Origin of the sequence: Arsenicicoccus cauae (assembly GCF_043162025.1) — a bacterium.
GTDB classification, from domain to species: Bacteria; Actinomycetota; Actinomycetes; order Actinomycetales; family Dermatophilaceae; genus Arsenicicoccus; species Arsenicicoccus cauae.
Window position 1 is genome coordinate 2,078,726 of sequence record NZ_CP171001.1, and the last position, 56,152, is coordinate 2,134,877.

Here is a 56,152-nt window from a genome sequence, read left to right on the forward strand (position 1 = left end):
GTGGCCCGCTCCTGACGAAAGATCGTGACCGCGCGGCGCCAGGCGGCCTTGAACTGGGCCGGGGTGCCGCCGCGGCTCTTGGCCGCGCCGGTGGTGGGCTGGTGGGCGACCCAGTCAGCGTTCATCTCGGCCCACGGCCGCAGCACCACGGGGCGCCCGTAGGCCCGCAGGGTGCGGGCCTTGGCGCGAAGCACGGCGTCGCCCCGGCCGCTGGACCAGTACGCGAAGCTGCCGTAGTCCTCGAGGGACCAGGCGACGAGCAGGGTGCGGGTCGCACCCATGGCCCGGTCGCTCGGGTAGGGCCAGTAGGGGTCGTCCCCGCGTCCGCGAAAGACGGACGCGATGGCCATCGGTCGTCCGACGGCCGAGGCCGTGCGGTCGAGCACGCGGGGGTCGCGGTCCATCCCCTGGCTGTAGGCGCCGAAGGCCAGAGGGATGGTCGAGGTGACGGCCGTCGGCTGCGCCGCGGAGGTGGCCGCCGAGGCCTGGGGCTCCGGGGTGCCGGGCAGCAGCGCGGGTGCGCTCACGACGGCTCCCGTCGCCAGGGCGACGGCGGCGAGGAGGGCGCGGCGGGGGGCGGCAGGGTGACGGACGGTGACCATGCACATATGCTACGCACGGTCACCATCCATCACGCTCCGTATGTCGTTTTGCCCTGTCTCGGTCAGGCGGACTGGTCGAGCATCGCCGCACGGGCCCGGGCAGCCCTGCCGCGGTAGACCGGGGCGATGCGCTTGACGGCCGACGCGGCCGCCACGAGCGCGAAGGCCCCCATGGCGAGGTAGAGGCTCTCGAAGCCCGCGTAGGTCAGACCTCCGCCGACACCGGCGGCGAAGACGGGGGTGGCTGGGTTGTTGTACATGGGTCACCATGTCCTTTCGGTTCGTGTGATGGCATCTGCATAGGCCTTGGCGTGGGTCGCCTGGAGGAAGAAGTCGAACGGCAGCTCGTACATCGTGGCGGACAGCAGCTGTTGGCGAAGTCCCTTGTCGCGCACCGTGACGAAGCGCTCGACGCAGAAGATCGCGGTGATCCCCAGCCAGATCGGCTGAAGCATGAAGTGCCCGAGCGCGAGCGTCAGGGCGACGTCGGCGAGGTACAGGGCGGTGATGACGACGCCGAGCATCGTCAGGAGCTGACGACCCCAGTAGGGGCGCGTCACGCGCGTCACGCCGTACTGCACGCAGTTCTCGACCGCGCCGCGCTTCCACCTCAGGCGCTGCTGCCACAGCTCGCGCCAGGTGGACATGGCCTCGGTCGTCAGCAGGCAGTTCGGGGGCGCCAGCAGCTCGTAGCCGAGGTGCATGATCGCGAAGGACAGCTCGTTGTCCTCGGTCAGGACGCGGGGGTCGTAGATGCCGCCGCGGCCGTCGCCCTGCGGCAGCCGCCCGTCGAGGCGTGCCCTGCTCAGGTCCTGCAGCATCGTGGCGCGGAACATCGCGGCGGTGCCCGTGACGACCAGGCACTTGCCGTCGAGGCGGCGCACGTCCCGGGCGTAGCGAGCGTACTCGTTGTCCTGGAGGTGCTGCAGGAACCGGGAGTTGGCGTTCCACGCGACGCGGCTCCACCGCTCCGCGAGCGGCTCGCTGCGTCGGGTGCGCTCGTGCTGAACGGCCGGCTGCGCCCGGAAGGTCCCCCCGACGGCCCCGAGGTGGTCGTGCCGGGTGAGGTAGCCCGCGGCGTTCTCGAGGAAGTGCGGGTCGAGGGCCGAGTCGGCGTCCTGGACGAAGACGAGGTCGCCCTCGCCGAGGGTCGGCAGGAGGGTGTCGAGGACCTGGTTGAGGGCGCCGGCCTTCTTGTCCGTGTTGCCGACGGTCTCCACGACCGTGACTCCCATCGCGCGGGCGATCTGCACGGTCGCGTCCGAGCAGTTGTCGGCGATGACCGTCACGGTGTGGGGCTGGTAGGTCTGGTCCTGCAGGGCCAGGAGGGTCGTCCTGATCCCGGCCTCCTCGTCGTGGGCGGGGATCAGCACGTGGACACGACCGAGGCGGGGCTCGCCCACCGTCGCCTGGGCGCGCTGCGCGCCGGCGGGGGCGTCGACCTCGGAGCTCCAGGGGGCGAGGGTGGGGGACATGATGACCGCTTCTCACGTGGGGGCTGGGCCCCACCTGGGTGGCGGGGCCTCATCAGGTTCCAGTAGCGAGGACAGCGGGGTTGGGGCATCGCGTCGGGCTCTACCGGCTCGGGCGGCAACTACTTCGGAGGGTCGAAGCGTGCAGTCTCTGCGTAACCTGACCAGCGACTTCGCCGGTACGCCCGGTGAGGTCAGTACTGTGTTCAGGTGGCTGCGCCGCGATGCTCCAGGCGGCCGTGCCCGGTAGGGTCGCCCGCATGAGCATTGCACCGCTGCACCTCGCCGGCCCGGTCCTGGTCGGCCCCGACGACGTGCGTGACGAGCTGTGGGTGGTGGACGGCCGGGTGACCTTCGTCCGGCCGACGGCGCAGTGCCAGACGGTCCGGGGCTGGGTGCTCCCCGGGCTGGTCGACGCGCACTGCCACGTCGGTCTGGGCCAGCACGGGCCGGTCGACGCCGACACCGCCGAGCGGCAGATCACCGCGGACCGCGCGGCCGGCACGCTGCTGATCCGCGACGCCGGGTCGCCCGCGGACACCCACTGGATCGACGACCGTGAGGACCTGCCCGTGGTGGTCCGGGCCGGCCGGCACATCGCCCGCACCCGGCGGTACATCCGCAACTACGCCGACGAGGTCGAGCCGGACGGTCTCGTGGCCGCGGTCCGCACCCAGGCGCGACGCGGGGACGGCTGGGTCAAGCTCGTGGGGGACTGGATCGACCGCGCGACCGGTGACCTGGCACCCTGCTGGCCGCAGGAGGCGGTGACGGCCGCGATCGCCGTCGCGCACGAGGAGGGCGCCCGGGTCACCGCGCACTGCTTCGGGGAGGAGGTGCTGCCCCAGCTCGCCGCCGCCGGCATCGACTGCGTGGAGCACGCCACCGGCCTGCGCGGCGCCGTCGTGGACGACTTCGCTCGGCAGGGCATCGCCATCGTGCCGACCCTGGTCAACATCGCCACCTTCCCGCAGATCGCCGAGCCGGCCCGGGCGAAGTTCCCCGACTACCACCGCCACATGCTCGACCTGTACGCCCGGCGCCACGACACCGTCCGCGAGGCGTGGGAGGCCGGCGTCCCGATCTATGTCGGCACCGACGGCGGCGGCTCGCTGCCCCACGGCCTCGTGGGGTCCGAGGCGCGCGAGCTGCGCCAGGCCGGTATGCCGGCCACCGCCGTCCTGGACGCGATCACCTGGGGCGCGCGCCGCTGGCTCGGACGTCCCGGCCTGGAGGAGGGCGCCCAGGCCGACCTGTGCGTGTATGCCGCGGACCCGCGCGTGGACCTGGACATCCTGTCGTTCCCGTCCGTCGTGGTGCTGCGAGGCGCCGTCGTCGCGGGTGGGGGACCCGCCTGATCCTGGGTGATGCCGGCACGCGAGACGTAACGCGGGTCACACCTTGCCTTCATATCTTGACGACATACGGTCTGCCATGGACAGTGGGCGCATGGTCGTCGAGGACGCCTCCCGTCGGGCTGCCCGCCCCGGGTCCGGGTCACCCAGCGCGCTGCGGCGCGCCAACACCGAGCGTCTCGTGGCCGTCCTGCGCTACCGCGGCCCCAGCACCCAGGCCAGCCTGGCCCGCGCCACCGGGCTGTCCCCGGCCACCGTGTCCAACCTGGTCCGGATGCTCGCCGAGAACGGCCAGGTCGTCACCGGCACCACCACCGCCAACGGCCGCCGCGCGGTCGAGGTCTCGTTGGCCGAGCAGCACCGCTCCGTGGCCGCCGGCATCGACGTGGGGCGCCGGCACGTGCGGCTGCTCCTCGTCGCCGGGGACGGCGAGGTGCTGGCCGAGAGCTTCGAGGGGTTGCCGGTCGGGCACTCGCTGCAGGCCTGCTTCGCGCTGGTGGACGAGCTGCTCGACCGCGCCCTCGCCGAGGTCCCGCTGGAGCGCGCCGACCTGGTGGGCGCGGGGGTCGGCATCCCCGGACCCATCGACGCGCGGACCGGGCTGGTCGGCCATGCCGCCCTGCTGCCCGAGTGGGTCGGCCTCCACGTGCGGCAGGCCCTGGAGGACCACCTGCAGCTGCCCGTCACCGTGGACAACGACGCCAACCTCGGGGCGCTCGCCGAGGCGCGCTGGGGGGCGCACGCCGGCGTCCCCGACCTGGCGTACGTCAAGGTGGCGAGCGGCATCGGGGCGGGGCTGATCCTCGGCGGCCAGCTCCACCGCGGCCACATCGGCATCACCGGCGAGATCGGTCACCTGCAGGTCTCGCCCTTCGGCCAGGTGTGCCGGTGCGGCAACCGTGGCTGCCTGGAGACCGTCGCGGCCGTGCCGACGCTGCTCGCCGGGCTCGAGGCCTCGGTGGGGCGCACCCCGCGCACCTCCGAGCTGCTGCACCTGGTCCAGAGCGGGGACCTCGCCGCGCTGCGCGTGCTGGAGGACGCCGGGCTCGTTCTCGGTCAGGTCCTGGGTGGCCTGTGCAACCTGCTCAACCCTGCCGTCATCGTGCTCGGCGGGCCGTTGATGCCGGTGGGGGACCTGCTCCTCGCGGCGGTGCGCCGCGGCCTGGAGCGGGCCACGACCCCCGTGGTGGCCGCGGCCACCACGGTGACGCTGGAGTCGCTCGGAGCCCGGGCCGAGGCGCTCGGTGCCGCTGCCGTGGCGCATGCCGCCGAGCGGGTGAGGCGTTAGTCACGATCGCGCAACTCGCCGCGTTCCGGAGTTGACGGGAGCAGGTCGCGGCGACTTCACTTCTTAAACGAGTGATGGTGTCGATGCCATCAGGTCGCGAGGAAGGGACCCCCAATGGCGAGCACGGCGACGACGCCGTACCTGCTGGAGATGGTGGACATCACCAAGCAGTTCCCGGGCGTGAAGGCGCTCGACCAGGTCAACCTGCGCGTGCGCACCGGCGAGGTCCACGCGATCTGCGGCGAGAACGGTGCCGGCAAGTCGACCCTGATGAAGGTGCTGTCCGGGGTCTACCCGCACGGGAGCTACAGCGGGAGCATCCTGCTGGACGGCCGCGAGGTGGAGTTCAAGGACATCCGCGCCAGCGAGCACGCCGGCATCGTGATCATCCACCAGGAGCTCGCGCTGATCCCCGAGCTGTCGATCGCGGAGAACATCTTCCTCGGCAACGAGGCCTCCCGCGGCGGTGTCATCGACTGGGTCGGCACCAACCGCCGTGCGCGGGACCTGCTCGACATGGTCGGGCTGCGCGACGACCCCGAGACGCCCATCAAGAACGTCGGCGTCGGCAAGCAGCAGCTCGTCGAGATCGCCAAGGCGCTCAACAAGGACGTGCGGCTGCTCATCCTGGACGAGCCCACCGCCGCCCTCAACGAGGAGGACTCCCAGCACCTGCTGGACCTGCTGCGCGGCCTGCGCGAGCGCGGCATCACCTGCATCATGATCAGCCACAAGCTCGGCGAGATCGCCGCCATCGCCGACTCGATCACGATCATCCGCGACGGCCGCTCCATCGAGACCCTCGACGTCGCCGCGGGCGGGGTCGACGAGGACCGGATCATCCGCGGCATGGTCGGGCGCCCGCTGGACTCACGCTTCCCGGACTACACGCCCCAGATCGGGGAGACCCTCCTGGAGGTGCGCGACTGGACCGTCGAGCACCCGCAGATCCCCGGCCGCCTGGTCTGCAAGGGGTCGAGCTTCACCGTGCGCGCCGGGGAGATCGTCGGCTTCGCGGGCCTGATGGGAGCCGGTCGCACCGAGCTGATGCGCTCGTTGTTCGGCCACTCCTATGGTCAGTTCCTCGGCGGCGAGGCCTTGCTGCGCGGGCGCCGGCTCAGGCTGAGCTCGGTGCCGACCGCCATCAAGGAGGGTCTCGGCTACGTGACCGAGGACCGCAAGGTGCTCGGCCTCAACCTGCTCGACGACATCAAGGCCACCACCGTGTCCGCCAAGCTGGGCAAGATCTCGCCCAACGGCGTCGTGGACCGGCACAAGGAGTTCGACTTCGCCGAGCGCTACCGCACGTCGCTGCGCACCAAGACCCCGTCGGTCAACGAGGGCGTCAGCAAGCTCTCCGGCGGCAACCAGCAGAAGGTCGTCCTCGCCAAATGGTTGTTCACCGACCCCGAGGTGCTGATCCTCGACGAGCCCACCCGCGGCATCGACGTCGGCGCCAAGTACGAGATCTACGGCATCATCCAGCAGCTCGCCCTGCAGGGGAAAGGCGTCATCGTGGTCTCCTCCGAGCTGCCCGAGCTCCTCGGACTGTCCGACCGCATCTACACCATCTGCGAGGGCGCCATCACCGGCTGCCTCGACAAGTCCGAGGCCACCCAGGAGCAGCTGATGCGCCTGATGACCCTCACCTCGTCCACCCACGTGCCCACCGCCTGACCCGAAAGACGCCCGATGAACAAGCTCAAGCAGGTCTTCGGCGGTGACATCCGCCAGTTCGGCATGATCATCGCCCTCGTGGCCCTGATCGCCTTCTTCACGGTCCAGACGGACGGTCTGACCCTCAAGCCCGACAACGTCATCAACATCCTCCAGGGCAACGCCTACGTCCTCGTCCTCGCCATCGGGATGGTGCTCGTCATCATCGCCGGGCACATCGACCTGTCCGTCGGGTCGGTCGCCGCGGCCGTCGGGATCATGGTCGCCATCGCCATGCGCGACTGGCACCTCGCCTGGCCGCTCGCCATCCTCCTCGGCCTGGCGCTGGGCGCGCTCATCGGCGCCTGGCAGGGTTTCTGGGTCGCGTATGTCGGCATCCCCGCCTTCATCGTGACGCTCGCCGGCATGCTGATCTTTCGCGGGGTCAACCAGTTCATCGGCAAGTCCCTGACCGTGCCGGTGCCCGAGGGCTTCCAGAAGATCGGCTCTGGATACCTGCCCGAGGTCGGACCCGCGACCGGTTACAACAACCTCACCGTGGTGCTCGGCCTCGTCGCCTGCCTCGCGATCGTGGTCGGCGCGCTGCGCAACCGCGCCAACCAGAAGCGGATCGGCCTCCCGCTCGAGGACGGCGTCGTCCTCGGCATCCGGCTCGGCCTGATCTGCGCGGCCATCCTCGGGGTCACGCTCCTCATGGCCTCGGGCCCCACCGGCACCTCCTTCCCGATCTCCGGGCTGATCCTCGCGGCGCTGGTGCTGATCTACGGCTTCGTGTCGAGCCGCACCGTCATCGGCCGGCACGTCTACGCGGTGGGCGGCAACAAGCACGCCGCCGAGCTGTCCGGCGTCAAGGCCAAGAAGGTCAACTTCCTGGTCATGATGAACATGTCGATCCTCGCCGCGCTCGCCGGCATGATGTTCGTCGCGCGCTCGACCGCCTCGGGCCCCTTCGACGGCGTGGGCTGGGAGCTTGACGCCATCGCCGCCGTCTTCATCGGTGGCGCTGCGGTCTCCGGCGGCGTCGGCACCGTGGTCGGCTCGATCATCGGTGGCCTCGTCATGGCGGTTCTCAACAACGGCCTGCAGCTCATGGGCGTGGGCGCCGACGCCCAGTCCATGATCAAGGGTCTGGTGCTGCTGCTGGCAGTGGCCTTCGACGTCTTCAACAAGATGCAGGGGCGGCCGTCCATCATCGGCCACCTCACCCGCAAGGCCGGCCCGCGCACCCCAGCCACGGCCTCGCCTGCCGACGCCTCGGCCGCCACCCGGCCCGAGGCCTGAGCCCCACCCACCTCACCACACCAGAACGAACGACAAGGAAGTCACATGCGCAAGCTCACCACCACCGTGGTGGCCGCCTCCGCGGTCGCCCTCGCCCTGTCCGCCTGCGGCCGCGCCGAGCAGACCACCACCTCGACCCAGAGCAGCGGCGGCAGCGCGGCGGCCAAGGGCTTCGACCAGGGCGCCCTGATCGGCGTCTCGCTGCCCCAGAAGACCTCCGAGAACTGGGTCCTCGCCGAGAACCTCTTCAAGACCGATCTCGCGGGCGCGGGCTACAAGGCCGACGTGCAGTTCGCCAACAACGGCGTCTCCGAGCAGCAGAACCAGATCCAGTCGATGGTCACCAAGGGCGCCAAGCTCATCGTCGTCGGCGCCATCGACGGCTCCCAGCTGGGCACCCAGCTCAAGGCGGCCAAGGACTCCGGCGCGACCGTCGTGGCCTACGACCGGCTCCTGACCAACACCCCCAACGTCGACTACTACGTCGCTTTCGACAACTTCAAGGTCGGCGTGCTGCAGGGCAACGCGCTGCTCGAGGGCCTCAAGGCCAAGAAGCCGAGCGGCCCCTACAACATCGAGCTCTTCGCGGGCTCGCCGGACGACGCGAACGCCAAGGTCTTCTTCGACGGGGCGATGAGCGTCCTCGAGCCCAAGATCAAGGACGGCACCCTCAAGGTCGTGTCCGGTCAGACCTCCTTCAACCAGGCCGTGACCCAGGGCTGGAAGGCCGAGAACGCCCAGAAGCGCATGGACACCCTGATCGCCGGGTCCTACGGCTCCGCGCAGCTGGACGGCGTCCTGTCGCCCAACGACACCCTGGCCCGCGCCATCCTCACGTCGGCGAAGCAGGCCGGCAAGCCGACCCCGGTCGTCACCGGGCAGGACTCCGAGGTCGAGTCGGTCAAGTCGATCATGGCGGGGGAGCAGTACTCCACCATCAACAAGGACACCCGCAAGCTCGTCGCGGCGGCCATCGACATGACCAAGCAGATCCAGAAGGGCGAGAAGGTCACCGTCAACGACGAGAAGTCCTACAACAACGGCGTCAAGGTCGTCCCGGCCAACCTGCTCGAGCCGGTCATCGTGACCAAGGCCAACGCCAAGGAGGCCTACGCCAACGACCCGACCCTGTCGGCCCTGGTCAAGTGACGCCGAGGCCCGTATGACGGCGGGCCGCCGTCATCCGGGCCGAGGGTCCGACCCGGGAGCAGGGCGCCCCGCGGCCGAGTCGGTCGCGGGGCGCCCTGCTGCCGTCGTGGGGGCCGGTCGATCGCCGAGACCGGAGGGACCGCAGAGGCCGCGGAGACCGGAAAGGCGCATAAGACCAAGAAGTAGCAATCTGTGGTATTGTCGTAACTCTGCGTTAATTTCTGCGCAAGATAGGCCTGTGAGCCTTCGTGGATCCGGCGTCCGCGGTGTCCGCGGTGTCCGCGACGACACGGCGCTGCTGCGCGTGGGGCTGGCCGCCGGCGAGGCGGCCCTGCGCATCAAGCGCGCCGCCCGCGCGTGCCAGCGGCTGGCGCGCCTCGCCGAGACCGACCCCGACATCACCCTTGACACCACCGTGCAGTGCGCGGCCGACCTGGCGAACGAGCTGGGGTACCTCGGCGAGAACGACCCCGGTGCCGCGCTGCAGGTCGCCGGGGGCGATCTGCAGGTGATCACGCACCTGCCGCCCGGCCCGTGGTCCCTCGTCCTGGAGATCCAGGCGGAGCTGACCCGCGGCGAGGCGCTCCTGGCGCTCGGGGACCTCGACGGCGCAGCCGGGAGCGCCGCCTCCGCCCGCCGTTCCGCCACCCTGCCGCTGCCGGAGGACGACCTCGGCCTGCGGGTGCGCGCCGGGCTCCTCGCGCTCGATGGGCAGGTGGCGGTCGTGGAGGGCGACCTCGAGCGGGCCGTGACGCACTTCCGCGCGGCCCTGGACGCCGACGCCGACGGGGTGCTCGGTCTGCGGCCGCTCGTGCTGGCGCGGCTCGCGCAGGTCATGCAGGCGCTCGGCGACACCGAGCTCGGCCTCACCTACGTCGACCGGGCGCTCGCCTGCACGACCGTCCCCCAGTCGGACGCGGCCGTGGCCCGGCTGCACGGCATCCGGGCCGAGCTGCTCCTCGACGCGGATGACCTCGAGGGCGCCCTTGCCGAGAGCGAGCGCGGGGCCGAGCTGGTCGTCCACGCCGGGCTCGACCCCGCCGAGCACGTCCGCCGCGTCGCCGACGTCCGAGCCCGCCTCGGTGACCCGAGCGCCCCCGACACGCTGCGTCGGCTCGCGGACGACGAGCGGCGGGCGACCGGGGCACCGAGCCTGCCGACCCTGCTCGCCCTCGCCACGGCCCACCTGCGCTCCGGCGATGCAGAGTCGGCGGTGCGGGCCCTGGCGCCCTACCACCACGCCAGTTCCCTGCCACGGCCCCAGCGCGACGCCGTCTACGACCTGCTGACCGAGGCCGCCGAGCGCACCGGTGACGAGGCCGGTGCGCTGGCGCTGATGAAGGAGCAGCGCGAGGCGGCCCGCAGCGACGCCCGCGTCGGTTCAGCCTCACGGGTGCGGGACCTCGCCGACCGGCTCCGCATGGATCTGCTCCAGGCTGACCTCAAGGAGGCCCGCCGACGCGAGCAGCAGCTCACCCTGCTGGTGCGACAGCGCACGGCCGAGCTCACCTGGCGGGCCGCCCACGACGAGCTGACCGGGCTCTACAGCCGGGACGCGGTGCTCAGCCGGCTGCGCGAGCCGGCCGGGCCGGACACCTGGCGCACCGTGCTGTACCTCGACCTGGATCGCTTCAAGGTGGTGAACGACGCCCACGGCCACGAGGTGGGGGACGCCCTGCTCTCCGTCGTCGGACGACGCCTGGAGACCGCCGTGCTCGTCCTCTCCGGGCGCACGTGCGTCGCCCGCCTCGGCGGTGACGAGTTCTGCGTGCTCATCGACACCGAGGGGCCGCTGGACGGGGTGGCCACCGCCCAGCAGCTCGTGCAGGAGCTGTGCACGCCCGTCGACCTGCCGAGCCTCGGGCCGGTGCGGCCCCAGGTCAGCATCGGCGTCGCCCAGGCCGCGCCCGGCATGCCCCGGCCCGTCGGGGACACCGACCTCGACCTGCTGCGGGACGCCGACGTCGCGCTCAACCGGTCCAAGTCGCAGGGCGGCGGGGGGATCTATGTCTTCGGCCATACGGACCGGGAACAGGCGGTGCGCCGCTTCGAGGTGGAGCACCGCGTGCGCCGCGCCATCGAGGAGGGGCGCATCCTCCCGGCATACGACCCCATCGTCGACCTGCGCACCGGCGCGGTCGTGGGGGTGGAGGCCCTGTGCCGGATGGACGAGGACGGGCGGCTCGTGCGGGCCGCCGAGTTCATCGAGATCGCCGAGGAGTCCGGCCTGATCGACGCGCTGGGGCGGGTGGTGCTCGCCAAGTCCATCCGCGACCTCGCGGCGTCGGGCTCCCCGAGCTTCGTCGCGATCAACCTGGGCCCGCGCGAGCTGCGCCGCCCCGGCCTGCTGGACGACCTGCGGCGACGGACCACGGCGGCCGGCCTGGGCCTGGACCGGCTGGTGGTCGAGGTCACCGAGCGGTCCTTCGTCGACGTGGCCTCCCAGGAGGCGCAGGTGCTGCGAGACCTGTCGGACGCCGGGGTGCGGCTGGCGATCGACGACTTCAGCACGGGGCACAGCTCGATGGTCCACCTGTCGTGGATGCCGGTGCAGCTGCTCAAGATCGACCGGTCCCTGGTCGTGCGCGCGGCGCGCAGCCCCTGCGACCGCACGCTGGTCGCGGCGGTCATCTCGATGGCCCAGACCCTTGGGCTGTCGGTCGTCGCCGAGGGCATCGAGACCCCCGGGGCCGCGCGGGTGCTGCGCGACCTGGGCTGCGACCTCGCGCAGGGACACCTGTTCGAGGAGTACTCCCGGATCGCGGACATCCCAAGGACCTTCGACCTGGGTCGGCTGCTGTCCGACGACTGAGCCGGGATGTCGTCAGCATGCCGGGCGATCTGGCATCATGGACTCCCGTATGCGCCGTGGGCGGACCCTCTCACCGGTCTCGACGCGTCCATCGAGCCCGTCCAGCGCCTGTCCCCACGGTGTCGTGACGCGGGCTCACCCACACCACACCAAGGAGACACCACACTCGTGGCCGTCAAGATTCGTCTGAAGCGCATGGGCAAGATCCGTGCACCGTACTACCGCGTCGTCGTGATGGACTCGCGCACCAAGCGCGATGGCCGTGCGATCGAGGAGATCGGCATCTACCACCCGACGGAGCAGCCGTCGCGCATCGAGATCACCTCCGACCGCGTGCAGTACTGGCTGGGCGTCGGCGCCCAGCCCACCGAGCAGGTCCTGGCCCTGCTCAAGATCACCGGCGACTGGCAGAAGCACAAGGGCCTGCCGGGCGCCGAGGGCACCCTGCAGGTCAAGGAGCCCAAGAAGTCCAAGCAGGACCTCTACAACGAGGCCCTCCAGAAGGCTGAGCTCGAGCCCAAGGAGACGCCGCGCAAGAAGGCCACCAAGAACGAGGCTCCCTCCGAGCCGGCCCCCGAGGCCCCCGCGACCACCGACCCGGCAGAGGCGGCCGAGGCTGCGGGCTCCGCCGAGGCCGAGGAGGTCCCCGCGACCGAGTCCGTCGAGGCGGCTGCTCCGGAGTCCGACGAGAAGTCCGAGGCCTGATCGTGCTCGAGGAGGCGCTCGAGCACCTCGTCAAGGGGATCGTGGACCACGACGAGGACGTGGTGGTGCGCCACAAGGAGCTCCGCCGCGGTGAGGTGCTCGAGGTGCGCGTCCACCCGGACGACCTCGGGCGCGTCATCGGCCGCTCGGGCCGCACCGCCAGCGCCCTACGCACCGTGATGGGCGCCCTGGCCGGTGGCAAGCAGGTCCGCGTCGACATCGTCGACACGGACCGGGTGCGCTGAGCGCCCGGCATCACGCTCGAACGACCAGAGGCGTGCGCGGGACACCCCGTCGCACGCCTCTCGTCGTCTGCGGGGCTGCCCCGCACGAGCTCCACGAGGAGACGAGGAGAGAGTGCATGGACGTGGTCGTCGCCAGGATCGGCAAGGCACATGCGCTGCGCGGGGAGGTCACGGTGGAGCTGCGCACCGACGACCCTCGGGCACGGCTCGCGCCGGGCACCCGGTTGGCGACGCAGGCGCGCCGCGGCTCCGGGGTGCCCCGCGAGCTCACCGTGCGGACGGCTCGCGTCCACAACGGTATCTGGCTCCTGGCCTTCGAGGAGATCCCGGACCGCACCGGGGCCGAGTCCCTGCGCAACACCCTGCTGACCCTTGAGGTGGACGCCTCCGGGTCGGCGTCCCAGGACGACGACGAGGGGTGGTACGCGTCCGACCTGGTCGGCCTGCGCGCCGAGGACCCTGCCGGCGTCGTCGTGGGGGAGGTGGTGGCGCTGCACACCCGTCCCGTCCAGGACCTGCTCGAGGTGCGCCTCGCCGACGGTCGCACGGGGCTGGTGCCCTTCGTCGAGGCGTTGGTCCCCACCGTGGACGTCCCCGGGGGGCGGGTGGTCGTCGACGCCCCCGACGGGTTGTTCGACCTCGACGGGGAGTGACTGTGCGCATCGACGTCGTCTCGATCTTCCCGGAGTACCTCGCGCCCCTCGACCTCTCGCTCATCGGCAGGGCCCGGCGCGAGGGGCTGCTCGACCTCCACGTCCACGACCTGCGGTCCTGGACGACGGACCGGCACCGCACCGTCGACGACACCCCCTACGGCGGGGGCGCCGGCATGGTCATGACGCCCGAGCCCTGGGCCCAGGCGGTCGACCACCTCGCGTCGGTCGGTGACCGGTCGTACGCCGGAGCGCGGCCCCTGCTCGTCGTGCCGGGCCCCGGCGGGCGACGGTTCGACCAGGCGATGGCCCACGAGCTGGCCGCCGAGCCGTGGCTGGCGTTCGCCTGCGGGCGCTACGAGGGGATAGACGAGCGCGTCTACGACTACGCGGCCGAGGCGCTCGACGGTCGGGTGCGGGTCGTCTCGCTCGGCGACTACGTGCTCAACGGGGGCGAGGTGGCCGTGCTCGCCATCACCGAGGCCGTGGCCCGGCTGCTCCCCGGGGTGGTGGGCAATGCCGCGTCCCTCGTCGAGGAGTCCCACGAGGACGGGCTGCTGGAGTACCCCGTCTACACCAAGCCCGCCTCCTGGCGGGACCGCGGGGTGCCGCCGGTGCTGCTGTCCGGCGACCACGGCGCCATCGCGACCTGGCGTCACCGGCAGCGTCTGGAGCGGACCGCGGCCCGGCGGCCCGACCTGCTGGAGGCATCGGCGACCGTCACCGGCGACGACCCCCTCCCGATCCGCATCGCCACCCCCGCGGACGTGCCCGAGCTGTGGACCCTCACCCGGGCCTGCTGGGTGGACGAGGGGCGGCTCAACCACGCCCCCGACATCCCACCGCTGGTGGAGACGCTCGAGCACGCCCAGGCCGAGCTCGAGCGATGGCGCACCTGGGTGGTCCGGGACGGGTCCGGATCCGGCGCCGGTCAGGCGGGTCGGCTCATCGCGTCCGTGCGCGCCCGGCTCGTCGACGGCGACACCTGGGAGGTGGACCGGCTCATGGTCGCCCCCGACCTCGTCGGGCGTGGGATCGGCCGGCAGCTGCTCGCGCACGCGGAGGAGCAGGCGCCCCGCGAGGCCGCGCGAGCCTGGCTCCTCACCGGCGCCCTCAGCGAACGCAACCAGCGCCTCTACCGCAAGGCCGGGTACCGCCCCGTGCGGCGGCCGCGGCAGGGCATCCCGGGCACGGTCGAGCTGGACAAGGGGCTGCGCCGCTCCTGAGCGCGTCGCCCGGGGTCCGGCCGCGGAGCCCGTCGCCCGAGTTGGGGTCGGGGCCGCGGATCTGGCAGAATCGTGCCTTGCGTCTCGCGGCGATCATCCATGCCCCTGCCACAGGGGGAGGACCTGTCTGATGACAGGGACGCGGCAGCCGGGGGCGTCATACGACACCAGTCCGCGCCCACCAGGGCGCGGCCGACGGTGGGACGACCTGTGGCGGCCCCACGAGAAAGCGACATCGCATGAAGAAGCTGGCTGAGTTCGACGCCGCGAGCCTGCGCGACGACGTCCCCGAGTTCCGCGCCGGAGACACCCTCAAGGTCCACGTCAAGGTCATCGAGGGCACCCGCTCCCGCGTCCAGGTCTTCCAGGGCGTCGTGATCCGTCGCTCCGGCGGCGGCATCGGCGAGACCTTCACCGTCCGCAAGGTCTCCTTCGGCGTCGGCGTGGAGCGCACCTTCCCGCTGCACACCCCGGTGATCGACAAGATCGAGGTCATGACGCGCGGCGACGTGCGACGCGCCAAGCTGTACTACCTGCGGGACCTGCGCGGCAAGGCCGCCAAGATCAAGGAGAAGCGCGACACCACGGGCAAGCGCTGACCCTTTGGCTCACGAGGCCGGGGAGGCGCGCACAGCGGGGGCCAGTAGGCTGCCGCGGGTGCACCCCCGGACGACGATGCCGACCCCGACCGACACCTCGGTCGCGGTCGGCATCTCTCGTCGGAGCCGGCACCTGCTGGTGGTGGTGGTCCTCGCCTGGGTGGCGCTCGTCGCCGTCCGGACCTGGGTCGTCGACTGGTTCGTCGTGCCGAGCGGGTCCATGGAGCCGCTGCTGCGGCCCGGCGAGCGGATCCTCGTCGACAAGACGACGCAGGGCGTGCGACGCGGCGAGGTGGTCGTCTTCGACGGCACCGGCACCTTCGACACCGGCGGTGGGCCGCCGCTCCCCGTCCGGCTCCTCGGCCGGGCGTTCGGGGCCTCGCCCGGCCACCACCTCGTCAAGCGCGTGGTGGGCGTCGGGGGCGACCACGTGCGCTGCTGCGACGACCAGGGGCGCCTCACCGTCGACGGCCGCCCCCTCGACGAGCCCTACCTCCACGCGGGCGACACACCCAGCGAGGTGCGCTTCGACGTGGTGGTCCCGCCAGGCAGACTGTGGGTGCTGGGAGACCACCGCAGCCGATCGGCCGACTCGCGGTCGCGGCTGGGCTCCCCGGGAGGCGGGCTCCTGCCCGAGCGCGACGTCACCGGTCGGGTGATCCGCGTGCTGTGGCCCCCCGGCCACTGGCGCGCCGTGGCCGCCCGACCTGACCCGACGACCCCTGGAGGAACCCGATGACCGACGCGCGTGACGTGCACGAGGACCCGACGCCCGGTGGTGAGGCGGCGGGGTCCCGCAAGGGGGCCGCGTCGGCGGAGCGCGGCGGCGGGGCCGTGTCGTCCGGGCAGGACGCGGCAGGATCGCGCTCAGGCGCCTCGCGCTCCTCCGGCACGGGGTCCCACCTGATGCACGCGGTGCGCGAGTTCGTCATCGTCGTCGGGCTCGCCCTCGTCCTGTCGCTCGCCGTCAAGACCTGGCTGATGCAGGCCTTCTACATCCCCTCCGGGTCCATGGAGGACACCCTTGTCGAGGGCGACCGGGTGGTCGTGTCCAAACTGACCCCGAGGCCGTTCGAGCTGGAGCGGGGCGACGTCGTCGTGTTCGAGGACACCGGCCGGTGGCTGGTGCGGGCGCCCACGGCCGAGCGCTCGGGGATCGCCAACGTCCTGCACGAGACCTTCGTCTTCGTCGGTCTGCTGCCCAACGACTCGGACAGCCACCTGATCAAGCGTGTGATCGGCCTGCCGGGGGACAAGGTGACCTGCTGCACCCAGTCCGGCAAGCTGACCGTCAACGGCGCCGAGATCACCGAGAGCTACCTCAAGCCGGGTGACGCGCCGAGCGTCGAGCCATTCGACATCACCGTGCCCCAGGGACGACTGTGGGTGATGGGCGACCACCGCAGCGACTCGGGTGACTCCCGCTACCACGATCCCAGCCGCGACGGCAGCACGGGATCGGTCCCCATCGACGACGTCGTCGGACGTGCCGTCGCCGTCGTGTGGCCCTTCTCCGAGATGACCTGGCTCGGTCAGCCCTCGACGGTGTTCTCGGCCGTGCCCGACGCCAGATGACACCCCCCGCCACGTCGGCCTCGCGCAGGCCCAGCCTGAGGATCGAGCGGGCCCTCCAGCGCGGCCTGCCCGAGGGCCGGCAGGTCCTGGCGGCGATGGATGAGGTCGGCCGCGGTGCCCTGGCCGGGCCCGTGTCGGTGGGGGTCGTGCTGATCGACCTGTCCGTCGGGTCCGCACCCTCCGGCGTGCGCGACTCCAAGCTGCTGACGCCGGCCGCCCGCGAGAGGCTGGTGCCCCGCCTACGACGGTGGGCGCCGGCATACGGCGTGGGGCACGCGTCGCCGCTCGAGATCGACGAGGTCGGCATCATGGGTGCGCTGCGCCTCGCGGGGAGGCGGGCCATGGCCGCCGCCTGCGCCGGCGGGCTCGCCCCCTCCCTGGTGCTGCTCGACGGCAACCACGACTGGTTCACCGAGCCCGACCGGCTCGGTCTGCTGGGGGCCGTGGACGAGGACGTGATCCCGGTGCACACCATGGTCAAGGCCGACCTGCGGTGCTCGTCGGTCGCGGCCGCGAGCGTGCTCGCCAAGGTCGAGCGCGACGGCCTCATGGTGCGTCTGGCCGAGCAGGACGACGTGAACGACGCCTACGGCTTCGCCGCCAACAAGGGGTATGCCGCCCCGGGGCACCTCGACGCGCTGTCCCGCCTCGGCCCCTGCCGCCACCACCGCCGCTCGTGGCGGCTGCCTCGGCAAGGGGCCGTGGGTGATGATGGGACGAGGACCGCGGTGGCCGACGGCGCCGCAGCAGCCGAGCAGGGAGTGCAGGAGCGATGAGCGCAGAGGACCTCGAGCGGTACGAGACCGAGATGGAGCTCGCGCTCTACCGGGAGTACCGCGACGTCGTGGGGCTGTTCTCCCACGTCGTCGAGACCGAGCGTCGCTTCTACCTCTGCAACTCCGTCGACGTGCGGGTGCGCAGCGACGGGGGCGAGGTGTACTTCGACGTCACCATGGCGGACGCGTGGGTCTGGGACGTCTACCGCCCGGCCCGGTTCGTCAAGAACGTCCGGGTCGTGACCTTCAAGGACGTCAACGTCGAGGAGCTGGCCAAGTCCGACCTGGACCTGGCCAAGGACCCCGGCTTCCCGTCCTGACGGCACCGGACCTCGCGATCCCGAGGGTTTGTCCACAGCTCGACGCGTCCCCGCCGCGGTCGTCCACAGGGCGCAGGTCCGCCGGGTCGCCGTGCGCCGGGGGCGGCCAGGGTTGACCCCGTGCGGTCATGGTGGTCGCACGGGAGCGTGAGGTGTGGCCATGGCATGTGGATCCGGCCCGGCACGGCATCGGGCCGTCGGGGACTACGGCGAGCGGGTGGCGGCGCGCCACCTCGAGGCCCTCGGGATGACGGTGGTCGACCGCAACTGGCGGTGCGACCAGGGGGAGATCGACGTCGTGGCCGTGGCCCCGACCTCACCCCCCACCCTCGTGGTGTGCGAGGTCAAGACCCGCACGAGCGTGTCCTACGGCAGCCCGGTCGAGCAGGTGACGCAGCGCAAGGCGATGCGGTTGCGGCGCCTCGCCGTGCGGTGGCTGCAGGAGCACCCGGAGGTCACGTCCCCGCACGTCCGCGTCGACGTCGTGGGGGTCCTCGTGCCCCGCGCCGGCGCGCCGGAGGTCGAGCACCTCGAGGGGGTGCTGTCGTGAGCACCGGGCTGACCCGCGGCGTGACCCTGTCGGGGCTCGAGGGGGCCGTCGTCGATGTCGAGGCGGATGTCAGTCTCGGGCTGCCGGCCTTCACCGTGACGGGGCTCGCGGACACGACCGTCGGCGAGGCGCGCGACCGGATCCGGGCGGCGGCGAGCAACGCGGGCGTGCCCCTGCCGTCGCGTCGTCTCACGGTGAACCTGTCGCCGGCGTGGATGCCCAAGTCCGGCAGCGCCTTCGACCTGCCCATGGTCGTGGCTCTGCTGGCGGCCGCGCAGGAGGTGCCACCGAGCGTGCGCGGCGTGGTCCACCTCGGAGAGCTGTCGCTCGACGGGGCGGTCAAGGGGGTCCGCGGTGTCCTCCCGTGCGTCCGCGCCGCTGTGGACGCGGGGCACCGTCGGATCATCGTGCCCGCCGTCAACGTCCGCGAGGCGCGGCTGGTCGAGGGCGCCCAGGTGCTCGGGGTGCACCACCTCGCGGAGGTGGTGGCCTTCCACCGGGGCGAGCTGCTCCTGCAGCCCGAGAGCGAGGGCCCGGGTGACCAGCCCGTCCGCGACGAGCTCGACCTCGTCGACGTCGCCGGTCAGGGCGAGGGGCGCTTCGCACTGGAGGTGGCGGCCGCCGGCGGACACCACCTCTTCCTCAGTGGTCCGCCCGGCGCGGGCAAGACCATGCTGGCCGAGCGGTTGCCGGGCCTGCTCCCTCCGCTGCCGGACGACCAGGCGCTCGAGGTCACCTCCATCGCCTCGGTCATGAGCAGCGAGGCGGCGCCCCTGGGGCTGCTGCGGCGACCCCCCTACGTCGCCATGCACCACGGCGTGACGATGGCGGCCATGGTGGGTGGCGGGTCCGGCCGTCCCTCGCCCGGTGCGGTGACGGCTGCGCACCGTGGTGTGCTCTTCCTCGACGAGGCTCCTGAGTTCGCCTCCCACGTCCTCAACTCCCTGCGCCAGCCGCTCGAGTCGGGGACGGTGACGATCGGTCGGACCGATCGGATGCTGACCTTCCCCGCCCGCTTCCAGCTGGTCCTCGCCGCCAACCCGTGCCCGTGCGGCCGGGCCGTGGGCAAGGGCCTCGGCTGCACCTGCACCGTCAACCAGCGTCGTGGCTACCTCGGTCGGCTGGCGGGCCCGTTGCTCGACCGCATCGACCTGCAGCTGTCGGTGCCGGCGGTCTCCCGGCTCGAGCTCGTCGAGGCCGACCCGGAGCCCACGGCGGTGGTGGCCGCACGCGTGGCGCAGGCGCGCGCCGTCGCGGCGGAACGCTATGCGGGCGAACGCTGGTCGCTGAACGGCGAGGTGCCCCCCGGCCGGTTGCGCCGTGGCCCGCTGCGGCCCTCGCGCAGAGCCACCCGGCTGCTCGACCGCACGCTGGACCGGGGAGGGGTCACCTTGCGTGGCTACGACCGGGTGACCCGGGTGGCGTGGACGCTGGCCGATCTCGCCGGCCACGCGAGCCCGACCAGTGACGACGTCGATCAGGCACTGACCCTGCGCGGCGCGGCGGAGGTGGCGGCATGAGACCCGACGAGCTGCCCCGCGACGAGCGGACGGCCCGCGCCCTGTGGAGCAGGATCGCCGAGCCCGCCGACACCCGGGTCGCCGCGATGCTCGACGGTGTCGACCCCGTCACCGCCCTGCAGGGCCTGCTGCACGACGGCGAGGCCCGTCACGACGCGCTGCGCGACCGGCTCGCGGCCGCCGAGCCTGGACGCGACCTGGCCCTGGCAAGACGGTGCGGAGCGAGGCTGCTCGTCCCCGGCGACGACGAGTGGCCGCCTGGCCTGGACGACCTCCCGGTGGTCAGACGCCCCTACTGCCTGTGGGTCCGCGGGCCCGCGCCGCTCGCCGAGGCCATGGAGCGCAGCGTCTCGGTCGTGGGCTCCCGGGCTGCCACGGAGTACGGCCAGCGCGTGGCCGCCGACCTCGGCGCCGGCCTCGCGCAGCGGGGCTTCACCGTCGTGTCGGGAGCGGCCTTCGGGATCGACGCGGCCGCGCACCGAGGCGCGCTCGCGGAGGACGGGGAGACCGTCGCCGTGCTCGCCGGGGGCGTCGAGCGTCCCTATCCCGCAGCGCACGAGCGTCTGATCACCCGCATCGCCGAGACGGGGTCCGTGGTCAGCGAGGTGGCGCCCGGGTGCGCGCCCACGCGATCACGCTTCCTGCTGCGCAACCGACTCATCGCGGCGCTCAGCCAGGGCACCGTGGTCGTGGAGGCGGGCTATCGCAGCGGGGCGCTCAGCACGATGCGCGCCGCCGTCGAGCTCGTCCGGCCCGTGGCGGTGGTGCCCGGCCCCGTGACGAGCATGACGAGCGCGGGGTGCCACCAGGCCGTCCGCGATGGGATGGCCGAGCTGGTGACCGATGCGGCCGAGGTCGCCGAGCTGTGCGGGCGGATGGGCGTCGACCTGGCACCGGAGCGCAGGGCCCCGGTGCAGGAGCTGGACCTGCTGGGCCCCGTCGACGCCGCCGTGCGCGCCGCCCTGCCTGTCCGCAACCTCGCCCGCCTCGAGTCGACCGCGCTGGCCGCGGGCGTCACGGTGCCCGAGGCTCGGGCCGCGCTCGGCCGGCTCGTGACGCTGGGCCTGGCGGAGACTCGGGATGGGGGATACCGCCTGGGACCCGACGCACGCCGCCGCAGCACCGCGGGGCGGTGACAGCCGGCCGGTCGTGCCGGGACGTGTCAGCCGGACCGGAGATCCCGGCGCGTCTGCTCGGCGGTCCTTGCTCCCGATCACGCGGTTTGCGACCGTGAGCGGGTGGCCGAGGACCTGATCGAGCAGTTCGCGCAGCACCTGCGGGTGGAGCGTGGACGCTCTGAGCACACGGTGCGGGCCTATCTCGGTGACCTGCGGGCCCTGCGGGCGTACGCGCGGGAGGAGGGTGCCGAGGACCTGACCGACCTCGGGCTGACCGACCTGCGCTCGTGGCTGGCGCGTCAGGGGACGCAGGGGGCGGCCCGCGCCACGGTGGCACGCCGGGCGGCGGCGGTGCGGGCGTTCTATGCCTGGGCGACCCGCCGCGGGCACCTGCCGAGCGACCCGGCCGCCAGGCTGGCGTCGCCGCGGCGGACCCGCACCCTGCCGGGGGTGCTCGACCACGTGCAGGCAGACGCTCTGCTGCAGTCTGCGGCTGACGCTGCTGCGAGGCCCGGTCGACACGTCGATGCTGCGGCGGAGACCGACCAGCACGTCGACGCGCAGGGGGAGCCCGACCTCGGGCCCGGCGCCACGGGGGAGCCTGCCGGTGAGGGCCCCGCGGACCCGCCGGGTGAGGTCGACCCCCTGTCGTTGCGGGACGCCGCGATGGTGGAGCTCATGTACGCCAGCGGGATCCGCGTCAGCGAGCTCGTCGGGCTCGACCTGGACGACCTCGACCCGTCGACGCGGACGCTGCGGGTGCTCGGGAAGGGAGACAAGGAGCGCACGGTGCCGTACGGCGTGCCCGCGCAGCGCGCGCTGGACACCTGGCTGTCGCGGGGTCGACCGCAGCTCGTGACCCCGGCCAGCGGCCCGGCCCTGCTCCTCGGACGCCGTGGTCGGCGGGTCGACCCCCGTCAGGTGCGAGAGGTGGTCCACCGCCTGCTGGCGCGCGTCCCGGACGCGCCCGACCTCGGACCGCACGGGCTGCGGCACAGCGCCGCCACGCACCTGCTCGACGGCGGGGCGGACCTGCGCGTCGTGCAGGAGCTGCTGGGCCACTCGAGCCTGGCGACGACCCAGATCTACACGCACGTGTCGGTGGATCGGTTGCGGGCGGCCTATCGCCAGGCCCACCCGCGCGCCTGACCGGGTCCCCGAGGCGGTTGGTGAGCCACGAGCTCGGTGTGGGTCGTCCAGAGGGCGTGCGGGCGGCGGTTTGTGGGCTGGGGGCTGGGGGCTCGGCGTGGGTCGTGTGAGGGTGGGTCGGGCGGCGTTGTGGGAGCGGGGGACTCAGTCTGCGACGGTGCCCTCAGCGCAGCGGCAGCAGGACCAGGGGCCCGCGATCGATGAGGGTCATGGGGTCGACGTACGTCTCGCCCCGTCGTGCGCCCCAGTGCAGGCACGTGGTGGCGCAGTGGCTCGGGCCGGCGACCAGGACCGCGATCACCTGACCCCGCGCCACCCGGTCGCCGACCACGACGCGTGACGCGACGGGTTCGTAGGTGCTGCGGAGCCCTCCCGGGTGGTCGATGGACAGGACCGGACGGCCGGCGACCATGCCGGCGAACGCCACCACGCCGTCGTCCGGGGCGAGGACCGGCGTCCCCGCGGCGGCGAGCAGGTCGACGCCCCGGTGACCCGGGGCCCACGGCTGCGGCGGTCCGACGAACCGTCCGACGACGCGGAGTGGTCGCAAGGGTGGGTCCCACCGGCCGCGCGTGGGGCGCCCCGAGCTCGCGGGCGGCGCGACCTCGACGGGCGACAGGCGTCCGGGTGCGCCCGAGGCGGGTGCCCGGGTCGCCCCCACGCGCGAGTCGGTCCCCGGCCCGAGCACGCCTCGGGCCGAGGCGGCGAGGTCGGACGCGGCCGGTCCGACGACCGGCGAGCGCCTCGACGCCTCCGCCTCGACGGTGGGGGAGGCACCGACGGAGGCGGCGGTCATCGAGGCGGCCACGGACGCGGCGGACAGCGCGACGATGGCGGTGAGGAGGGGGCGGGCGATCGGCATACGGTCGAGGCTGGGGCGGGAGCAGGGCGGGGACAAGGCGCGGGGCAGCGCCTGTGGACGAGGGCGCGGATCGTCGCGTCCGCCGCCCGGCCTGTGGACGACGCGCTCGGGCCAAGGCCCCCGCCGGCCAGGCAGCAGCCAGGCCGCACGACCCGGCGCTAGCGACCGGCGAGGCGGCGGGCGGCCTCGCGCAGGACGTCCTCCTGCTTGCAGAAGGCGAAGCGCACGAGCGACCTGGCGGCCTCGGGGTCGTCGTGGAAAGCCGACATGGGCACACCTGCCACACCCAGCTCCGCCGGCATTCGGCGACAGAAGTCCGTGGCGTCGACCCCGCCCAACGGAGCGACGTCGGCCACGGCGAAGTAGGTGCCCGCGGGGACGCTCACCTCCAGACCGGCGCAGCGCAACCCGTCGACGAGCAGGTCCCGCCGGGACTGGAGGGTCGACGCGAGCTCGGCATACCGGTCGGTGGGGAGGGCCAGGGCGGTCGCGACACCGACCTGGAAGGGGCCGGAGTGCGCGAAGGTCGTGAACTGCTTGACCTGCCGCACCGCAGCGACGGCCTCCGCAGGGCCGGTGAGCCAGCCGACCTTCCACCCGGTGGCGGAGAAGGTCTTGCCCGCCGAGGAGATCGTGATGGTGCGGTCGCTCATCCCGGGCAGGGTGGCCACGGGGACGTGCTCGACGCCGTCGAAGGTCAGGTGCTCGTAGACCTCGTCGCAGACGAGCCACGCGTCGTGCTCCCGGGCGAGCTCGGCGACCAGCTCGAGGTCGGCGCGGGACAGGACCCGACCGGTGGGGTTGTGCGGGCTGTTGAGCAGGACCACGCTGGTCCGCTCGGAGAAGGCGGCCCGCAGGGAGGCCTCGTCGACGGCGAAGTCGGGGAACCGCAGGACGCTGGTGCGCCGGACCCCTCCCGCCAGGGCGATGGTGGCGGCGTAGCTGTCGTAGTAGGGCTCCAGCACGACCACCTCGTCGCCGGGGCGGACGAGGGCCAGGATGGTCGACGCGATCGCCTCGGTGGCGCCGACGGTCACCTGCACCTCCGAGCCCGGGTCGACCCGCAGGCCGTAGAACCGCGACTGGTGCTCGGCGATCGCCTCGCGCAGCACGGGCAGACCGGGACCGGGAGGGTACTGGTTGACGCCGCCCCGGATGGCACGGCAGGCGGCCTCGAGCATCTCGGGCGGTCCGTCCGAGTCCGGGAAGCCCTGACCGAGGTTGACCGCGTCGTGCTGCTGGGCGAGCGCGGTCATCTCGGTGAAGACAGTGGTGCCGAAGGTCGTCAGCCCGGGGTGGCCAGGGGTGCGGGGCATGCGGCCGACGGTAGCCCAACGCCGGACGGGACCGGCGACGCGGGCACGGAGGGATTAGGTCGCGGTGGGCCCGCCACGTAGGATGGAAGGACGGGTGACGTGGGCCTGGCGGCTGCCAGGAGCACCGATTCCGAATTCGCGCGCCTTCTCGCCGGACGAGTCGATCTCGATGCAGTCCGGGGCGCACCACGGCAGTCCGGTCCAGGCTCGTGCTCCTCACGCGGCGCGGGTGACCGGCGGGGTGCGTTCGCAGGCGCCAGGCACGGCCGCGGCACCCGCCGCGCGATCGTGGGTAACTGACAACGACAGAGAGAGGGACCTCGGCATGGCCGTCGTCACCATGCGCCAGCTCCTCGAGAGCGGCGTGCACTTCGGGCACCAGACCCGTCGCTGGAACCCCAAGATGAAGCGCTTCATCCTCACCGAGCGCAACGGCATCTACATCATCGACCTGCAGCAGTCGCTGACCTACATCAACGACGCCTTCGAGTTCGTCAAGGCCACCGTCGCCCACGGCGGCAGCGTGCTCTTCGTCGGCACCAAGAAGCAGGCGCAGGAGCCCGTCGCCGAGCAGGCGACCCGCGTGGGCATGCCCTACGTCAACCACCGCTGGCTCGGTGGGATGCTCACCAACTTCAACACCGTCTCCAAGCGCCTCTCGCGCCTCAAGGAGCTCGAGGAGATCGACTTCGACGACGTGGCCGGCTCCGGTCGCACCAAGAAGGAGCTCCTCGTCCTCAAGCGCGAGAAGGACAAGCTCGAGAAGACCCTCGGCGGCATCCGCAACATGGCCAAGGTCCCCTCGGCCGTGTGGATCGTCGACACCAAGAAGGAGCACCTCGCGGTGGACGAGGCCCGCAAGCTGGGCCTGCCCGTCATCGCGATCCTCGACACCAACTGCGACCCCGACGAGGTCGACTACAAGATCCCGGGCAACGACGACGCCATCCGCTCCGTCACCCTGCTGACCCGCGTGATCGCCGACGCCGTCGCCGAGGGCCTCGTGGCCCGCTCGTCCGGTCGCTCCTCCGAGGGCGCCACCGAGGCCGAGCCGCTCGCCGAGTGGGAGCGCGAGCTCTACGCCGAGGCCGCGAAGTCCGAGGCTCCCGCGGCGGACCAGGACCAGGCGCAGACCCCCGCTGCCGAGGGCACCCAGCCGGCCGACGTCACCGAGCAGGTCGCCTCGGCCCCCGAGGGTGTTGAGCAGGCCGCGCCCGCGACGGAGGGCGCTGCGCCCGCCGCCGAGCAGGCCTGAGCCGCGGCAGTCACCACCGCGTCAACCACCACTTCGAACACGCGTAGAAAGTAGCTACGACACATGGCTAACTACACCGCTGCCGACATCAAGGCGCTCCGTGAGAAGACCGGCGCCGGGATGCTCGACGTCAAGAAGGCCCTCGACGAGGCCGACGGCGACCAGGCCAAGGCCACCGAGATCCTGCGCGTCAAGGGTCTCAAGGGCGTCACCAAGCGTGAGGGCCGCGCCACCTCCAACGGTCTGGTCCGCGCCAAGGTCGACGGTGGCGTCGGCACCCTCGTCGAGGTCCTGTGCGAGACCGACTTCGTGGCCAAGGGCGACAAGTTCGGCCAGCTCGCCGACACCGTGCTCCAGGCGGCCGTCGACTCCCAGGCCGCCGACGCCGAGACGCTCCTCGCCCACCAGGTCGACGGCAAGTCCGTCAAGGAGCTGCTGGACGAGGCCAACGCCACGATCGGCGAGAAGATCGAGGTCAAGCGCGTGGCTCGCCTGCAGGGTGAGAAGGTCACGTCCTACCTGCACAAGACCAGCCCCGACCTGCCGGCGCAGATCGGTGTCCTGATCGCCACGGAGGGCGGCGACGACCAGGTCGCGCACGACGTCGCGCTGCACATCGCCGCGTTCGCACCGAGCGTCCTCACCCGGGACGAGATCGACGAGCAGACGGTCGCCAGCGAGCGCCGCATCGCCGAGGAGACGGCCAAGGAGGAGGGCAAGCCCGAGGCCGCCCTCCCCAAGATCGTCGAGGGTCGTGTCAACGGCTTCTTCAAGGAGCAGGTCCTGCTCGAGCAGCCGTTCGCCAAGGACGCCAAGAAGACTGTCGGCAAGGTGCTGGACGAGGGTGGCGCCAAGGCCACGGCTTTCGCCCGCTTCCGCGTCGGCAGCTGATCCCCGCCCGACTCCCGCGCCCCTGGGCGCACCCGCGACCGGGCCCGGTCCACCCCATGGATGGGCCGGGCCCGGTCGCGTCCCAGGCACCGCACAGCCTCCCCGCCGGACGCCCGCCGGGGCGCCGTGAGGCCTCCGCCGTGTGACAGACTGTGCGGCGGTCGGCAGACCGATCACGCGTCCACCTGGCAAGGAGCTGCACGATGACCGAGACCCCCGACAACCGCGGCTACCAGCGCGTGCTGCTGAAGCTGTCCGGCGAGGTCTTCGGAGGGGGCAGGGTCGGTCTGGACCCGGAGGTCGTGCGCGGGATCGCGCGGCAGATCGCCGAGGCCGTCCAGAGCAAGGTCCAGGTGTGCGTGGTGATCGGCGGCGGCAACTTCTTTCGCGGGGCCCAGCTGCAGGACAAGGGCATGGACCGGGCTCGGGCCGACTACATCGGGATGCTGGGCACGGTCATGAACTGCCTGGCGCTGCAGGACTTCCTCGAGAAGGAAGGCGTCGAGACCCGGGTGCAGTCCGCCATCGAGATGACCCAGGTCGCGGAGCCCTACATCCCCCGCCGCGCGATGCGCCACATGGACAAGGGACGCGTCGTGATCTTCGGTGCCGGCGCGGGCATGCCGTACTTCTCCACCGACACCGTCAGCGCCCAGCGCGCCCTCGAGACCAAGTGCGACGCGGTCCTGATCGCCAAGAACGGCGTCGACGGGGTCTACGACGCCGACCCCAAGACCAACCCCGCTGCGCGGCGCTACGACACCCTCACCTACGCCGAGGCCCTCGCGCGGGGCCTCAAGGTGGTCGACGCCGCGGCGTTCAGCCTCTGCATGGACAACAAGCTCCCGATGATCGTCTTCGGCATGGAGGGCGAGGGCAACGTCGCCGCCGCCGTGCGTGGTGAGAGGATCGGGACGGTGGTCACCGCCTGAGCAGCCCGCCTGCCCGACCGTCGCGAGCCCCGGTCGTGCGGAGCAGCACCGGGCTCGTGGCACGGACCCCGACGTTTTTTCGCCATACGGACGATGGAGGCACCCCATGATCGACGACATCCTGCTCGAGGCCGAGGACAAGATGGACAAGGCCGTCGAGGTGGCCAAGGAGGACTTCGCGTCCATCCGCACCGGGCGCGCCAACCCCGCGCTGTTCCACAAGGTCATGGTCGACTACTACGGTGCCGCGACGCCGCTGCAGCAGCTCGCGTCCTTCCAGGTGCCCGAGGCGCGGATGATCCTGATCACGCCCTTCGACAAGGGCGCGACCCACGAGATCGAGAAGGCCCTGCGGGCCTCGAACCTCGGGGTGAACCCCAACAACGACGGCGGGGTGCTGCGCATCAACCTCCCGGAGCTGACGCAGGAGCGCCGCAAGGAGTACATCAAGCTGGCCCGCGAGAAGGGCGAGCACGGCAAGGTCTCCATCCGCAACGTCCGGCGAAGCGCCAAGGACCAGATCGACAAGCTCGTCAAGGACGGCGACGTCGGCGAGGACGAGGGCACCCGTGCGGAGAAGGAGCTGGACACCCTCACCAAGAAGCTCACCGACCAGATCGACACCCTGCTCAAGGGCAAGGAAGCCGAGCTGCTCGAGGTCTGAGCGACCGACGCGAAGCACACCGTGCCCACCCCTGACATGCCCCCGGCCCTCGAGGGCTCGCGGGTCCAGCGACGGATCCAGCGAGCCGTCGAGGTGGCCCGCCGGTCCAAGAGCCCCGGCAAGGCCGGCCGCGACCTGCCCGCAGCGATCGGGGTCGGCGTGGGGCTGGGTGCCCTGATCATCGGGTCGCTGGCGTGGCGCCCGGAGGCCTTCCTGGCGCTCGTGACCGTGGCCATCGTCATCGGGATGTGGGAGGTCGTGCAGGGGGTCCGGCACGGACGGGTCCGGGTGCCGCTCGTCCCCACGATGGCGGGCGGCGTCGCGATGCTCGCCAGCGCCTACTGGGGTGGTCCCCGTCCGCTGACCCTCGCCTTCACGCTGGCGGTGCTGGTCGTGCTCGTATGGCGCTCCCTGCAGGGCGTGGGCGACGCCATGCGGGATGTCTCCGGAGGCGTGCTCACCCTGGCCTACGTGCCGCTGCTCGCGAGCTTCTGCATCATGCTGCTCGCCCAGCCCGACGGGGAGCTGCGCGTGGTGACCTTCATCGCGGTGACGGTCTTCTCCGACATCGGCGGCTACGCCGTCGGCGTGCTCAAGGGCAAGCACCCGATGGCGCCCTCGATCTCGCCCAAGAAGTCCTGGGAGGGCTTCATCGGGTCGATGGCGACCTGCATGCTCGTGGGCGCGACCTGCACGTCCTGGCTGCTGCACGCGCCCTGGTGGACCGGTGTCCTGCTGGGGGCGGCGGCCTGCGTCACCGCGACGGTCGGTGACCTGTGCGAGTCCGTGATCAAGCGGGACCTCGGCATCAAGGACATGGGCCACATCCTCCCGGGGCACGGCGGCATCATGGACCGGCTGGACTCGCTGCTGCTGACCGCGCCGATGGCCTGGCTCGTCCTCACCTACCTGGTGCCGGCGGCGTCCTGAGGCGCCGCGCCGACACGATCACCCCGCGTCGGGGCGGGCGGGGCGGCATACCTGAGACAATGGTGCGCGATGAGTGACTCCCAGCCGCAGGACCTGCCCACGCCGACGACCCGCCCGGCGCCGGGACAGCTGACCTTCACCGCGCCGCGGCGCGGCAAGCCCCCGGCCCACCTGGCCGACTTCGCGCTCGACGAGCGCAAGGCCTTCGTGACCGAGCTGGGGCACCAGGGCTTCCGGGCCAAGCAGCTGAGCGTGCACTACTTCGACCGGCTGGTGACCGACCCCGCGGACATGCCCGACCTGCCCAAGGCGCAGCGGGCCGAGCTCGTCGCCCAGGCCCTGCCACAGCTGCTGACCCCGATCACGACCCGCGTGGCCGACGGTGGCGCCACGCACAAGAAGGTCTGGCGGTTGCACGACGGCGCGCTCGTCGAGTCCGTCGTGATGCGCTACCCCGGCCGCGCCACGATCTGCATCTCGAGCCAGGCGGGGTGCGGCATGAACTGCCCGTTCTGCGCGACCGGGCAGGGCGGTCTGCAGCGCAACATGAGCACCGCCGAGATCGTCGAGCAGGTGGTCAGCGCCGCCCGGGCGCTGCGGGCGGGCGAGCTCGGGCCGATGCCCGAGGGCGACCAGGGTCCGCTGCGCGTGTCCAACGTCGTGTTCATGGGGATGGGCGAGGCCCTGGCCAACTACAAGGCTGCGATCGGCGCGATCCGTCGCCTGGTCGAGCCGGCCCCGGCCGGTCTCGGGATGAGCGCGCGCGGCGTCACGATGAGCACCGTCGGGCTGGTGCCGGGCATCGACAGGCTCGCCGCCGAGGGCATCCCGGTGACCCTGGCGCTGTCCCTGCACGCCCCCGACGACGAGCTGCGCGACGAGCTGGTCCCCATCAACACCCGCTGGCGGGTCGACGAGGCGCTCGACGCGGCGCGCCGCTACTTCGACACCACGGGACGACGCGTCTCGATCGAGTACGCCCTGATCAGGGACATCAACGACCAGGCGTGGCGCGCCGAGCTGCTCGCGGACAAGCTCAACGCGCGGGGGAGCGGGTGGGTGCACGTCAACCCCATCCCGCTCAACCCCACGCCGGGCAGCCGGTGGACGGCGAGCCGCAAGGGCGTCGAGCAGCAGTTCGTGGAGCGGCTGCGGGGGCGCGGCATCTCGACGACGGTGCGGGACACCCGCGGCCAGGACATCGACGGGGCGTGCGGCCAGCTGGCGGCGGCCACGGCCTGACCGGGACGAGGGGTCTCAAGGGGTGCGGCGCCCCTTGAGCTTCTGCCGCACCCAGCGCGCGATCAGGACCACGAAGAACGCGATCACGGCGTACTGGAACCACCCGGCCCACTCCTCGATGCGCGCCCACTGCGATCCCAGGGCGTAGCCCCCGAGGATGAGGGCGGCGTTCCAGCCCAGCGAGCCGAGCGTCGTGAGGAGGCAGAAGACCGCGAGCGGCATGCGCTCGACGCCGGCCGGGATGGAGACCATGGACCGGACCATGGGGACCATGCGGCCGAAGAAGGTCACGGTGCGACCGTGCCGCTCGAACCACTCGAAGCCCTTGTCGATGTCGTGCACGTCGACCAGGGGGACCTTGCGAGCGATCGCGTTGACGCGCTCACGCCCCAGGGCGGCGCCGGCCCAGTAGAGGATGAGCGCGCCGATGAGCGACCCGAGGGTGCTCCAGATGATCGCCCCGGCCAGAGTCATGCCGCCGCGGTAGGCGGTGAAGCCCGCCAGCGGCAGGATGAGCTCGCTGGGGATCGGCGGGAAGACGCTGTCGAGGATGGTGGCCACCATGGCGCCCGGCCCGCCGAGCGTCTCCATGAGGCTGACGGCCCACCCGGTGATGCCACCGCTGTCGGGGCCGGCGGCGGGCAGCTGCGTGAGGAGGGCGAGGGAGGTCAGGGCAGGTCCTTCCGAGGGAATGTCCGGGTCCAGCGCGTCCAACGCGGTTCTTACCCCGTGAAGTTCCGTCTCAGCCGCGCAGGGGTGTGGTGCTGGAGCCCTGCAGCAGGTCGGGCACGTCGGCGATGTCGTCGACCAGGTGGAGACGGTCGGCCATCTCACGATCCCGGCCCAGGGCCTGCAGCAGCGGCCACACCGGCAATGTCTCGGTCCAGTGCTCCCGCCCGACGAGGACGAGCGGGACGGTCTCGCCCCGGGCCGCGTAGTAGAGGCGCGTCGTCAGCTGGAAGACCTCCTGCACCGTGCCGGCCGCCCCGGGGAGGACGACGACGCCGGCGGTGCAACGGGCGAGCAGCAGGTCCTCGCGGAGTGCGTTGGAGAAGAACTTGGCGATGGCCTGGGCGAAGGGGTTGGGCGGCTCGTGGCCGTAGAACCAGGTCGGGATGCCGACGCTCGTCACCGGGTCGGGGCTGCCGAGCCCCTCCCGCACCTGCAGCGCGACGCGGGCCCAGGGGGTCACCTCCGGCCGGAAGGACGGCACGTCCGCCAGCCGCGGCAGCGCCTCGTCCAGCGCGGCGTCGTCGGGGCAGGCGGCCCCGAGGTTGGCGGCCTCCATGGCCCCCGGCCCTCCTCCCGTCGTGACGACCAGGCCGTATGCCGCCAGCGCCCGCCCCAGGCGCGCGGCCTCGGCATAGCGCGCGGTTCCGCGGTCGACGCCGTGGCCACCCATGACCCCCACCACGCGCCGGTCGGCGAGCAGGTCGTCGAGGGCGTCCTCCATCGAGTCGTCGTGCAGGGAGCGCAGCACCGCGACGTAGGGGTCGCCGACGAGGGTGGCGTCCTGGGACCAGGCGTAGGCCAGCGCGTCCGGGGTCTGGTCGTAGCCCCGGGCGATCCCGGCATACAGCTCCTCGGGGGTGTAGAGCCGGGAGCGGTAGACGTCGACGGGGGAGTCGTGGACCGCCGGGAAGACGACCGCGCCGGCACCGACGAGGTGCTGCGCCAGCGCGGGCGAGGTCGCGCCGCCGAGGACCACGAGCCCGTGCAGGTCCGACCGTGCGAGGAGCCGGTCGGTGCACAGGTCGAGGTCAATGCCCTGGACGCGCACGCCGTGCAGGCTGCGGCCCTCGTCGAGCAGGGCGGTGAGCGTGGCCAGGTCCTCGATCTCCATGTCGTCATCATGCGTGACCCAACCGTGACGAGGGGATGGCGACGCGAGCCAACCAACCGCGCCGCTGCGGCGTCATCATGGTGATGTCGGCGCAGCGCGCCGCAACCGCACACTCGAGAAGGATCCCCGTCATGCTCCGCCGTTCACTGATCGCGACCTCCGCCACCGCCACTCTCGCCCTCGCCCTCGGCCTGGGGACGTCCGCCCCCGCCGTGGCCGCTGCCCCCTCCGTCGCCACGGCCCGAGCGACCCAGCAGGCCACCGCGACCGCACCCGCCGCCTCGGGCGCCGTCACGGCTCGCACCCGCTCGACCCAGGTCACCCGGACGACCGTGCACCAGATCTACGTCGCCATCGCGGGCGACCGCTCCATGCGCGGCTGGAAGCGCGCCGACTGGCGCGTCCAGCGGATCAGCCTGGCCCCTGGTGCCCCCACCTGGGCGCGGGCGACCGTCCACCCGACCCGCGGCCAGACCGACGACGCCACCGTCGTCCTGCGCAAGGTGAACGGTCGCTGGCGCGTGGCCGACCTCGGCACCGCACAGGTCGGCTGCGGCATCGCCCCGGTCAAGGTCGTGCGCGGCCTGGGCCTCGACGGCTGCTGACCCGGCCGCACGGCATACGACCCGAGTGGTCGGTCCCCGTCGCCAAGGCGACCGGGGCCGACCACTCGGTGTGTCCGACCGCTCGCCGCGCGGCAGCGACCTGTCGTCCAGGCCAAACCATGTCCCTCTGGCCATGGCCCCGCACGGCGGGTTGGATGGAGGCATGAGCAAGGGTGCTTACGCCAGGGCGTACGAGACGAGCAGGCAGGACCCCGAGGCCTTCTGGGCCGAGGCGGCCACGGACATCGACTGGATCACCAGGCCCACGCGTGTCCTCGATGACAGCCGGGCCCCGTTCTACACGTGGTTCCCCGACGGTCGGCTCAACGTCTGCTACAACGCGCTGGACCGCCACGTCGTCCACGGCCGCGCGGACCAGGCGGCCCTGCACTACGACAGCCCGGTCACGGGCTCCCGCGCGACCTACACCTATGCCGAGCTGCTCGAACTCGTGTCCCGGTTCGCCGGGGTGCTGCGCGACCTCGGCGTCACCAAGGGCGACCGCGTCGTCATCTACATGCCGATGGTGCCCGAGGCCGTCATCGCGATGCTGGCCTGCGCCCGCATCGGCGCCATCCACTCGGTGGTGTTCGGTGGGTTCGCGCCGCAGGAGCTCGCGGCCCGCATCGACGACGCCGCCCCCAAGGTCATCGTCAGCGCCAGCTGCGGGGTCGAGCCCAAGCGGGTCGTCGCCTACAAGCCCTACCTCGACGAGGCGATCCGCCGGGCGGAGCACAAGCCGGACCGGTGCGTCATCCTCCAGCGCGAGCAGCAGCCCGCAGAGCTGGGCGAGCGGGACCTGGACTGGGCCGAGGTGATGAGGCCAGGCGTCGTGCAGCCCGCCGAGTGCGTGCCCGTCGAGGCCTCGCACCCGCTCTACATCCTCTACACCTCCGGGACGACGGGCAAGCCCAAGGGGATCGTGCGAGACAGCGGCGGCTACGCCGTGGCCCTGCGCTGGTCCATGCCCAACGTCTACGGCATCGAGCCGGGCGACACGATGTTCACCGCGTCCGACGTCGGCTGGGTGGTCGGGCACTCCTACATCGTCTACGCCCCGCTGCTCGCCGGCGCCACCACGGTCGTCTACGAGGGCAAGCCGATCGGCACCCCCGACGCCGGCGCCTTCTGGCGGGTCGTGCAGGACTACGGCGTCTCCTCGCTGTTCACGGCGCCCACGGCCTTCCGCGCCATCAAGAAGGAGGACCCGGAGGCCAGGCTGCTCGCGGACTACGACATCTCGAGCCTACGCACGATCTACCTCGCGGGCGAGCGGCTCGACCCCGACACCTACCACTGGGCGACCGAGCGCACCGGCAGGCCCGTCGTGGACAACTGGTGGCAGACCGAGACCGGCTGGCCGATCGCGTCCAACCCACGCGGGATCGAGGAGCTGCCGATCAAGCCCGGCTCGCCGTCGACCGCGGTCTGCGGGTATGACGTGCGCGTCCTCGACGACCAGGGCACCGAGGTCCCCGCCGGCACCGAGGGCGCCATCGTCATCAAGCTGCCCATGCCGCCCGGGACCCTCCCGACGCTCTGGCAGGACGACGACCGTTATGTCTCGAGCTACCTGTCGGCCTACGACGGCTACTACCTCACCGGGGACGGCGGCTACATCGACGAGGACGGCTACATCTATGTCATGGGCCGCACCGACGACGTCCTCAACGTCGCCGGCCACCGCCTGTCGACCGGGTCGATCGAGGCCGCGCTCGCCGGGCACCCCGCCGTCGCGGAGTGCGCGGTGATCGGGGTCGCCGACTCGTTCAAGGGCCAGGTGCCGCGCGCCCTGGTCATGCTCAAGTCCGGCGTCGACGCCTCCACCCCGGAGGCGCAGGACAGGCTGCGCAAGGAGCTGGTCCAGCGCGTCCGTGAGGAGGTCGGCGCGGTCGCCGCCCTCCACCAGGTCGACATCGTCGACGGCCTGCCCAAGACCCGCTCGGGCAAGATCCTGCGCAAGACGATGCGCCAGATCGCCGACGGCCAGGAGGCCCAGGTGCCGTCGACGATCGAGGACCGCAGCGTCCTGGACAGCCTGACCTCGGTGCTCCGGCCACAGGGCTGACACCAGGGTTGACACCAGGGGCGGGCCCCGGCATACCGCTGGTAGCGTTGCCCAGGTTTGTCTCCGCCCGCCTGGGCCGCTCCCGGAGGTCCATGCCTCATGCCCGACCGCACGCTGTCGCGCCGCAGCCTGCTCGGCTCGGCCACCGCCGCCGCGTTCCTCGCGGCCTGCGCCCCGCCCGAGCCGCCCGCGGCCGCCCGCACCGCCCGGCCGCTGCCGGCGGACCGGTCCGCGACTGACCGACGCGTCGCCTTCGCGAGCTGGACGCAGTACCTCGACCAGGATGAGCGGACCAAGCGCTTCCCGACCCTCGACGCCTTCGTCAGGGCCACGGGGATCCAGGCGAGCTACAGCGAGGAGATCGACGACAACGACCTCTACGTCAACAAGATTGCCCCACAGCTGCGCGCCGGCCAGGACATCGGCCGTGACCTGGTCGTCCTGTCGGACTGGATGGTCAACCGGGTCATCGACCAGGAGCTCGTGCAGCCGCTCGAGCTGATCCGCATGCCCCACGCCGGCAACGTCCTGCCCGAGCTGATGGACGCGCCCTTCGACCCGGGACGCCTGCACTCGCTCCCCTGGCAGTCCGGTCTCACCGGCATCGGCTACGACGCGAGCAGGGTCACGGAGATCCGGTCCGTCGAGGACCTGTGGCGCGCCGACCTCAAGGGCCGGGTGGTCGGGCTCAGCGAGTGGCGCGACACGCTCGGGGTGATCCTGCGCAGCCAGGGCGTCGACCCGGCGCGACCCTTCACCCGGGACCAGCTGGCCGGCGCCGTCGAGGTCGTCGACCGGCACCTGCGGGACGGGCACATCCGCAGGATCCGCGGCAACTCCTACGTCCAGGACCTGCAGAGCGGCAACGCCCTCGCCGGCCTGGTCTGGAGCGGCGACATCGCGACCCTGCGCGCCGAGACCGGCAACGATCGGTGGACCTTCGTGGTGCCGGAGTCCGGCGGGATGCTCTGGAGCGACAACGCGGTCGTGCCGATCACCTCGCCGCGGCGCCGCAACGCCCAGCGCCTGCTCGACTGGTACTACCAGCCCGAGATCGCGGCCCGGGTCGCCGCGTGGGTGGGCTACATCTGCCCGGTCGCCGGGGCGCAGAAGGCGATGGAGAAGGTCGACCCCGAGCTGGTGGAGGACCCGCTGATCTTTCCGACGGCGGACTTCCTCGCGCGTCGCACGAGCGTCTTCCGGGCGTTGGACGCGCGCGAGGAGCAGGAGTACGCCGCGATGTGGACGACGGTGGTGGGGCAGTGAGCGCCGGTGACCTGAGGCTCGAGGGCCTCACCAAGAGCTTCGGGCGGGACGTCGTGGTCGACGGCCTGTCCCTGCACGTGCCCCGGGGCAGCTTCTTTGCCCTGGTGGGGCCCTCGGGGTGCGGCAAGACCACGACCCTGCGCATGGTCGCCGGTCTGGAGCGCCCCGACGCCGGGCGGGTCCTGCTGGGGGAGCGGGACGTCACGGCGCTACGGCCGCACGAGCGACCGGTCAACACCGTCTTCCAGACCTACGCATTGTTCCCGCACCTCAGCGTGGGGGACAACGTGGCCTTCGGGCCGCGCCGGCGCGGGGTCTCCCGCGCCGAGTCCGCCGAGCTGGCGCGGGAGGCGCTCGCCCTGGTCGAGCTCGACGGTATGGCGCGCCGGCGCCCCGCGAGGCTCAGCGGTGGCCAGCAGCAGCGTGTGGCGCTCGCGCGCGCCCTGGTCAACCGCCCCGAGGTGCTGCTGCTGGACGAGCCGCTCGGCGCGCTCGACCTGCGGCTGCGCCGGCAGATGCAGCTCGAGCTCAAGCGGATCCAGGCCGAGACGGGCCTGACCTTCGTGCACGTCACGCACGACCAGGAAGAGGCCATGAGCATGGCCGACACCGTCGCGGTCATGCGGGACGGGCGGATCGAGCAGCTGGGCCCACCGGCCACGCTCTACGACCTGCCGAGGACCCGCTTCGTGGCGACCTTCCTCGGCCAGTCCAACCTCGCGCCGGCATCCGTGGTCGGCGCCGAGGGCGACCTGCTCGTGCTCGAGCTCGGGGGCCAGCGGGTGCGGGCGCTGCGGTCGCGGGCCGCCGAGCAGGACGCGCGCCGCTCGCTGCTCGGGGTGCGCCCCGAGAAGGTCCGGCTCGTCGCGGACGGCGGCAAGGTCCGCCGGCGATCGGTCGCCAACGTCCTGACGGGCGCCCGGGTCCTGGACGTCGCGTTCACGGGGGTCGCCACGCAGTACGTCCTGCAGGTGCCCGGTGCCGGCACGTGGACGGTGCACGAGCAGAACGTCGACGTCGAGACCACGGCGCGCCCCGGCGACCTCGTGAGCGTCGCGTGGGACCTGCGGCACACCTTCACCCTCCCGGCCGGGGACGGCGCGGCCGGGCCCGCCGCGGGGTCCGTCGCCGCTGCCACCGCCGCGGACGCCTCCCCGGACGCCTCCCCGGACGCCGCGCCCGTGCGGGTGACCGCTCCGTGAGCCGGCGGACGGCATACCTGCTGCTCCTCCCCGGCGTCCTGTGGCTGGGGGTGCTGTTCGTCGCCCCGTTGGTGCAGCTCGCCAGCGTGAGCCTGCAGTCGGGATACCCGGGCCACCCCGGCTACTACTACCGCGACGTCAACATCGGCAACTACGCCACCGCGCTGACCGGCTTCGGCGGCCAGCTCGGGCGATCCTTCCTGTATGCCGGGACCGCGACCCTGCTGTGCCTCGTGCTGGCCTTCCCGCTGGCCTGGACCATGGCCTTCCGCGCCGGTCGGTGGCGCGGGCTGCTGATGGTGCTCGTGGTGGCGCCGTTCTTCACGCCCTACATCCTCCGCACCGTCGCGTGGCGGCAGATCCTCGCGGACGACGCCCCGGTCGCCTCGACGCTGCGCGCGGCCCACCTGCTGCCCGGCGGGCACCTCACGGAGACGCCGTTCGCCGTCGTCATGGGGCTGACCTACACCTTCGTGCCGTTCATGCTGCTGCCGATCCTCGCCTCCCTGGAGCGGGTCGACCGGTCGGTCCTGTCCGCCGGCGCCGACCTCTACGCCTCGCCCTGGCAGACCTTCCGCCTGGTCACCGTCCCCCTCGCCATGCCGGGCGTCCTCGCCGGCACGCTGCTGACCTTCATCCCCGCGGCCGGGGACTACGTCAACGCGGACCTGCTCGGCTCCGACCGGGGCACCTCGATGGTCGGCAACGCCATCGACGCGCAGTTCTTTCGCGTGATCGGCGGCTACCCGGTCGCGGCGGCCCTGTCGTTCACCCTGATGCTGGCCATCCTCGTGCTCGTCCTGATCTACCTGCGCCGCTACGGCACGAGGGAGCTCCTGTGAGCGCGCGGCGGGGCCGGGCAGCCAGCACCGGGGGAGTGCGGCGCCGGCTGGGTGACCAGGTCGTGGTGCTGGTGTCCGTGCTGGTGCTGGTCTACCTGCTGCTGCCGGTCGCCTATGTCGTGGTGTTCTCGGTCAACGGCTACACCAAGTCCAACATCGCCTGGAGCGGGCGACCCACCCTCGACCACTGGCGCGACCCGTGCGGGGCCCCGGGTGTGTGCGCGGCGCTCGGGACGTCCCTGCAGGTCGGCCTCGTCTCCACGGCGATCGCCACGGTGCTCGGCACCATGATGGCGCTCGCGCTGGCGCGGGGGACCGTCCGGGGGCGCCGCGTGGTCGAGGCGCTGGTGCTGCTGCCCATGGCGACCCCCGAGGTCGTGCTCGGCGCCTCGCTGCTCACGATCTTCGTGCAGGGCTTCACCCGCGTGGGGCTCGAGCTGGGGTGGTGGACCGTGGTGCTGTCCCACGTGATGTTCTGCCTGTCCTTCGTCGTCGTGACGGTGCGGGCGCGGGTGCAGTCCCTCGACCCTCGCCTCGAGGAGGCGGCCGCGGACCTGTATGCCGGGCCCGCCGCGACCTTCTGGCAGGTCACGCTGCCGGGGGTGCTGCCCGGGGTGGTCGCGGCGGCGCTGCTGTCCTTCGCGCTCAGCATCGACGACGTCATCATCACGACCTTCGTCTCGGGGGAGGTCGCCACCTTCCCGACCTACGTCTACACGGCGTACCTGCGAGGCATCCCCGCCGAGGCCAACGTGATCGGCGTGATCATGCTGGCCGTCGCGGTCAGCTGCGCGGTCGCGGCCCGTCTGCTCGCCGGGCGCACCTCGCCCGCCGGGCGCTGAGGTGACCTGTCGTGTCCGGCGTCGCCGCCGGAGTGATCATGTCCATGGTCGCGTGGCGTCCGCCCACCTGCTGATGCGGCCGACCAGCCGCAGGCCTGAGGCGCCCGCGAGACCGCTCGCTCACGCCCGCGGGGCGGTCCCTGCAGCGGCGTGCGCGGCCGCGACCTTGCGCTGCCGCTCGCGGAGGAGGTTGTCCTTGGGGTCGTCGTCGGGGTCGAGCTGCGCCGGCCCGAAGACGCTGACCCCGATGTAGCGGACTCGCCACATGATCCGGTAGCCGAGGCTGAGCCCGGTGCGGTCCTTGGCCATGCTGGTCCTCCCCTGGATGTCGTCCGGCGGTCGCCGACCCCGTCAGCCTAGTCCCGCGGGTCGGCGGGGGGCTGCCGAGGGGTCGCTGGTTGTCGAGGGGAGGCAGATTCGCTCGGCGCGGCATGTCGCGGGCATTCGCGACCCCTCGACGCTCGGCACCCGCGGTGGCCGCCGCTCGCGTCGCAGGCCGTCCCGCGACAGCATGGAGGGTGACCACGCGGCACCAGGAGGCCCCGATGAACCACCGGACCAGCTCCATCGCTCCAGTGCGGGGACTCGCCGCAGCCATCGTCGCGGCGCTGACCCTGTCAGGCTGCTCCTCGGACATCGAGGGGACCCAGGTCGTGCGAGTCACGCAGACGGTGACGTCGACGCCGCCGGGGACGACGACCGACGCCGCCCCGGCGGCCGAGCCGTCACCGGTGACCGGGGCGGAGCCGCAGGCGCAGGGTGCGAGCTCGGCGGGTGCGCGGCCCGAGGTCAGTGGCGCCGCCCGCACCAGCGAGGCTCCCGTGGCTCGCGCGTGCTCCCCAACCCTGCGGCGCTACCCCGACCTGGACCCGGGGGCCAGGGGACCGGCGGTCGAGGCCTTCCAGTGCCTGCTGCGTCAGCAGGGCGCAAGCGTGGCGGTCGACGGGGCCTACGGACCGGCCACCCGTCAGGCCTATGACCAGGTGGCGCGGCGCCTCGGCTGGCAGGCGTGGGTGCCGCACGTGGAGACCCACGTGTGGACCCTCCTCCTCTCGCGGGGCTCCACGCCTCGGCTGCGCCGGGGGAGCACGGGCGAGGCCGTCGCCCGGGTCCAGCGCGCCCTCGTCGCCCAGGACGTGCCCGTCTCGGTCGATGGGCGGTTCGGGGCTGACACCGAGCGTGCCGTGCGCACGCTGCAGACCCAGCTGGGCATGACCGCGGACGGGATCGTCGGTCCCGGCACCTGGCGGCTCCTGCAGTCCGGCGGCGGACCCACCGACTGAGCCCACGCGGAGCAGCAGACCGGCCGACGGGTGCGAGGATGGTCGGGTGAGCCAGAGCCCGTATGCCGACAGCCCGCTGCCTCCCGCGCACACCCCTCGCGCCGGTCACCGCACGGTCGCGCTGCTGGGCTCGACCGGCTCCATCGGGACCCAGGCGGTCGACGTCGTCCTGCGCAACCCGGACCGGTTCACCGTGAGCGCGCTGTCCGCCGGCGGCGGCAGGCTCGACCAGCTCGCCGAGCAGGCCGTGCTGCTGCGCCCCGAGCTGGTCGGTGTGGCCACGGGCTCCGCCGAGGCCCTGCAGCGCGCGATCAGGGTGGCGAGCGAGCGGCTGGGCGCGGCGGCATACGAGCCGCGGGTGGTCGTCGGCGAGCGGGCGAGCGAGGAGGTCGCCGCGCACGGCGCCGACGTCGTGCTCAACGGCATCACCGGCTCGATCGGGCTGCGGCCCACGCTGGCCGCACTCGAGGCCGGGAGCACGCTGGCGCTGGCCAACAAGGAGAGCCTGATCGTCGGGGGGCCGATCGTCACGCGCGCCGCGCGGCCCGGGCAGATCGTCCCGGTCGACTCCGAGCACAGCGCCGTGGCGCAGTGCCTGCGTGGGGGTCGCTCCGAGGAGGTGCGCCGGCTGGTGATCACGGCGAGCGGCGGGCCGTTCCGGGGCCGCAGCCGCGCCGAGCTGACGGATGTCACGCCCGAGCAGGCGCTGGCCCACCCCACCTGGGACATGGGCCGTGTCGTGACCACCAACTCGGCGACCCTGGTCAACAAGGGGCTAGAGGTCATCGAGGCGCACCTGCTCTTCGGGATCGGCTTCGACCGGATCGAGGTGGTCGTGCACCCGACGTCCGACGTGCACTCGATGGTGGAGTTCACCGACGGCTCCACCCTGCTGCAGGCGAGCCCACCCACGATGCTCATCCCGATCGCGCTGGGGCTCGCGTGGCCCGACCGCGTGCCCGACGCGGCACCGGCCTACGACTGGAGCCGGCCCCGCACCTTCGAGTTCTGGCCCCTGGACCGTAAGGCCTTCCGAGCCGTGCCGCTGGCCTACCGCGTCGGGGAGGCGGGGGGCACCTACCCGGCCGTCTACAACGCCGCCAACGAGGAGTGCGTCGAGGCCTTCCACGAGCGGCGGATCGGCTTCCTCGACATCGTCGACACGGTGGAACGCGTCGTCGACGAGCATCACGCCGGCGGGGATCGGGCCGCCAACGCCGGGAACACCCCCGGCGACCTGGACGTTGCCGCTGTGCTGCGTGCCGAGTCCTGGGCACGCGCCCGGGCCCGTGAGGTGCTCGGCCTCCGCCCCGCCCTGACCGAGGAGCCCGCATGACCGTGGTCCTGACGATCCTGGGCATCCTGTTCGTCGTCATCGGCGTGGGGGTCTCGATCGCGCTGCACGAGATCGGTCACCTGGTCCCGGCCAAGCTCTTCGGGGTCAAGGCCCCGCAGTACATGATCGGCTTCGGGCCGACGTTGTGGTCGCGCCGGTTCGGGGAGACGGAGTACGGCCTCAAGGCCATCCCCCTCGGCGGCTACGTCCGGATGATCGGGATGTTCCCGCCCAAGGGCAAGGGCGAGGACGAGCACCACCTGCGCCCGTCCAGCACCGGGCGCTGGGCCGCCATGGTCGACGACGCGCGGACGCACTCGATGGAGGAGGTCCGTCCCGGCGACGAGGACCGGGTCTTCTACAAGCTGAAGAGCTGGCAGAAGGTCATCGTCATGCTCGGCGGCCCCGTCATGAACCTCGTCATCGCCACCGTGCTCATCGGCGGCGTCCTCATGGGGCACGGGGTCTTCGTCGAGCGCGGCGCCAAGGTCGCGTCCGTCGTCGAGTGCGTGCGACCCGCCGGGGCCGACGCCACGCGCCCCTGCACCGAGCAGGACCGCCGCACGCCCGCCGCGCAGGCCGGTCTGCTGCCCGGCGACCGGATCGTCTCGATCGGAGGGACTGCCGTGGACGGCACCGCCGCCGTCGGCCGTGTCGTGCGGCCGAGCGCCGGCAAGGCCCTGCCCGTCGTCGTCGAGCGGGAGGGGCGTCAGCAGACCCTGACCATCACCCCCATCACCAACGCCCTCCCGCGGCTCGACCGCAACGGCGCGCCCGTGACCGGGTCGGACGGCACGCCGCAGACCGTGCAGACCGGCTACATCGGCATGCAGTCGGCGCCCGTCGGTCAGGTCGAGCGCCAGCCGATCGCCGCGGTGCCGGGGGCGGTCGGCAACGCCGTGGCCCAGACGGCCGGGGTGATCTTCGAGATCCCGGAAAAGATGGTGGGCATCACCAAGGCGGCCTTCGGGTCGGGGGAGCGGGACCCCAACGGCCCCATCTCGGTCGTCGGCGTCGGGCGCATCGGCGGCGAGATCGCCTCCGGGCAGGTGCAGGGCCTCGAGGGCACGACCTCGAGGTTGATCACCGAGATCATGCTGATCGCCTCGCTCAACGTCGCCCTCTTCGTCTTCAACCTCATCCCGCTGCTGCCGCTCGACGGCGGACACGTCGTCGGGGCCGTGTGGGAGGCGATGCGTCGCGGCTTCGCGCGCATCACCCGTCGCCCCGACCCCGGCTACGTCGACGTGGCCAAGGGGCTGCCCGTCGCCTACGCCATGTCGATCGTCCTGGTCGTCATGGGGGGCCTGCTGATCTATGCCGACATCGTGCGGCCCGTCAAGCTCGGATGAGTGAGGGATACTGACACCATGACCGTCTCGCTAGGCATGCCTGCTGCCCCTGCGCCGGTGCTCGCACCGCGTCGCAAGACCCGCAAGATCAAGGTCGGCAAGGTCGAGGTGGGCGGTGACGCGCCCGTCTCGGTGCAGTCCATGACGACCACCCTGACCTCCGACGTCAACACGACGCTGCAGCAGATCGCCCAGCTCACCGCCGCCGGCTGCGACATCGTGCGCGTGGCCTGCCCGAGCCAGGACGACGCGGACGCCCTGCCCCAGATCGCCCAGCACAGCCAGATCCCCGTCATCGCGGACATCCACTTCCAGCCCAAGTACGTCTTCGCCGCGATCGAGGCGGGCTGCGCCGCGGTCCGCGTCAACCCCGGCAACATCCGCAAGTTCGACGACCAGGTCAAGGAGATCGCCGCGGCCGCCAAGGACCACGGCACCTCCATCCGCATCGGTGTCAACGCCGGCTCCCTCGACAAGCGCCTCCTGGAGAAGTACGGCAAGGCAACGCCGGAGGCGCTCGTCGAGTCCGCCGTCTGGGAGGCCAGCCTGTTCGAGGAGCACGGCTTCCACGACTTCAAGATCTCGGTCAAGCACAACGACCCCGTCGTCATGGTGCGGGCCTACGAGCTGCTGTCCGAGCGCGGCGACTGGCCGCTGCACCTCGGCGTCACCGAGGCGGGCCCGGCCTTCCAGGGCACCATCAAGTCCGCCACGGCGTTCGGCGCGCTGCTGTCCAAGGGCATCGGCGACACCATCCGGGTCTCGCTGTCGGCCCCGCCTGTCGAGGAGGTCAAGGTCGGGATCCAGATCCTGCAGTCCCTCAACCTGCGCCCCCGCAAGCTCGAGATCGTCTCCTGCCCCTCGTGCGGGCGTGCGCAGGTCGATGTCTACAAGCTCGCCGACGCGGTGACGGCGGGGCTCGAGGGCATGACGGTGCCGCTGCGCGTCGCCGTGATGGGCTGCGTCGTCAACGGGCCAGGCGAGGCCCGCGAGGCGGACCTGGGTGTCGCGTCCGGCAACGGCAAGGGCCAGATCTTCGTCAAGGGAGAGGTCATCAAGACCGTCCCCGAGGCCGCCATCGTCGAGACCCTCATCGAGGAGGCCATGCGGCTCGCCGACGAGATGGGCGAGTCCGTGGACGAGGAGTCCGCAGGCAGCCCCACGGTCACCGTGGGCTGAGTCCCGCGGGGCTCGTATGCCGAGGCGCCGGTCGCCCCCCGGGAGGGACGACCGGCGCCTCGGCATAGGACCGCGACGACGGGGCGTCAGAGCCGGCTGATCTCCACGGCCGCCAGGCTCGGCACGTCCTTGACGGCGTGGAAGCCCAGGTCGAGCCGACCGTCGGTGACCGTCACGGTGAAGGTCGGTTCGTAGGCCCGGAAGGCCCCACCGGCCCGGGCGAACACATCGACGTCCTTGAGCACCGTGGCACCCTCCGCCGAGACCGAGTAGACGCGTCGCCCGGGAGCCGTGAAGTAGTCCTCCGCGGTGTAGAGCTTGACCCGGTAGGTGCCGTCGGCGACCTTGGCCCGGTAGGACGACATGGCGTAGACCGTCGAGCGGTAGAGCAGGTCGGAGTCCGTCCCTGCGATGTCACGGTCTGCCATCGCGGTGCCCGTCTTGTAGGAGTCGAAGGCGTTACCGCGGCCGGTCCACAGACGACCCAGGGAGTCCGTCTGGTCGACCCACGCCGCGGTCTGGCGCACCGTGGACACACCCGTGGCCGGCGGGGTCGGGGTGGGCGTGGGGGTTGGCGTGGGGGTGGGGGTCGGCGTGGGCCTCGGTGCGGGAGCCGGGCTGGGGGTGGGCTGGGGGGCAGGCGCCGGAGCCGGACTGGGAGCTGCGGAGACCGGGGCCTCGTAGTGCAGGGGAAGCACCTCGAGCAGCTCGAGGGGGAAGCCCCGCTCGCCGCGTCCGGGGTCGCCCAGCATCTCCTGCCAGTCGGCACGTCCTCGGAAGAGCTCCGGGTAAGGGTCGCTCGTCATGCCGATCGGGTTCTCGGCGCGGAAGCTGATCGATCCCGCGGTGTCCCACACCACCACGCCGTACTCCTGGGCGGCCTTGGCGATGGTGCGCGCGGTGGGCGACAGGCGCATGGCGTCGAGGTTCACGGACGCCGGGATGCGGAGCATCTGCCCCTCGGCGGCGGCGGGGCGCCCCGAGGGGTTCCAGCCGTCGGTCCGGTTGGCGGGGCGGGAGACGGTGGGCCAGGGGGCGTTGTGGGGCAGGGCGATGCCGACCACGTGGTCGATGTGACCCCGGCGGAGCTCCTCGGGGCGGATCGTGCCGCCGGCCAAGGAGAGCCCGCTGGCCGTCGTGCCGAAGGGGTGCGGGAAGACCCCGTTGCTCTTGGAGGCGTCGGGGATGCTGCCGCCCCAGCAGGCGGACCAGGAACCGTTGTTCTTGCGCGTCACCCAGGTCTCGGTGAGTCGACGCGAGTGCGCGTCGTACACCAGCATCTCGAGGTCGGTCCCCTCGGCGGGACGAGCGTAGGCCGGGATCCGGAGGCTGCTGAGGTGGTTGGCGATCAGGCCGGTGTCGCCATACGACTTGCCCTGGCAGTTGTCGAACGCGAAGGTCGTCGTGGGGTCGCCGGGCTTGGCGACGTACATCGGTGCCGAGTAGCGCACCGTGTTGACGCCGATGGACGGGGCTCCGGGGCGACCGTAGTACGAGACGCCCTGGTCGTAGATGTGCCGGGCGATCTCGGCCGAGCGCGGGTCCTTGGGGGTGTTCGTCGGCAGCTTGCGGTACCAGAACGAGTCGGGGGCGAAGATGCGCTCGGGCAGCCGGTCGCGGTCGACCTTGGCCGCGGCGGCCGACGCCGTCACCGGGGTCGTGGTCGTCGGGGCGGCCGACGCGGCCACCACCGGAGCGCAGACCAGGGCGGTCGACGTCACCAGGGCGCCGACCAGTCCGCCGGTCAGCCGGGGGGACCGGCGGGCGGGCAGGGGGAAGTGCATGAAATACCTCGGGAGGGGGAGGAGGAGCAACCGGGACCGGGGGTGGTGGGATGGCCGCAACAACCACTGTGTGCAACCTATCTGACACGAATGGCTGTCAATAACTCAGTGTGATGGTTCAAAGTACCAACCGGTAGGCCTATTCAGGGGAAAACAGTCACTGTAGGTGTTTGCCCGATGGTTCAGGACTTGCGCTCCGGTCACGGCATGTCGACGACGAAGTCTTTGGTAGGTGGAGCCGGTGCGAGGCACGGCCGCATGGGGCGCCCCGGTGCCGTTAGCGACGGGGGGACCTGAGCAGTCCCGCAGCCAGGGAGGGCCTCGCCCGGCAGCTGCCGCGGCGGGGACCTTCTCCTGCGGACGCGAACTCCCTGCCGCCTGCCGCGTGGCGCGTGGTGGCGTGACAAGCTCCCCCCTGCGGTCCACCCTTGGGGGGTGCTCCGATCCCGCTCGCCGATCCAGGCTCTGACACCGGCCGACGAGGACGCGGCGATCGCTGTCTGTGCACGCCGACCGGACGCCCACGTCTTCGTGGCGTCCCGGATCCAGGAGGGGGCGCTGCGCACGACCCCCGGCTGCCTGCTCGGCTACGCCGATCGGGAGGACCCCCTGGGATGGCGCTCCCTGCTCTGGACCGGCGCCAACGTCGTCCCGGTCGACGTAGGGCCGGACACCGCCCCGGACTTCGCCCAACGCCTGCGCCGGCGAAGCCGCTGGGCGTCCTCCCTGTTCGGCCCCGCCGACGACGTCCTGCGGCTGTGGACGCTGCTCACGCCGTCCTGGGGCGCGCCCCGGGCGGTGCGAGGGTCGCAGCCGCTGATGTCGACGACCGTCCCGCCGAGCGAGCTCGGCCTCGCCCTCGAGGAGCGGGTGCGTCTGGCCCGGCCGGCCGAGGTTGACGCCGTGGTGCCCGCCGCGGCTGCGATGTTCACCGAGGAGATCGGCTACCCGCCGTATGTCGGCTCGGTGACGTCATATCGCCGGTCGGTGGCCGCCTTGATCGAGCAGGGGCGCACGTATGTCCTGTCGGAGGGGCCAGACGTGGTGTTCAAGGCCGACGTCGGGTCGGTCGCCCTCGGCACCGCTCAGATCCAAGGCGTCTGGTTGGCGCCGCACCTGCGCGGTCGGCGCCGAGCGGTGCCGGCCATGGCGGCCGTGGTGGAGGCCGTGCTGCGGGACCACGCCCCTCGAGCCTCGCTCTACGTCAACGACTTCAACGCCGCGGCGCGCGCAACCTACGCGCGCATCGGTATGCGGGAGGTCGGGGAGTTCGCCACCATCCTGCTGTGATCTCGCGCTGGACGACGGGTAGACATGCGATCACCGACCGCCCGTCAGGAAGGGGCGACGGCTCGTCGCAGGGTGGCGGCCGAATCCACCCTCCCGCCGCCGGCGACGCCGAGGTCGGTGCTGCACTGACGATCTCGATCGTCGTCTTCATCGCCCTGCAGTACCCGCTCGGTGCCTCGTCCGACCGGATCGGGCGCAAGCCGATGATGCTCGTCCTCACGGCCTGCTGCACCGTCGCCATGGTGCCGCTGTCCTCGCTGATCATCGTGACGATGCCGGAGACGCGCGGCCGTCAGTCACGAGGACCCAGACTGATCAGTCGACCGACCCACCTGAGTCACCTGAGTCACCCGAGCTGCCCGCCTCGGCGGGTCCTGACGAGCCGCCAGTGAGCATCGACCACGGGCGCCTCATCAGCTTGATCCGCTCGGTGTCGCCCGCGGCCACGGCGGCCAGGTGGAGCAGGCTGGAGGTGCCTCGGTGGTAGTACTGCTCGTGTCCGACCGGTGGGCGCAGGACGGTCCAGGACCCGTCGGGGTAGACCACCCGGCGGGCGAGGGGGGACAGCTGTTGCACGCCGCTGATGCGCAGGACCTCGCCGCCGAAGACGCCGAGCATGCCGATGAGGTCGCCGGGGGCGATGCAGGCGTACAACGTGCCCGGCGCCAGGCCGAGGTCGGACAGGCTGGAGGCGAAGATCCCTGGTGCGCCGGCCGTCATGGCGGCGTCGACGACGTGCGCGCCCCCGGCGGCCAGCTGGGACAGGGCGAGTCCCATGGCAGAGGCGCCGTAGGAGTGCCCGCTCGCCACGACGCGGGCTCCGGCGGGGGTGATCTCGCGGACGCCCTGCAGGGTCCTGGCGAGGTGGCCGGCAGCCTCCCGCGCATAGCGCGGGTCGGATGCCTCGCCGGGCACGAGCACGCGCATCCCGGTGTCTCCCAGCGCCTTTCGGGTGGCGATGTCGTAGGGCGCCCGGTAGCCGATCCAGTCGATCACCGCCACGCGGGCGTCCCCGTCGAGCAGCCGCACCGCCTCGTCGCGCAGCCAGGACATCCAGGTGGCCTCGCGATAGAGGCGCAGGTCCACGGTGGTGGTCGTGCCCGGGACGTGCACCACCACGTGGGTGGCGGTGTCGGGGTCGCCGAGCGCGATGGCGGTCCTCAGGGGATAGCTGCGGGCGTCGAGCAGATAGAGGAACCGTCGCGTCGGCAGCGTGCTGACCTGCGCGAGCCCCTCGGGGACCTCGGCCAGCAGGTCGGGGTCGGCGAAGAGTGCCCGCAGCTTGAGCAGCCCTCGCAGGTCCCTCTCCTCCTCGACCGTGGCCTCGTCCGCGGGTGCGCCGGTGTCGACGTCGAGCTCGCGGCTGCGCCGGGCGATCTCGGCCTCGAGGACCTGCAGGTTGGCTGCGTGCCGGACGGCGGTGGGCAGCCCGTCGGCCCTCCCCGCCCAGGGGGCGTGGCGCCGCAGCACCTCCTCGCGGTCCTCGGGGGCCAGGCCCCGCCACCAGGCGGCGACGACGTCGGGCGCGTCGTCGCGGGGGATGGGCAGCACCTCCTCGCCGGCCATCCCGAGGCGGGGGAAGCGCGACGCGGCGACCTCGGCCTCGGAGCGGAGCTGGTCGACGAGCTGGCCGGCGGCATACAGACCGACGTCGGTGCGCCGCGTCATGATCTCGTCGAGGACGGCGTCCCCGGGCCTGGACCAGGTCCGGTCGGCGGCCAGGGCCTCGGTGAGGTGCAGGTGGGCGGTGGTCGCCGCCGCCACCGCCTGCTCCACGGCGTGCGCTGCGGCGGCCAGTCCCGCCTGCAGCGTGAGGGGCTCGACGCCTGGCCCTCCTGCCGGTGGCCCGCCCCCGCCCGGCGTCTCGACGCACTCTGCCACGACCCTCACCTCCACCTCAGAGGCTACGCCCGGGCGCGGTCGAGGCCGGTGAGCCAGGGCCGATATCCTGCCGTGGTCCCACCTCCGCCGACCTGAGGAGCCCCACCGTGCCCGGTGAGATCATGCGCATGTCGTCCCTGTTCCTGCGGACCCTGCGCGAGGACCCGGCCGACGCGGAGCTGCCCGGCCACCGGCTGCTCGTGCGCGCCGGCTACGTCCGTCGCGCGGCGCCCGGCGTCTACAGCTGGCTCCCCCTAGGGCTCAAGGTGCTTCGTCGTGTCGAGGGGATCGTCCGCGAGGAGATGGACCAGATCTCCCAGGAGCTGAGCTTCCCGGCGCTGCTGCCGCGCGAGCCCTACGAGGCGACCGGGCGCTGGACGGAGTACGGCGACAACCTCTTTCGCCTCACGGACCGAAAGGGCACCGACATGCTGCTCGGGCCGACCCACGAGGAGATGTTCACCCTCGCGGTCAAGGACCTCTACAGCTCCTACAAGGACCTGCCGCTGTCGATCTACCAGATCCAGACGAAGTACCGCGACGAGGCGCGGCCCCGCGCCGGACTGCTGCGCGGGCGCGAGTTCATCATGAAGGACTCGTACTCCTTCGACGTCTCCGACGAGGGCCTGCAGAAGTCCTACGACGCGCACCGCGAGGCCTACGTCAAGATCTTCGACCGGCTCGGCTTCGACTACGTCATCGTCCAGGCGACCTCCGGCGCGATGGGCGGGTCGGCCAGCGAGGAGTTCCTCGCGATCAGCGAGGTCGGCGAGGACACCTTCGTGCGGGACGACAGCGGGTATGCCGCGAACGTGGAGGCCGTGGTCGTCCCGCAGGCCGAGCCCGTCGACGCGTCCGGCGTCCCCACGGCGCAGGAGGTCGACACGCCGGACACCCCCACCATCGACACCCTCGTCGACGTGCTGAACGCCCAGCACCCGCGCCCCGACGGCCGGGCCTGGACCGCCGCCGACACCCTCAAGAACGTCGTCGTGATGCTGGTCCACCCCGACGGCACCCGTTCGCCCCTGGTCGTCGGGCTGCCCGGCGACCGGCAGGTCGACCTCAAGCGCCTCGAGGCGCAGGTCGCCCCGGCCGAGGTCGAGGAGTTCACCGAGGCCGACTTCGCGGCCTACCCGCAGCTGGTGCGCGGCTACATCGGGCCCGGCGTGCTCGGCGAGACCGTCGAGCGCGACGAGGCCGGCGAGGTCGTGTCCCGCACGGGCATCCGCTACCTGCTCGACCCGCGCGTGGCCGAGGGGTCCGCGTGGGCCACCGGGGCCAACCGGGCGGGCGTCCACGTGATCAACCTGGTCCACGGCCGCGACTTCACCGCCGACGGGACGGTTCAGGCCGCCGAGGTCCGCGACGGCGACGTAGCCCCGGACGGCGTCGGCACCCTGCGGACCGCCCGTGGCATCGAGATGGGCCACATCTTCCAGCTGGGTCGCAAGTATGCCGAGGCCCTCGGCCTCAAGGTGCTGGACGAGAACGGCCGGCTCGTCACCGTCACGATGGGCTCCTACGGCATCGGTGTCTCGCGGGCCGTCGCCGCCCTCGCCGAGGCCAACCACGACGACCTGGGTCTGGTGTGGCCCCGCAACGTCGCGCCTGCCGACGTCCACGTCGTCGCCACGGGCAAGGACGAGGCGGTGCTCGTCGAGGCGGACCGGATCGCGAGCGAGCTCGCGCGGCAGGGGATCTCCTCCATCGTCGACGACCGCGCCAAGGTCAGCCCCGGCGTGAAGTTCAAGGACGCCGAGCTGATCGGCGTGCCGACCATCGTCATCGTCGGCAAGGGCCTCGCGGGCGGCACCGTGGAGATCAAGGACCGGCGCTCGGGCGACCGTCGCGAGGTGGCCGTCGCCGACGTGGTGGCCGAGGTCGCCCGCGAGGTGCGGTCCTGACGGGTGCGGGTGCGGGTGCGGGGGCGCCGGGAGCCACGGACGCCTCGGACGCCGCTCCGTCGCCGGTCGGCGCCGTCATCTTCGACTGGGGCGGCACCCTCACCCCGTGGCACGACGTGGACCTGCGCCAGCAGTGGGTGGAGTTCTCCCGCGGCTACGGCACCCTGGCCTGCTCGCTCCACGAGCTCACGGCCCGGATCCTGCTCGCGGAGGACGCCCTGTGGCAGCGCGCTCGCACCACTCACGAGTCGGGCCGCCTCGCCGACCTGCTGACCCAGGTGGGCCTGGACCCCGAGGACGAGGCGACCCTCGCCGGCCTGGCGGCCTACGAGACCTTCTGGGAGCCGCACACGCTCACCGACCCCCAGGTCGAGCCCCTGTGGACCGGTCTGCGCGAGCGCGGGATCCGCGTCGGCGTGCTGTCCAACACGATCTGGACCCGCGACTACCACCGCGGGGTCTTCGAGCGCGACGGGGTGGCCCACCTCATCGACGCCGACGTCTACTCCAGCGAGATCCCGTGGGCCAAGCCGCACCCCGAGGCCTTCCTCGCCGCCGCGCGGGCGGTGGGCGTCGAGCCGGACCGGTGCGTCTACGTCGGGGACCGGTCCTTCGAGGACGTCCACGGCCCCCAGCGGGCCGGCATGCGTGCCGTGTGGGTCCCGCACTCGCGGATCCCCGTGGAGCAGCAGGTCTCGCACGACGCGGAGCCCGACGCGGTCGCGCACGAGCTGCTCGACGTCCTCACGATCGTCGACCGGTGGTGCGGGCGTGGGTGAGCTGTCGCTGCAGGTCGTCCTCTTCCTCGTCGGATGCGCGTTCTGCGCGGGGTGGGTCGACGCCGTCGTGGGCGGGGGAGGGCTGATCCAGCTGCCCGCGCTGCTCGTGGGGCTGCCCGGCGCCTCGCCCGCGCAGATCCTCGCCACCAACAAGCTGGCCTCGATCTGCGGCACCTCGACGAGCGCGGTCACCTACTACCGCCGGGTGCGTCCGGACCTGCGCACCGCGATCCCGCTCGCGGTCGCGGCGTTCGCCGGGTCGTCGCTCGGTGCGGTCGTCGCCACCCGGATCCCCAAGGAGGCGTTCAACCCGATCATCCTGGTGGCGCTCGTGGTGGTCGGCGCCTACACGGTGCTCAAGCCCAGTCTCGGCGCGTCCACGCAGCTGCGCTTCTCCGGTCGCCACCACCTCGCGGCGGCCCTGGTCATCGGGGCGGTCGTCGGCTTCTACGACGGGGCACTCGGGCCCGGCACCGGGTCGTTCTTCGTCTTCGCGCTCGTCGGGCTGACCGGCTACGCCTTCCTCGAGGCCAGCGCCAAGGCCAAGATCGCCAACTTCGCGACCAACCTCGCGGCCCTCGCGGTCTTCGTCCCCCACGGGGCGGTCATGTGGCCGATCGGCGTGGTCATGGGACTGGCCAACATCGCCGGTGGCTACATCGGGGCGCGGACCGCCGTGTCGCGCGGCACGGGCTTCGTCCGCATCGTCTTCATCGTCGTGGTGGGGACCTTCGTGATCCGGATCGCCGGCCAGCTGCTCGGCCGGTGGTGAGACCTCGCAGGCAGGCCTAGGGTCGAGGCATGGGGGATCTCGTGCAGCGCTACCTCGACCAGCTGGGGCTGCCCCGTCAGCGCCCGACCGCCCGCTACCTCGCTCGGGTGCACGCGGCGCACGTGGACCGCTTCGCCCACGACACCGTGTGGATGGTCCGCGGTCGCGTCCCGCGCCTGGTGGAGCCGGAGCTCGTCGAGGCCCTCCTGGACGGCGAGGGCGGCGGGTGCCTGCAGCTCAACGTCGGTCTGTGCTGGCTGCTGCGTGAGCTGGGCCTCGACCCGGTGCTGCACCGGGCGACGGCCCAGTCGACCTTCCAGCTCGAGGCGAGCCGGCACCACGGTGAACACTGCGTCGTCACCGCCACCGTCGACGGGGTGCGGTGGCTGCTGGACGTGGGCACCGGGACGGGCCACCTGGAGCCGCTCCCGCTCCTGCCGGGCACCTACCTGCAGGGCGGCTTCCGCTACGAGGTCCGCCACCGCGGCGAGGGGGTGTGGAGGATCGAGCACGATCGTCGTCCACGTGCCCTGCGCGCCGTGGAGCTGACCCTCGCCCCGGCCGCGCCAGCCTCGTTCGAGCAGCTGTACGACCGGGTGTGCCGCGACCCCGACTCGCCCTACCGCCGCACCGCCTGGGCCCAGCGCAGGACTTCCGGGGCCGTGGAGATGCTGCACCTGAGGACGCTGCGCATCCGCACCCCCCAGGGCTGGCAGGTGCGTCACCTCACGACCGCCGAGGAGTGGGTCGAGCAGCTGCGGGGGAGGTTCGGGCTGGGGCTGCCCGGCCTCGCCGAAGACGAGCAGCACCGCCTGTGGGAGCTCACCGCAGACCCGTCGCCGGACGTCGGCGTCGACCCAGAGGTCAGCGTCGAGCCAGAGGTCAGCGTCGGCCCGGCCGGCGCAGACGTGGTCGGTGCACGCGGGTCGGGCGGCGCCATACGGCCGTGATGGTCGCCCACCGGGCGAGGCCCGCGCCGAGCCCCGCGAGCATCCCCGGGACGAGCAGGAAGGTGCCGTCCATCGCGTCGCGGCCGAGGTCGGCATGCCCCCCCACCAGGCCCGTCAGCACACCCACGACCACCCCCACGAAGAGCCCGACCAGCGCGCCGCCGAGGGTGAGGGGCCAGACGAGCGCCCGGCCGCGCCGCCCAGCCCTCGCCCGGGCCGCCAGCTCGCGGGAGCGGGTCCAGGCCACGGCGACACCCACCGCGGCCAGGACCGCCGGGAGCATGAGCAGCAGGACGGCGCGGTTGCGCACGCGCCTCAGCCCCTCACGCGGTCGTAGGTCACGAACGCGAAGCCCGGGTGGGCGTCGGTCCCGGCGACCTGCTCGCGCCGGACCTCGCGCCACTGCTCGCGATCGACCTCGGGGAACCACGTGTCGGCCTCCGGGGCGTCGTCCACCTCGGTCAGCTCGAGCCGGTCCGCCAGGGGCAGGGCGAGGGCATAGATCTCGCCCCCGCCACCGCAGCACACCTCTCCCTCGCCGGCCAGGGCCAGGGCCTCCTCCAGGGAGGACGCGGACTCCGCGTCGGCCACGGACCACCCGGGGTCACGGGTGATCACGATCGTGCGCCGGCCGGGCAGGGCGCGCCCGATGGACTCGTAGGTCTTGCGGCCCATGACCAGCGGACGTCCCTCGGTCAGGGCCTTGAACCGCGGGAGGTCACCGGGCAGCCGCCACAGCAGGGCCCCCTCGCGCCCGAGCGCGCCGTTGCGTCCCACGGCGGCGACGAGGGTGAGCGTCCTGGACGTCATACGGCGATCGGGGCCTTGATCGACGGGTCGGCCACATAGCCCTCGAGGGTGAAGTCCTCGAGCTCGTAGGCGTCGATGGAGGGCCGGCGAGCGATGTGCATGGTCGGCAGCGGGTGGGGCGAGCGCGTGAGCTGCAGCCGCGCCTGGTCGAGGTGGTTGGCGTAGAGGTGGGCGTCGCCGAGCGTGTGCACGAAGTCGCCCGGCTCGAGGTCCGTCTGCTGGGCGACCATCATGGTGAGCAAAGCGTACGACGCGATGTTGAAGGGCACCCCGAGGAAGATGTCGGCGCTGCGCTGGTAGAGCTGGCAGGACAGGCGCCCCTCGGCCACGTAGAACTGGAACATGGTGTGGCACGGCGGCAGGGCCATGCGGTCGACGTCGGCGACGTTCCAGGCCGACACGATGTGCCGGCGCGAGTCCGGGTTGGTCCGCAACGAGGTGACGACCTGGTCGATCTGGTCGACCGACCGACCGTCGGGGGTCGGCCAGGACCGCCACTGGTGGCCGTAGACGGGGCCGAGGTCGCCGTGCTCGTCGGCCCACTCGTCCCAGATCGTGATGCCGCGCTCCTGGAGCCAGCGCACGTTGGTGTCGCCCCGCAGGAACCACAGCAGCTCGCCGATGATCGACCTCAGGTGGAGCTTCTTGGTCGTGAGGACCGGGAAGCCCTGGCCGAGGTCGAACCGCATCTGGTGGCCGAAGACGCTGCGGGTGCCGGTCCCCGTGCGGTCCGACTTGTCCACCCCGGTCGTCAGGACGTGGTCGAGGAGGTCGAGGTACTGCTGCATGGCGACCACGGTAGCGGGGTGGGTCCGGCATACCGTCATCGACCGGCGCGGGCACTCACGGCGTGGATGTGAGCCAGGTCACACCATCCGGTCCGGCGACGGTGTAACGAGACGGGCCCACTGGCCGATGTATCTCGTGAATCGCGTAGCCACCCGGACCCCCGAGCGGGTGGCTACGCGATTCACATGTCTACCCGCCTCGTCCCCCTCGTCCCCTCGTCCCCCTCCTCCGCCTCCGGCCCGGCTGCCGGCGCCCGTGGCGGTCACCGACCGGGCCCGGCATCGCGGGATACATTGACCTCATGACGACCTCACCCGCGTTCGGCCGCGTCCTGTCGGCCATGGTGACCCCGATGCTGCCCGGCGGTGCGATCGACCGCGACGGGGTGCAGCAGGTCGCGCGCCACCTCGTCGGGCACGGCCACGACGGCATCGTCGTCAACGGCACCACCGGCGAGTCGCCGACGACGACGGACGACGAGAAGGCCGAGCTGGTCCGCCTCGTGCGCGAGACCGTCGGCGAGGGGGTGCACGTCATCGCCGGTGTCGGCACCAACGACACCCGGCACACCATCGAGCTCGCCGGCCAGGCCGCGGACGCGGGTGCGGACGGTCTCCTCGTGGTGACGCCCTACTACAACAAGCCCCCCGTGGCCGGGCTCGAGGCCCACTTCCGAGCGGTGGCCGACGCCACCGAGCTGCCCGTCATGCTCTACGACATCCCCGGCCGGGCGGGCGTGCCGATCCCCACCGAGCTGCTCGTCCGGCTCGCGGACCACCCGCGCATCGTGGCCGTCAAGGATGCCAAGGGCGACCTGTGGGCGGCGACCAAGGTCCAGCGCGAGACGGACCTGCAGTGGTACTCCGGCGACGACGTCGCCAACTTCTCCCACCTGGCGCTCGGCGCCGTCGGCATCGTCAGCGTCGTCGCCCAGGTGGCCGGGGACGCGTATGCCGAGATGGTGGGGGCCCTCCAGGGCGGCGACGTCGAGCGGGGGCGCGAGATCCATCGCCGCCTCGTGCCCGTCGTCGACGCCGTGATGAACGTGACCCAGGGGGCCATCATGACCAAGGCGGCCCTCGTCGAGCTGGGCGTCATCGCCCACGCCGACGTGCGCCTGCCGCTGGTCGCGGCCACCGACGACCAGGTCGAGATCGTCCGATCCGGCCTCCACAGCTCAGGACTGATGTGACTTCTGCTTCCGCTGC

General features: G+C 72.4%; 54 protein-coding genes (1 of these 54 only partly in view). 41 read left to right on the forward strand and 13 right to left on the reverse strand.

Features of this window, described 5'->3' with window-relative positions; genetic code table 11:
* The 3 genes from ACF3NS_RS09720 to ACF3NS_RS09730 all read right to left on the reverse strand — a co-directional run.
* Positions 1-602, reverse strand: partial view of a glycoside hydrolase family 26 protein gene (locus ACF3NS_RS09720; protein WP_392465789.1) — the 5' portion only. 478 nt of this gene lie to the left of the window's left edge; only the first 602 of its 1,080 coding nucleotides appear in the window; it begins with the start codon at positions 600-602; its stop codon lies beyond the left edge, outside the window.
* A gap of 62 nt (positions 603-664) precedes the next feature.
* A complete protein-coding gene (locus ACF3NS_RS09725; protein WP_392465791.1) occupies positions 665-862 on the reverse strand; it encodes a hypothetical protein in 198 nt (65 codons plus the stop codon).
* 3 nt (positions 863-865) lie between these two features.
* Positions 866-2,077, reverse strand: coding sequence for a glycosyltransferase family 2 protein (locus ACF3NS_RS09730; protein WP_392465792.1), 1,212 nt, complete (start codon positions 2,075-2,077; stop codon positions 866-868).
* Positions 2,078-2,334: 257 nt separating this feature from the next.
* On the opposite strand from ACF3NS_RS09730, the gene ACF3NS_RS09735 reads away from it, so the two are divergent.
* The 19 genes from ACF3NS_RS09735 (at position 2,335) to ACF3NS_RS09825 (ending at position 22,072) form a co-directional block, all read left to right on the forward strand.
* Positions 2,335-3,432: an amidohydrolase family protein gene (locus ACF3NS_RS09735; protein ID WP_392465794.1), complete on the forward strand. Its 1,098-nt coding sequence runs from the start codon at positions 2,335-2,337 to the stop codon at positions 3,430-3,432.
* A gap of 76 nt (positions 3,433-3,508) precedes the next feature.
* The gene (locus tag ACF3NS_RS09740; RefSeq protein WP_392465795.1) at positions 3,509-4,717 is read left to right on the forward strand and encodes an ROK family protein; all 1,209 of its coding nucleotides are present in this window, start codon (positions 3,509-3,511) and stop codon (positions 4,715-4,717) included.
* A gap of 114 nt (positions 4,718-4,831) precedes the next feature.
* Positions 4,832-6,394 carry a multiple monosaccharide ABC transporter ATP-binding protein gene (gene mmsA / locus ACF3NS_RS09745; RefSeq protein ID WP_154593404.1) on the forward strand — a complete coding sequence of 521 codons (1,563 nt, stop codon included), beginning with the start codon at positions 4,832-4,834 and terminating at the stop codon, positions 6,392-6,394.
* Positions 6,395-6,409: 15 nt separating this feature from the next.
* On the forward strand, positions 6,410-7,675 hold the full coding sequence (gene mmsB, locus ACF3NS_RS09750) for a multiple monosaccharide ABC transporter permease (protein ID WP_288798480.1): 1,266 nt from the start codon (positions 6,410-6,412) through the stop codon (positions 7,673-7,675).
* A gap of 45 nt (positions 7,676-7,720) precedes the next feature.
* On the forward strand, positions 7,721-8,824 hold the full coding sequence (locus ACF3NS_RS09755; protein WP_154593402.1) for a sugar-binding protein: 1,104 nt from the start codon (positions 7,721-7,723) through the stop codon (positions 8,822-8,824).
* Positions 8,825-9,062: 238 nt separating this feature from the next.
* Positions 9,063-11,636 (forward strand): putative bifunctional diguanylate cyclase/phosphodiesterase, encoded by a 2,574-nt coding sequence (locus ACF3NS_RS09760; protein WP_392465799.1) that lies wholly within the window; start codon positions 9,063-9,065, stop codon positions 11,634-11,636.
* Between the two features lie 168 nt (positions 11,637-11,804).
* Positions 11,805-12,341, forward strand: coding sequence for a 30S ribosomal protein S16 (rpsP, locus tag ACF3NS_RS09765; RefSeq protein WP_311966551.1), 537 nt, complete (start codon positions 11,805-11,807; stop codon positions 12,339-12,341).
* Positions 12,342-12,343: 2 nt separating this feature from the next.
* Positions 12,344-12,586 carry an RNA-binding protein gene (locus tag ACF3NS_RS09770; protein ID WP_019287908.1) on the forward strand — a complete coding sequence of 81 codons (243 nt, stop codon included), beginning with the start codon at positions 12,344-12,346 and terminating at the stop codon, positions 12,584-12,586.
* Between the two features lie 116 nt (positions 12,587-12,702).
* Positions 12,703-13,239, forward strand: coding sequence for a ribosome maturation factor RimM (rimM, locus tag ACF3NS_RS09775; protein WP_392465802.1), 537 nt, complete (start codon positions 12,703-12,705; stop codon positions 13,237-13,239).
* A 2-nt stretch (positions 13,240-13,241) separates the two neighbouring features.
* Positions 13,242-14,465, forward strand: a complete 1,224-nt coding sequence (trmD, locus tag ACF3NS_RS09780; protein ID WP_392465803.1) for a tRNA (guanosine(37)-N1)-methyltransferase TrmD — start codon at positions 13,242-13,244, stop codon at positions 14,463-14,465.
* A 239-nt stretch (positions 14,466-14,704) separates the two neighbouring features.
* Positions 14,705-15,064 (forward strand): 50S ribosomal protein L19, encoded by a 360-nt coding sequence (gene rplS / locus ACF3NS_RS09785; RefSeq protein ID WP_154593397.1) that lies wholly within the window; start codon positions 14,705-14,707, stop codon positions 15,062-15,064.
* Between the two features lie 58 nt (positions 15,065-15,122).
* A complete protein-coding gene (gene lepB, locus ACF3NS_RS09790) occupies positions 15,123-15,803 on the forward strand; it encodes a signal peptidase I (protein WP_288799243.1) in 681 nt (226 codons plus the stop codon).
* A complete protein-coding gene (gene lepB, locus ACF3NS_RS09795) occupies positions 15,800-16,639 on the forward strand; it encodes a signal peptidase I (RefSeq protein ID WP_353956123.1) in 840 nt (279 codons plus the stop codon). The genes lepB (ACF3NS_RS09790) and lepB (ACF3NS_RS09795) overlap by 4 nt, the downstream gene beginning before the upstream one ends.
* Positions 16,636-17,415 carry a ribonuclease HII gene (locus ACF3NS_RS09800; protein WP_392465806.1) on the forward strand — a complete coding sequence of 260 codons (780 nt, stop codon included), beginning with the start codon at positions 16,636-16,638 and terminating at the stop codon, positions 17,413-17,415. The genes lepB (ACF3NS_RS09795) and ACF3NS_RS09800 overlap by 4 nt, the downstream gene beginning before the upstream one ends.
* Entirely contained in the window at positions 17,412-17,735 is a 324-nt protein-coding gene (locus ACF3NS_RS09805) for a DUF2469 domain-containing protein (RefSeq protein WP_154593394.1), read from the forward strand. Before ACF3NS_RS09800 ends, ACF3NS_RS09805 begins: the two co-directional genes overlap by 4 nt.
* A gap of 160 nt (positions 17,736-17,895) precedes the next feature.
* A complete protein-coding gene (locus ACF3NS_RS09810; protein WP_154593393.1) occupies positions 17,896-18,285 on the forward strand; it encodes a YraN family protein in 390 nt (129 codons plus the stop codon).
* Positions 18,282-19,805 carry a YifB family Mg chelatase-like AAA ATPase gene (locus ACF3NS_RS09815; RefSeq protein WP_392465809.1) on the forward strand — a complete coding sequence of 508 codons (1,524 nt, stop codon included), beginning with the start codon at positions 18,282-18,284 and terminating at the stop codon, positions 19,803-19,805. Before ACF3NS_RS09810 ends, ACF3NS_RS09815 begins: the two co-directional genes overlap by 4 nt.
* Positions 19,802-20,941, forward strand: coding sequence for a DNA-processing protein DprA (dprA, locus tag ACF3NS_RS09820; RefSeq protein ID WP_154593392.1), 1,140 nt, complete (start codon positions 19,802-19,804; stop codon positions 20,939-20,941). The genes ACF3NS_RS09815 and dprA overlap by 4 nt, the downstream gene beginning before the upstream one ends.
* Positions 20,942-21,043: 102 nt before the next feature.
* A complete protein-coding gene (locus ACF3NS_RS09825) occupies positions 21,044-22,072 on the forward strand; it encodes a tyrosine recombinase XerC (protein ID WP_311966547.1) in 1,029 nt (342 codons plus the stop codon).
* Positions 22,073-22,235: 163 nt separating this feature from the next.
* On the opposite strand, the gene ACF3NS_RS09830 is transcribed toward ACF3NS_RS09825, so the two are convergent.
* Together ACF3NS_RS09830 and ACF3NS_RS09835 are read right to left on the reverse strand one after the other, a co-directional pair.
* Complete coding sequence (locus ACF3NS_RS09830; protein WP_392465812.1) at positions 22,236-22,934, reverse strand: murein hydrolase activator EnvC family protein; 699 nt, start codon at positions 22,932-22,934, stop codon at positions 22,236-22,238.
* 158 nt (positions 22,935-23,092) lie between these two features.
* Complete coding sequence (locus ACF3NS_RS09835; RefSeq protein ID WP_154593391.1) at positions 23,093-24,250, reverse strand: pyridoxal phosphate-dependent aminotransferase; 1,158 nt, start codon at positions 24,248-24,250, stop codon at positions 23,093-23,095.
* Between the two features lie 325 nt (positions 24,251-24,575).
* Here ACF3NS_RS09835 and rpsB point away from each other — a divergent pair, with 325 nt between their 5' ends.
* From rpsB to rlmN, 6 genes are all read left to right on the forward strand, one after another.
* Entirely contained in the window at positions 24,576-25,505 is a 930-nt protein-coding gene (gene rpsB / locus ACF3NS_RS09840) for a 30S ribosomal protein S2 (protein WP_154593390.1), read from the forward strand.
* 63 nt (positions 25,506-25,568) lie between these two features.
* A complete protein-coding gene (gene tsf / locus ACF3NS_RS09845) occupies positions 25,569-26,396 on the forward strand; it encodes a translation elongation factor Ts (protein WP_154593389.1) in 828 nt (275 codons plus the stop codon).
* Between the two features lie 203 nt (positions 26,397-26,599).
* Positions 26,600-27,328, forward strand: a complete 729-nt coding sequence (gene pyrH, locus ACF3NS_RS09850) for a UMP kinase (RefSeq protein WP_154593388.1) — start codon at positions 26,600-26,602, stop codon at positions 27,326-27,328.
* A 106-nt stretch (positions 27,329-27,434) separates the two neighbouring features.
* Positions 27,435-27,992 (forward strand): ribosome recycling factor, encoded by a 558-nt coding sequence (gene frr, locus ACF3NS_RS09855; RefSeq protein ID WP_154593387.1) that lies wholly within the window; start codon positions 27,435-27,437, stop codon positions 27,990-27,992.
* A 36-nt stretch (positions 27,993-28,028) separates the two neighbouring features.
* Entirely contained in the window at positions 28,029-28,922 is an 894-nt protein-coding gene (locus ACF3NS_RS09860) for a phosphatidate cytidylyltransferase (RefSeq protein WP_154593586.1), read from the forward strand.
* 69 nt (positions 28,923-28,991) lie between these two features.
* On the forward strand, positions 28,992-30,164 hold the full coding sequence (rlmN, locus tag ACF3NS_RS09865; RefSeq protein ID WP_154593386.1) for a 23S rRNA (adenine(2503)-C(2))-methyltransferase RlmN: 1,173 nt from the start codon (positions 28,992-28,994) through the stop codon (positions 30,162-30,164).
* Between the two features lie 15 nt (positions 30,165-30,179).
* Here rlmN and ACF3NS_RS09870 read toward each other — a convergent pair whose 3' ends face one another.
* Together ACF3NS_RS09870 and ACF3NS_RS09875 are read right to left on the reverse strand one after the other, a co-directional pair.
* The gene (locus ACF3NS_RS09870; protein WP_288799379.1) at positions 30,180-30,878 is read right to left on the reverse strand and encodes a DedA family protein; all 699 of its coding nucleotides are present in this window, start codon (positions 30,876-30,878) and stop codon (positions 30,180-30,182) included.
* 28 nt (positions 30,879-30,906) lie between these two features.
* A complete protein-coding gene (locus ACF3NS_RS09875; RefSeq protein ID WP_392465818.1) occupies positions 30,907-32,007 on the reverse strand; it encodes an LOG family protein in 1,101 nt (366 codons plus the stop codon).
* Positions 32,008-32,138: 131 nt separating this feature from the next.
* Between ACF3NS_RS09875 and ACF3NS_RS09880 the strand changes: the two genes are divergently transcribed.
* The 6 genes from ACF3NS_RS09880 to ACF3NS_RS09905 all read left to right on the forward strand — a co-directional run bounded on the left by ACF3NS_RS09880 (position 32,139) and on the right by ACF3NS_RS09905 (position 38,832).
* Positions 32,139-32,612 carry a hypothetical protein gene (locus tag ACF3NS_RS09880; RefSeq protein ID WP_154593384.1) on the forward strand — a complete coding sequence of 158 codons (474 nt, stop codon included), beginning with the start codon at positions 32,139-32,141 and terminating at the stop codon, positions 32,610-32,612.
* 163 nt (positions 32,613-32,775) lie between these two features.
* Positions 32,776-34,680, forward strand: coding sequence for a propionyl-CoA synthetase (locus ACF3NS_RS09885; RefSeq protein WP_392465822.1), 1,905 nt, complete (start codon positions 32,776-32,778; stop codon positions 34,678-34,680).
* A 99-nt stretch (positions 34,681-34,779) separates the two neighbouring features.
* Positions 34,780-35,946 (forward strand): spermidine/putrescine ABC transporter substrate-binding protein, encoded by a 1,167-nt coding sequence (locus tag ACF3NS_RS09890; protein WP_392465824.1) that lies wholly within the window; start codon positions 34,780-34,782, stop codon positions 35,944-35,946.
* Positions 35,943-37,148, forward strand: coding sequence for an ABC transporter ATP-binding protein (locus ACF3NS_RS09895; protein ID WP_289033157.1), 1,206 nt, complete (start codon positions 35,943-35,945; stop codon positions 37,146-37,148). Before ACF3NS_RS09890 ends, ACF3NS_RS09895 begins: the two co-directional genes overlap by 4 nt.
* Positions 37,145-37,990: an ABC transporter permease gene (locus ACF3NS_RS09900; RefSeq protein WP_288799568.1), complete on the forward strand. Its 846-nt coding sequence runs from the start codon at positions 37,145-37,147 to the stop codon at positions 37,988-37,990. The genes ACF3NS_RS09895 and ACF3NS_RS09900 overlap by 4 nt, the downstream gene beginning before the upstream one ends.
* The gene (locus tag ACF3NS_RS09905; protein ID WP_311966544.1) at positions 37,987-38,832 is read left to right on the forward strand and encodes an ABC transporter permease; all 846 of its coding nucleotides are present in this window, start codon (positions 37,987-37,989) and stop codon (positions 38,830-38,832) included. Before ACF3NS_RS09900 ends, ACF3NS_RS09905 begins: the two co-directional genes overlap by 4 nt.
* 120 nt (positions 38,833-38,952) lie before the next feature.
* Here the strand turns inward: ACF3NS_RS09905 and ACF3NS_RS09910 are convergent, their stop codons facing one another.
* Positions 38,953-39,141 (reverse strand): hypothetical protein, encoded by a 189-nt coding sequence (locus ACF3NS_RS09910; protein ID WP_154593381.1) that lies wholly within the window; start codon positions 39,139-39,141, stop codon positions 38,953-38,955.
* Positions 39,142-39,377: 236 nt separating this feature from the next.
* Between ACF3NS_RS09910 and ACF3NS_RS09915 the strand changes: the two genes are divergently transcribed.
* From ACF3NS_RS09915 to ispG, 4 genes are all read left to right on the forward strand, one after another.
* On the forward strand, positions 39,378-40,115 hold the full coding sequence (locus ACF3NS_RS09915) for a peptidoglycan-binding protein (protein ID WP_392465827.1): 738 nt from the start codon (positions 39,378-39,380) through the stop codon (positions 40,113-40,115).
* 76 nt (positions 40,116-40,191) lie between these two features.
* Positions 40,192-41,451, forward strand: coding sequence for a 1-deoxy-D-xylulose-5-phosphate reductoisomerase (gene dxr / locus ACF3NS_RS09920; protein ID WP_392469109.1), 1,260 nt, complete (start codon positions 40,192-40,194; stop codon positions 41,449-41,451).
* Positions 41,448-42,803 (forward strand): M50 family metallopeptidase, encoded by a 1,356-nt coding sequence (locus ACF3NS_RS09925; RefSeq protein ID WP_392465829.1) that lies wholly within the window; start codon positions 41,448-41,450, stop codon positions 42,801-42,803. The genes dxr and ACF3NS_RS09925 overlap by 4 nt, the downstream gene beginning before the upstream one ends.
* Positions 42,804-42,821: 18 nt before the next feature.
* Positions 42,822-43,982 carry a flavodoxin-dependent (E)-4-hydroxy-3-methylbut-2-enyl-diphosphate synthase gene (gene ispG, locus ACF3NS_RS09930; protein ID WP_154593378.1) on the forward strand — a complete coding sequence of 387 codons (1,161 nt, stop codon included), beginning with the start codon at positions 42,822-42,824 and terminating at the stop codon, positions 43,980-43,982.
* 86 nt (positions 43,983-44,068) lie between these two features.
* Here the strand turns inward: ispG and ACF3NS_RS09935 are convergent, their stop codons facing one another.
* Entirely contained in the window at positions 44,069-45,766 is a 1,698-nt protein-coding gene (locus ACF3NS_RS09935; protein WP_154593377.1) for a malectin domain-containing carbohydrate-binding protein, read from the reverse strand.
* A gap of 435 nt (positions 45,767-46,201) precedes the next feature.
* Here ACF3NS_RS09935 and ACF3NS_RS09940 point away from each other — a divergent pair, with 435 nt between their 5' ends.
* Complete coding sequence (locus ACF3NS_RS09940) at positions 46,202-47,056, forward strand: DUF4081 domain-containing protein (RefSeq protein WP_311966543.1); 855 nt, start codon at positions 46,202-46,204, stop codon at positions 47,054-47,056.
* Positions 47,057-47,371: 315 nt separating this feature from the next.
* Here the strand turns inward: ACF3NS_RS09940 and ACF3NS_RS09945 are convergent, their stop codons facing one another.
* Positions 47,372-48,937, reverse strand: coding sequence for an alpha/beta hydrolase (locus ACF3NS_RS09945; RefSeq protein ID WP_392465831.1), 1,566 nt, complete (start codon positions 48,935-48,937; stop codon positions 47,372-47,374).
* 122 nt (positions 48,938-49,059) lie between these two features.
* Between ACF3NS_RS09945 and ACF3NS_RS09950 the strand changes: the two genes are divergently transcribed.
* From ACF3NS_RS09950 to ACF3NS_RS09965, 4 genes are all read left to right on the forward strand, one after another.
* Entirely contained in the window at positions 49,060-50,844 is a 1,785-nt protein-coding gene (locus tag ACF3NS_RS09950) for a proline--tRNA ligase (RefSeq protein ID WP_392469111.1), read from the forward strand.
* A 77-nt stretch (positions 50,845-50,921) separates the two neighbouring features.
* The gene (locus ACF3NS_RS09955; protein WP_392469113.1) at positions 50,922-51,623 is read left to right on the forward strand and encodes an HAD family hydrolase; all 702 of its coding nucleotides are present in this window, start codon (positions 50,922-50,924) and stop codon (positions 51,621-51,623) included.
* Complete coding sequence (locus ACF3NS_RS09960; protein ID WP_288797998.1) at positions 51,616-52,395, forward strand: TSUP family transporter; 780 nt, start codon at positions 51,616-51,618, stop codon at positions 52,393-52,395. Before ACF3NS_RS09955 ends, ACF3NS_RS09960 begins: the two co-directional genes overlap by 8 nt.
* Before the next feature lie 29 nt (positions 52,396-52,424).
* The gene (locus ACF3NS_RS09965; protein ID WP_154593374.1) at positions 52,425-53,345 is read left to right on the forward strand and encodes an arylamine N-acetyltransferase; all 921 of its coding nucleotides are present in this window, start codon (positions 52,425-52,427) and stop codon (positions 53,343-53,345) included.
* Here the strand turns inward: ACF3NS_RS09965 and ACF3NS_RS09970 are convergent.
* Genes ACF3NS_RS09970 through ACF3NS_RS09980 form a run of 3 tightly spaced genes read right to left on the reverse strand, consistent with a single transcriptional unit; the run spans position 53,278 to position 54,943 of the window.
* Positions 53,278-53,655 carry a hypothetical protein gene (locus ACF3NS_RS09970; protein ID WP_154593373.1) on the reverse strand — a complete coding sequence of 126 codons (378 nt, stop codon included), beginning with the start codon at positions 53,653-53,655 and terminating at the stop codon, positions 53,278-53,280. The genes ACF3NS_RS09965 and ACF3NS_RS09970 overlap by 68 nt on opposite strands.
* 5 nt (positions 53,656-53,660) lie before the next feature.
* A complete protein-coding gene (locus tag ACF3NS_RS09975) occupies positions 53,661-54,155 on the reverse strand; it encodes a dihydrofolate reductase (RefSeq protein WP_154593372.1) in 495 nt (164 codons plus the stop codon).
* Positions 54,152-54,943 carry a thymidylate synthase gene (locus ACF3NS_RS09980; RefSeq protein WP_154593371.1) on the reverse strand — a complete coding sequence of 264 codons (792 nt, stop codon included), beginning with the start codon at positions 54,941-54,943 and terminating at the stop codon, positions 54,152-54,154. Before ACF3NS_RS09980 ends, ACF3NS_RS09975 begins: the two co-directional genes overlap by 4 nt.
* 302 nt (positions 54,944-55,245) lie before the next feature.
* On the opposite strand from ACF3NS_RS09980, the gene dapA reads away from it, so the two are divergent.
* A complete protein-coding gene (dapA, locus tag ACF3NS_RS09985) occupies positions 55,246-56,136 on the forward strand; it encodes a 4-hydroxy-tetrahydrodipicolinate synthase (protein WP_392465834.1) in 891 nt (296 codons plus the stop codon).
* Positions 56,137-56,152: the final 16 nt, after the last annotated feature.

What these genes read in the sequence shown, in the direction of transcription:
- ispG (WP_154593378.1), top strand. Translation starts at nt 42,822, where the DNA reads ATGACCGTCTCGCTAGGCATGCCTGCTGCCCCTGCGCCGGTGCTCGCA.
- ACF3NS_RS09880 (WP_154593384.1), top strand. Translation starts at nt 32,139, where the DNA reads ATGCTCCGCCGTTCACTGATCGCGACCTCCGCCACCGCCACTCTCGCC.
- tsf (WP_154593389.1), top strand. Translation starts at nt 25,569, where the DNA reads ATGGCTAACTACACCGCTGCCGACATCAAGGCGCTCCGTGAGAAGACC.
- ACF3NS_RS09915 (WP_392465827.1), top strand. Translation starts at nt 39,378, where the DNA reads ATGAACCACCGGACCAGCTCCATCGCTCCAGTGCGGGGACTCGCCGCA.
- ACF3NS_RS09910 (WP_154593381.1), bottom strand. Translation starts at nt 39,141, where the DNA reads ATGGCCAAGGACCGCACCGGGCTCAGCCTCGGCTACCGGATCATGTGG.
- ACF3NS_RS09980 (WP_154593371.1), bottom strand. Translation starts at nt 54,943, where the DNA reads ATGCAGCAGTACCTCGACCTCCTCGACCACGTCCTGACGACCGGGGTG.
- ACF3NS_RS09730 (WP_392465792.1), bottom strand. Translation starts at nt 2,077, where the DNA reads ATGTCCCCCACCCTCGCCCCCTGGAGCTCCGAGGTCGACGCCCCCGCC.
- ACF3NS_RS09800 (WP_392465806.1), top strand. Translation starts at nt 16,636, where the DNA reads ATGACACCCCCCGCCACGTCGGCCTCGCGCAGGCCCAGCCTGAGGATC.
- ACF3NS_RS09830 (WP_392465812.1), bottom strand. Translation starts at nt 22,934, where the DNA reads ATGCCGATCGCCCGCCCCCTCCTCACCGCCATCGTCGCGCTGTCCGCC.
- ACF3NS_RS09725 (WP_392465791.1), bottom strand. Translation starts at nt 862, where the DNA reads ATGTACAACAACCCAGCCACCCCCGTCTTCGCCGCCGGTGTCGGCGGA.
- lepB (WP_353956123.1), top strand. Translation starts at nt 15,800, where the DNA reads ATGACCGACGCGCGTGACGTGCACGAGGACCCGACGCCCGGTGGTGAG.
- ACF3NS_RS09860 (WP_154593586.1), top strand. Translation starts at nt 28,029, where the DNA reads ATGCCCCCGGCCCTCGAGGGCTCGCGGGTCCAGCGACGGATCCAGCGA.
- ACF3NS_RS09965 (WP_154593374.1), top strand. Translation starts at nt 52,425, where the DNA reads ATGGGGGATCTCGTGCAGCGCTACCTCGACCAGCTGGGGCTGCCCCGT.
- ACF3NS_RS09755 (WP_154593402.1), top strand. Translation starts at nt 7,721, where the DNA reads ATGCGCAAGCTCACCACCACCGTGGTGGCCGCCTCCGCGGTCGCCCTC.
- rplS (WP_154593397.1), top strand. Translation starts at nt 14,705, where the DNA reads ATGAAGAAGCTGGCTGAGTTCGACGCCGCGAGCCTGCGCGACGACGTC.
- rlmN (WP_154593386.1), top strand. Translation starts at nt 28,992, where the DNA reads ATGAGTGACTCCCAGCCGCAGGACCTGCCCACGCCGACGACCCGCCCG.
- mmsA (WP_154593404.1), top strand. Translation starts at nt 4,832, where the DNA reads ATGGCGAGCACGGCGACGACGCCGTACCTGCTGGAGATGGTGGACATC.
- ACF3NS_RS09810 (WP_154593393.1), top strand. Translation starts at nt 17,896, where the DNA reads ATGGCATGTGGATCCGGCCCGGCACGGCATCGGGCCGTCGGGGACTAC.
- dprA (WP_154593392.1), top strand. Translation starts at nt 19,802, where the DNA reads ATGAGACCCGACGAGCTGCCCCGCGACGAGCGGACGGCCCGCGCCCTG.
- ACF3NS_RS09740 (WP_392465795.1), top strand. Translation starts at nt 3,509, where the DNA reads ATGGACAGTGGGCGCATGGTCGTCGAGGACGCCTCCCGTCGGGCTGCC.
- pyrH (WP_154593388.1), top strand. Translation starts at nt 26,600, where the DNA reads ATGACCGAGACCCCCGACAACCGCGGCTACCAGCGCGTGCTGCTGAAG.
- ACF3NS_RS09975 (WP_154593372.1), bottom strand. Translation starts at nt 54,155, where the DNA reads ATGACGTCCAGGACGCTCACCCTCGTCGCCGCCGTGGGACGCAACGGC.
- rimM (WP_392465802.1), top strand. Translation starts at nt 12,703, where the DNA reads ATGGACGTGGTCGTCGCCAGGATCGGCAAGGCACATGCGCTGCGCGGG.
- ACF3NS_RS09890 (WP_392465824.1), top strand. Translation starts at nt 34,780, where the DNA reads ATGCCCGACCGCACGCTGTCGCGCCGCAGCCTGCTCGGCTCGGCCACC.
- ACF3NS_RS09885 (WP_392465822.1), top strand. Translation starts at nt 32,776, where the DNA reads ATGAGCAAGGGTGCTTACGCCAGGGCGTACGAGACGAGCAGGCAGGAC.
- ACF3NS_RS09925 (WP_392465829.1), top strand. Translation starts at nt 41,448, where the DNA reads ATGACCGTGGTCCTGACGATCCTGGGCATCCTGTTCGTCGTCATCGGC.
- frr (WP_154593387.1), top strand. Translation starts at nt 27,435, where the DNA reads ATGATCGACGACATCCTGCTCGAGGCCGAGGACAAGATGGACAAGGCC.
- ACF3NS_RS09950 (WP_392469111.1), top strand. Translation starts at nt 49,060, where the DNA reads ATGCGCATGTCGTCCCTGTTCCTGCGGACCCTGCGCGAGGACCCGGCC.
- ACF3NS_RS09805 (WP_154593394.1), top strand. Translation starts at nt 17,412, where the DNA reads ATGAGCGCAGAGGACCTCGAGCGGTACGAGACCGAGATGGAGCTCGCG.
- ACF3NS_RS09835 (WP_154593391.1), bottom strand. Translation starts at nt 24,250, where the DNA reads ATGCCCCGCACCCCTGGCCACCCCGGGCTGACGACCTTCGGCACCACT.
- ACF3NS_RS09935 (WP_154593377.1), bottom strand. Translation starts at nt 45,766, where the DNA reads ATGCACTTCCCCCTGCCCGCCCGCCGGTCCCCCCGGCTGACCGGCGGA.
- mmsB (WP_288798480.1), top strand. Translation starts at nt 6,410, where the DNA reads ATGAACAAGCTCAAGCAGGTCTTCGGCGGTGACATCCGCCAGTTCGGC.
- rpsB (WP_154593390.1), top strand. Translation starts at nt 24,576, where the DNA reads ATGGCCGTCGTCACCATGCGCCAGCTCCTCGAGAGCGGCGTGCACTTC.
- dapA (WP_392465834.1), top strand. Translation starts at nt 55,246, where the DNA reads ATGACGACCTCACCCGCGTTCGGCCGCGTCCTGTCGGCCATGGTGACC.
- ACF3NS_RS09875 (WP_392465818.1), bottom strand. Translation starts at nt 32,007, where the DNA reads ATGGAGATCGAGGACCTGGCCACGCTCACCGCCCTGCTCGACGAGGGC.
- ACF3NS_RS09735 (WP_392465794.1), top strand. Translation starts at nt 2,335, where the DNA reads ATGAGCATTGCACCGCTGCACCTCGCCGGCCCGGTCCTGGTCGGCCCC.